Annotated in this window: 43 protein-coding genes, 2 tRNA genes, 3 rRNA genes and 1 other RNA gene; 22 read left to right on the forward strand and 27 right to left on the reverse strand. The window is 67.5% G+C overall.

All coding sequences use genetic code 11. From position 1 onward, the window contains the following. Both G7B67_RS05555 and thiC read left to right on the forward strand, forming a co-directional pair. On the forward strand, nucleotides 1-1688 hold a 1688-nt coding region (locus G7B67_RS05555; protein WP_166209184.1), incomplete at its 5' end, for an efflux RND transporter permease subunit. A 260-nt stretch (nucleotides 1689-1948) separates the two neighbouring features. Then, nucleotides 1949-3826 carry a phosphomethylpyrimidine synthase ThiC gene (gene thiC / locus G7B67_RS05560; protein WP_166209187.1) on the forward strand — a complete coding sequence of 626 codons (1878 nt, stop codon included), beginning with the start codon at nucleotides 1949-1951 and terminating at the stop codon, nucleotides 3824-3826. A 199-nt stretch (nucleotides 3827-4025) separates the two neighbouring features. On the opposite strand, the gene ppa is transcribed toward thiC, so the two are convergent. From ppa to G7B67_RS05595, 7 genes are all read right to left on the reverse strand, one after another. Then, nucleotides 4026-4580 carry an inorganic diphosphatase gene (gene ppa / locus G7B67_RS05565; RefSeq protein WP_166209190.1) on the reverse strand — a complete coding sequence of 185 codons (555 nt, stop codon included), beginning with the start codon at nucleotides 4578-4580 and terminating at the stop codon, nucleotides 4026-4028. 97 nt (nucleotides 4581-4677) lie between these two features. Beyond that, the gene (locus tag G7B67_RS05570) at nucleotides 4678-5166 is read right to left on the reverse strand and encodes a hypothetical protein (RefSeq protein WP_166209193.1); all 489 of its coding nucleotides are present in this window, start codon (nucleotides 5164-5166) and stop codon (nucleotides 4678-4680) included. A 74-nt stretch (nucleotides 5167-5240) separates the two neighbouring features. Then, complete coding sequence (locus tag G7B67_RS05575; protein ID WP_166209196.1) at nucleotides 5241-7067, reverse strand: hypothetical protein; 1827 nt, start codon at nucleotides 7065-7067, stop codon at nucleotides 5241-5243. After that, nucleotides 7064-8881 (reverse strand): tetratricopeptide repeat protein, encoded by a 1818-nt coding sequence (locus tag G7B67_RS05580; RefSeq protein WP_166209199.1) that lies wholly within the window; start codon nucleotides 8879-8881, stop codon nucleotides 7064-7066. The genes G7B67_RS05575 and G7B67_RS05580 overlap by 4 nt, the downstream gene beginning before the upstream one ends. Next, entirely contained in the window at nucleotides 8878-10602 is a 1725-nt protein-coding gene (locus G7B67_RS13275) for a hypothetical protein (protein WP_207780873.1), read from the reverse strand. Before G7B67_RS13275 ends, G7B67_RS05580 begins: the two co-directional genes overlap by 4 nt. Continuing rightward, complete coding sequence (locus G7B67_RS05590) at nucleotides 10595-10771, reverse strand: hypothetical protein (RefSeq protein WP_166209202.1); 177 nt, start codon at nucleotides 10769-10771, stop codon at nucleotides 10595-10597. The genes G7B67_RS13275 and G7B67_RS05590 overlap by 8 nt, the downstream gene beginning before the upstream one ends. A gap of 369 nt (nucleotides 10772-11140) precedes the next feature. Beyond that, nucleotides 11141-13213 carry a sodium-translocating pyrophosphatase gene (locus tag G7B67_RS05595; protein ID WP_166209205.1) on the reverse strand — a complete coding sequence of 691 codons (2073 nt, stop codon included), beginning with the start codon at nucleotides 13211-13213 and terminating at the stop codon, nucleotides 11141-11143. A 154-nt stretch (nucleotides 13214-13367) separates the two neighbouring features. Here G7B67_RS05595 and G7B67_RS05600 point away from each other — a divergent pair, with 154 nt between their 5' ends. Both G7B67_RS05600 and G7B67_RS05605 read left to right on the forward strand, forming a co-directional pair. After that, nucleotides 13368-13889: a hypothetical protein gene (locus tag G7B67_RS05600; protein ID WP_166209209.1), complete on the forward strand. Its 522-nt coding sequence runs from the start codon at nucleotides 13368-13370 to the stop codon at nucleotides 13887-13889. Between the two features lie 87 nt (nucleotides 13890-13976). Continuing rightward, nucleotides 13977-14423 (forward strand): PH domain-containing protein, encoded by a 447-nt coding sequence (locus tag G7B67_RS05605; RefSeq protein ID WP_166209212.1) that lies wholly within the window; start codon nucleotides 13977-13979, stop codon nucleotides 14421-14423. Nucleotides 14424-14459: 36 nt separating this feature from the next. On the opposite strand, the gene G7B67_RS05610 is transcribed toward G7B67_RS05605, so the two are convergent. Further along, nucleotides 14460-15749, reverse strand: coding sequence for a 6-phosphofructokinase (locus tag G7B67_RS05610; protein WP_166209215.1), 1290 nt, complete (start codon nucleotides 15747-15749; stop codon nucleotides 14460-14462). Nucleotides 15750-15906: 157 nt separating this feature from the next. Here G7B67_RS05610 and G7B67_RS05615 point away from each other — a divergent pair, with 157 nt between their 5' ends. Continuing rightward, a complete protein-coding gene (locus G7B67_RS05615; RefSeq protein ID WP_166209218.1) occupies nucleotides 15907-16485 on the forward strand; it encodes an adenylate kinase in 579 nt (192 codons plus the stop codon). Nucleotides 16486-16585: 100 nt separating this feature from the next. Here the strand turns inward: G7B67_RS05615 and G7B67_RS05620 are convergent, their stop codons facing one another. After that, nucleotides 16586-17881 (reverse strand): S1 family peptidase, encoded by a 1296-nt coding sequence (locus G7B67_RS05620; RefSeq protein ID WP_166209221.1) that lies wholly within the window; start codon nucleotides 17879-17881, stop codon nucleotides 16586-16588. Nucleotides 17882-18032: 151 nt separating this feature from the next. On the opposite strand from G7B67_RS05620, the gene mpl reads away from it, so the two are divergent. The 8 genes from mpl to G7B67_RS05660 all read left to right on the forward strand — a co-directional run bounded on the left by mpl (nucleotide 18033) and on the right by G7B67_RS05660 (nucleotide 27574). Then, the gene (gene mpl / locus G7B67_RS05625) at nucleotides 18033-19400 is read left to right on the forward strand and encodes a UDP-N-acetylmuramate:L-alanyl-gamma-D-glutamyl-meso-diaminopimelate ligase (protein WP_166209224.1); all 1368 of its coding nucleotides are present in this window, start codon (nucleotides 18033-18035) and stop codon (nucleotides 19398-19400) included. Between the two features lie 18 nt (nucleotides 19401-19418). After that, the gene (locus tag G7B67_RS05630; protein ID WP_166209227.1) at nucleotides 19419-19979 is read left to right on the forward strand and encodes an LON peptidase substrate-binding domain-containing protein; all 561 of its coding nucleotides are present in this window, start codon (nucleotides 19419-19421) and stop codon (nucleotides 19977-19979) included. A 184-nt stretch (nucleotides 19980-20163) separates the two neighbouring features. After that, the gene (locus G7B67_RS05635; protein ID WP_166209230.1) at nucleotides 20164-20826 is read left to right on the forward strand and encodes a protein kinase family protein; all 663 of its coding nucleotides are present in this window, start codon (nucleotides 20164-20166) and stop codon (nucleotides 20824-20826) included. A 104-nt stretch (nucleotides 20827-20930) separates the two neighbouring features. Next, nucleotides 20931-21749 carry an SDR family oxidoreductase gene (locus G7B67_RS05640; protein WP_166209233.1) on the forward strand — a complete coding sequence of 273 codons (819 nt, stop codon included), beginning with the start codon at nucleotides 20931-20933 and terminating at the stop codon, nucleotides 21747-21749. Between the two features lie 454 nt (nucleotides 21750-22203). Further along, nucleotides 22204-23871, forward strand: a complete 1668-nt coding sequence (locus tag G7B67_RS05645) for a ShlB/FhaC/HecB family hemolysin secretion/activation protein (protein WP_243412263.1) — start codon at nucleotides 22204-22206, stop codon at nucleotides 23869-23871. Nucleotides 23872-23918: 47 nt separating this feature from the next. Then, nucleotides 23919-26165 (forward strand): two-partner secretion domain-containing protein, encoded by a 2247-nt coding sequence (locus tag G7B67_RS05650; RefSeq protein ID WP_207780874.1) that lies wholly within the window; start codon nucleotides 23919-23921, stop codon nucleotides 26163-26165. A gap of 80 nt (nucleotides 26166-26245) precedes the next feature. Next, nucleotides 26246-27025: a hypothetical protein gene (locus tag G7B67_RS13280; protein WP_207780875.1), complete on the forward strand. Its 780-nt coding sequence runs from the start codon at nucleotides 26246-26248 to the stop codon at nucleotides 27023-27025. A 126-nt stretch (nucleotides 27026-27151) separates the two neighbouring features. Then, entirely contained in the window at nucleotides 27152-27574 is a 423-nt protein-coding gene (locus tag G7B67_RS05660; protein WP_166209236.1) for a VOC family protein, read from the forward strand. Nucleotides 27575-27690: 116 nt separating this feature from the next. Here the strand turns inward: G7B67_RS05660 and G7B67_RS05665 are convergent, their stop codons facing one another. Genes G7B67_RS05665 through thiE form a run of 3 tightly spaced genes read right to left on the reverse strand, consistent with a single transcriptional unit; the run spans nucleotide 27691 to nucleotide 30801 of the window. After that, the gene (locus G7B67_RS05665) at nucleotides 27691-28830 is read right to left on the reverse strand and encodes a trans-sulfuration enzyme family protein (protein WP_243412264.1); all 1140 of its coding nucleotides are present in this window, start codon (nucleotides 28828-28830) and stop codon (nucleotides 27691-27693) included. A gap of 4 nt (nucleotides 28831-28834) precedes the next feature. Next, on the reverse strand, nucleotides 28835-30124 hold the full coding sequence (hemL, locus tag G7B67_RS05670) for a glutamate-1-semialdehyde 2,1-aminomutase (RefSeq protein WP_166209242.1): 1290 nt from the start codon (nucleotides 30122-30124) through the stop codon (nucleotides 28835-28837). Continuing rightward, nucleotides 30124-30801 carry a thiamine phosphate synthase gene (gene thiE / locus G7B67_RS05675; protein WP_166209416.1) on the reverse strand — a complete coding sequence of 226 codons (678 nt, stop codon included), beginning with the start codon at nucleotides 30799-30801 and terminating at the stop codon, nucleotides 30124-30126. The genes hemL and thiE overlap by 1 nt, the downstream gene beginning before the upstream one ends. Before the next feature lie 92 nt (nucleotides 30802-30893). Here thiE and G7B67_RS05680 point away from each other — a divergent pair, with 92 nt between their 5' ends. Beyond that, nucleotides 30894-31088: a rubredoxin gene (locus G7B67_RS05680; RefSeq protein WP_166209245.1), complete on the forward strand. Its 195-nt coding sequence runs from the start codon at nucleotides 30894-30896 to the stop codon at nucleotides 31086-31088. A gap of 9 nt (nucleotides 31089-31097) precedes the next feature. Here the strand turns inward: G7B67_RS05680 and G7B67_RS05685 are convergent, their stop codons facing one another. Continuing rightward, nucleotides 31098-31943: a SirB1 family protein gene (locus G7B67_RS05685; RefSeq protein WP_166209248.1), complete on the reverse strand. Its 846-nt coding sequence runs from the start codon at nucleotides 31941-31943 to the stop codon at nucleotides 31098-31100. A 55-nt stretch (nucleotides 31944-31998) separates the two neighbouring features. Then, entirely contained in the window at nucleotides 31999-32445 is a 447-nt protein-coding gene (locus G7B67_RS05690; RefSeq protein ID WP_166209251.1) for a DUF192 domain-containing protein, read from the reverse strand. A 462-nt stretch (nucleotides 32446-32907) separates the two neighbouring features. Between G7B67_RS05690 and G7B67_RS05695 the strand changes: the two genes are divergently transcribed. The 5 genes from G7B67_RS05695 (at nucleotide 32908) to rrf (ending at nucleotide 38145) form a co-directional block, all read left to right on the forward strand. After that, nucleotides 32908-34452 (forward strand): 16S ribosomal RNA (locus G7B67_RS05695). Nucleotides 34453-34560: 108 nt separating this feature from the next. Further along, nucleotides 34561-34636 (forward strand) — tRNA-Ala (locus G7B67_RS05700). 27 nt (nucleotides 34637-34663) lie between these two features. After that, nucleotides 34664-34740 (forward strand) — tRNA-Ile (locus G7B67_RS05705). A gap of 241 nt (nucleotides 34741-34981) precedes the next feature. Further along, nucleotides 34982-37864 (forward strand): 23S ribosomal RNA (locus G7B67_RS05710). A gap of 167 nt (nucleotides 37865-38031) precedes the next feature. Continuing rightward, nucleotides 38032-38145, forward strand: a 5S ribosomal RNA gene (rrf, locus tag G7B67_RS05715). The 16S, 23S and 5S rRNA genes sit together here with 2 tRNA genes alongside, the layout of an rRNA operon. Before the next feature lie 390 nt (nucleotides 38146-38535). On the opposite strand, the gene rpiA is transcribed toward rrf, so the two are convergent. The 7 genes from rpiA to G7B67_RS05750 all read right to left on the reverse strand — a co-directional run bounded on the left by rpiA (nucleotide 38536) and on the right by G7B67_RS05750 (nucleotide 45913). After that, nucleotides 38536-39183, reverse strand: coding sequence for a ribose-5-phosphate isomerase RpiA (gene rpiA / locus G7B67_RS05720; protein WP_166209254.1), 648 nt, complete (start codon nucleotides 39181-39183; stop codon nucleotides 38536-38538). A gap of 10 nt (nucleotides 39184-39193) precedes the next feature. Then, nucleotides 39194-39661: an EVE domain-containing protein gene (locus tag G7B67_RS05725; RefSeq protein ID WP_166209257.1), complete on the reverse strand. Its 468-nt coding sequence runs from the start codon at nucleotides 39659-39661 to the stop codon at nucleotides 39194-39196. Further along, nucleotides 39658-40239, reverse strand: a complete 582-nt coding sequence (locus G7B67_RS05730) for a 5-formyltetrahydrofolate cyclo-ligase (RefSeq protein WP_166209260.1) — start codon at nucleotides 40237-40239, stop codon at nucleotides 39658-39660. The genes G7B67_RS05725 and G7B67_RS05730 overlap by 4 nt, the downstream gene beginning before the upstream one ends. A 99-nt stretch (nucleotides 40240-40338) precedes the next feature. Then, a non-coding RNA gene (ssrS, locus tag G7B67_RS05735) (6S RNA) lies at nucleotides 40339-40524 on the reverse strand. A gap of 137 nt (nucleotides 40525-40661) precedes the next feature. Further along, nucleotides 40662-40973 (reverse strand): cell division protein ZapA, encoded by a 312-nt coding sequence (locus G7B67_RS05740; protein ID WP_166209263.1) that lies wholly within the window; start codon nucleotides 40971-40973, stop codon nucleotides 40662-40664. Then, a complete protein-coding gene (locus tag G7B67_RS05745) occupies nucleotides 40970-41191 on the reverse strand; it encodes a TIGR02449 family protein (RefSeq protein WP_166209293.1) in 222 nt (73 codons plus the stop codon). The genes G7B67_RS05740 and G7B67_RS05745 overlap by 4 nt, the downstream gene beginning before the upstream one ends. Nucleotides 41192-41320: 129 nt before the next feature. Continuing rightward, a complete protein-coding gene (locus G7B67_RS05750; RefSeq protein WP_166209296.1) occupies nucleotides 41321-45913 on the reverse strand; it encodes an EAL domain-containing protein in 4593 nt (1530 codons plus the stop codon). Between the two features lie 121 nt (nucleotides 45914-46034). Between G7B67_RS05750 and G7B67_RS05755 the strand changes: the two genes are divergently transcribed. Together G7B67_RS05755 and G7B67_RS05760 are read left to right on the forward strand one after the other, a co-directional pair. Then, nucleotides 46035-46580: a UPF0149 family protein gene (locus tag G7B67_RS05755; protein WP_279303955.1), complete on the forward strand. Its 546-nt coding sequence runs from the start codon at nucleotides 46035-46037 to the stop codon at nucleotides 46578-46580. A gap of 69 nt (nucleotides 46581-46649) precedes the next feature. Then, complete coding sequence (locus G7B67_RS05760) at nucleotides 46650-47975, forward strand: aminopeptidase P N-terminal domain-containing protein (RefSeq protein WP_166209302.1); 1326 nt, start codon at nucleotides 46650-46652, stop codon at nucleotides 47973-47975. Between the two features lie 56 nt (nucleotides 47976-48031). Here the strand turns inward: G7B67_RS05760 and pepQ are convergent, their stop codons facing one another. After that, nucleotides 48032-49354 carry a Xaa-Pro dipeptidase gene (gene pepQ, locus G7B67_RS05765; protein ID WP_166209305.1) on the reverse strand — a complete coding sequence of 441 codons (1323 nt, stop codon included), beginning with the start codon at nucleotides 49352-49354 and terminating at the stop codon, nucleotides 48032-48034. Between the two features lie 13 nt (nucleotides 49355-49367). On the opposite strand from pepQ, the gene G7B67_RS05770 reads away from it, so the two are divergent. Further along, entirely contained in the window at nucleotides 49368-52052 is a 2685-nt protein-coding gene (locus tag G7B67_RS05770; protein WP_243412265.1) for a bifunctional diguanylate cyclase/phosphodiesterase, read from the forward strand. A gap of 64 nt (nucleotides 52053-52116) precedes the next feature. Here G7B67_RS05770 and G7B67_RS05775 read toward each other — a convergent pair whose 3' ends face one another. From G7B67_RS05775 to rph, 5 genes are all read right to left on the reverse strand, one after another. Beyond that, complete coding sequence (locus tag G7B67_RS05775) at nucleotides 52117-52467, reverse strand: PilZ domain-containing protein (protein WP_166209311.1); 351 nt, start codon at nucleotides 52465-52467, stop codon at nucleotides 52117-52119. Beyond that, on the reverse strand, nucleotides 52464-54767 hold the full coding sequence (locus G7B67_RS05780; RefSeq protein WP_166209314.1) for a DUF1631 domain-containing protein: 2304 nt from the start codon (nucleotides 54765-54767) through the stop codon (nucleotides 52464-52466). Before G7B67_RS05780 ends, G7B67_RS05775 begins: the two co-directional genes overlap by 4 nt. Before the next feature lie 248 nt (nucleotides 54768-55015). Further along, a complete protein-coding gene (gene hemW / locus G7B67_RS05785; RefSeq protein WP_166209316.1) occupies nucleotides 55016-56170 on the reverse strand; it encodes a radical SAM family heme chaperone HemW in 1155 nt (384 codons plus the stop codon). A gap of 107 nt (nucleotides 56171-56277) precedes the next feature. Beyond that, on the reverse strand, nucleotides 56278-56871 hold the full coding sequence (gene rdgB / locus G7B67_RS05790; protein ID WP_166209319.1) for an RdgB/HAM1 family non-canonical purine NTP pyrophosphatase: 594 nt from the start codon (nucleotides 56869-56871) through the stop codon (nucleotides 56278-56280). Then, complete coding sequence (gene rph, locus G7B67_RS05795) at nucleotides 56868-57641, reverse strand: ribonuclease PH (protein ID WP_166209322.1); 774 nt, start codon at nucleotides 57639-57641, stop codon at nucleotides 56868-56870. The genes rdgB and rph overlap by 4 nt, the downstream gene beginning before the upstream one ends. Nucleotides 57642-57671 lie beyond the last annotated feature (30 nt).

A 57671-nucleotide genomic window follows, 5' to 3' on the forward strand; every position in this document is an offset into this window, starting at 1 on the left:
TGGCGCATCCGCAGCCGCCGTCGCCGCGCTCGCCCGCCGGTCGCCTGCGCGCGTGGCGCGAGCGGCTCGCCGACCGCTGGCCGCAGTACGCGTTCGCGCTGGCGCCCGCCGCCGCGACGCACGACGGCCACGACCACGATCCCTACCAGCGTCCGTTCTATCGCCGCTTCCGTGCGTTGCTGGGCTGGTGCCTGTCGCACCGCTGGCTGGTGATCGGCGCCACGGTGGCCGCCTTCGTGCTGTCGATCGCGCTGTTCCGGTTCGTGCCGCAGCAGTTCTTCCCCGACTCCACCCGCACCGAACTGATGGTCGACATGGAGCTGGCCGAGGGCGCGTCGCTGCAGGCGACGGCCAGGCAGGCGCACAAGCTCGAGGGGATGCTCAAGGGCCACGCCGGGATCGACAACTACGTCGCCTATGTCGGCACCGGTTCGCCACGCTTCTACCTGCCGCTGGACCAACAGCTGCCGGCGGCGAATTTCGCCCAGTTCGTGGTCCATGCCGAGGACATCGAGGCCCGCGAGCAGGTGCGCCAGTGGCTGATCCACGACGTCATCCCGCGTTTCCCCGACCTGCAGCTGCGCGTGACGCGGCTGGAAAACGGGCCGCCGGTCGGGTATCCGATCCAGTTCCGCGTCTCCGGCGAGCACGTCGACCAGGTGCGCGCGCTGGCGCGGCAGGTGATGGCCAAGGTCGCGGCCAATCCGCACGTCACCAACGTCAACCTCGACTGGGACGAGCCGAGCAAGGTCGTGCGCATGCACATCGACCAGCAGCGCGCCCGCGCTCTTGGGGTGAGTTCGGCGGCGCTGTCGAAATTCCTGTCCGGTTCGCTGTCGGGCCTGCACGTGAGCACCTACCGCGAAGGCAATGAGCTGATCGAGATGCTGCTGCGTGGTTCGGGCGACGAGCGCACGCACCTGGAGATGCTGGCCAGCCTCGCGGTGCCGACCGCGAGCGGCAAGTCGGTGCCGCTGTCGCAGATCGCCACGTTGGAGGATGGCTTCGAGGACGGCATCATCTGGCACCGCAACCGGCTGCCGACGATCACCGTGCGCGCCGACATCCGCGACACGCTGCAGCCGGCGACGGTCGCCGCGCAGATCGCGCCGACACTCGACGGCATCCGCGCCGGGCTGCCGGAAGGCTACCTGCTGGAAACCGGCGGCACGGTCGAGGATTCCGCGCGCGGGCAGAACTCGATCAAGGCCGGGCTGCCGCTGTTCCTGCTGGTGGTGGTGACACTGCTGATGCTGCAGCTGCGCAGCCTGTCGCGCACGGTGCTGGTGCTGCTGACCGCGCCGCTGGGACTGATCGGGGTGACGCTGTTCCTGCTGGTGTTCCGGGTGCCGTTCGGGTTCGTGGCGATGCTGGGCACGATCGCGCTGGCGGGCATGATCATGCGCAACTCGGTCATCCTGGTGGACCAGATCGAGCAGGACATCGCCGCCGGCCACGACCGCTGGCACGCGATCATCGACGCCACCGTGCGCCGCTTCCGTCCGATCGTGCTGACCGCGCTGGCGGCGATCCTGGCGATGATCCCGCTGTCGCGCAGCGCGTTCTTCGGGCCGATGGCGGTGGCGATCATGGGCGGGCTGACGGTCGCGACCGCGCTGACGCTGCTGTTCCTGCCGGCGCTGTATGCGGCCTGGTTCAAGGTGCGCGCCGAGGAGGCGCGCGCCTGACGACTTCGCGGCCGGGCCGCTTCGCCCTCCCCCCTGACGTGCCGGGGCGGCCCGGTTTGCGATCTTTCTGGCCTCCGCCGCCCCCGCGTGGTGCAATAGCGGGCGAAGCGGGGGTATCGGGCGTGCCATGCGCGCCCGGTTGAGACAGACCCTTCGAACCTGGCCGCGCTGTCCGACAGCCTCCGGCGTAGGGAAGCTTCGCGACACCGCCCGCGGTGGCGCGCCGCCGCTTCGTCCCGCGCCTTCCTTGGACGAACGCCATGAATGCAGTCCCCTCGCAACTCATCCGCGACACCGAGCAGCTCTCCGACGCGGTGACGCGCCCGATTCCCGGCTCGCGCAAGATCCATGTCCCCGGATCGCGCGCCGACCTGCGCGTGCCGATGCGCGAGATCGTGCAGTCGCAGACGCCAACCCTGTTCGGCGGCGAGGACAATCCGCCGATCACGGTCTACGACACCTCCGGTCCGTATTCGGATCCCGAGGCCAGCATCGACCTGTCCGCCGGCCTGCCGCCGCTGCGCGCGCACTGGATCGCCGAACGCGCCGACAGCGAGCCGCTGGCGGCGTTGTCGTCGGCCTTCGGCCGCGGCCGGGAGACCGACGCGCGACTGGACGCGGTGCGCTTCGGCCACCGGCCGCTGCCGCGCCGCGCCGTGGCCGGCGCCAACGTCTCGCAGATGCATTACGCACGCCGCGGCCTCGTCACCCCGGAAATGGAATTCGTCGCCATCCGCGAGAACCAGCGGCTGGACGCGATGCGCGACGCCGGGCTGCTGGCGCAGCACGCCGGGCAGAGCTTCGGTGCCAACATCCAGCAGCTGATCACGCCGGAATTCGTGCGCGACGAAATCGCCCGCGGCCGCGCGATCCTGCCCAACAACCTCAACCACCCCGAATCCGAGCCGATGATCATCGGCCGCAACTTCCTGACCAAGATCAACGCCAACATCGGCAACAGCGCGGTGTCGTCGGGGATCGCGGAAGAGGTCGAGAAGCTGGTGTGGGCGATCCGCTGGGGCGCCGACACGGTGATGGACCTGTCCACCGGCAAGCACATCCACGAAACGCGCGAATGGATCTTGCGCAATTCGCCGGTGCCGATCGGCACCGTGCCGATCTACCAGGCGCTGGAAAAGGTCGACGGCCGCGCCGAGGAGCTCACGTGGGAAATCTTCCGCGACACGCTCGTCGAGCAGGCCGAGCAGGGCGTGGACTACTTCACCATCCACGCCGGCGTGCTGCTGCGCTACGTGCCGCTGACGGCCAGGCGCGTCACCGGCATCGTCTCGCGCGGCGGCTCGATCCTTGCCAAGTGGTGCCTGTCGCACCACAAGGAAAATTTCCTCTACACGCACTTCGAGGACATCTGCGACATCATGAAGGCCTACGACGTCGCCTTCTCGCTGGGCGATGGCCTGCGGCCGGGCTGCATCGCCGATGCCAACGACGCCGCGCAGTTCGGCGAACTCGAGACCCTCGGCGAGTTGACGAAGATCGCGTGGAAGCACGACGTCCAGACCATGATCGAAGGCCCCGGCCACGTGCCAATGCAGCTGATCAAGGAGAACATGGACAAGCAGCTGGCCGAATGCGGCGAGGCGCCGTTCTACACCCTCGGCCCGCTGACCACCGACATCGCGCCGGGCTACGACCACATCACCAGCGCAATCGGCGCGGCGATGATCGGCTGGTACGGCACCGCGATGCTCTGTTACGTCACGCCCAAGGAGCACCTCGGCCTGCCCAACCGCGAGGACGTGCGCGACGGCATCATGGCGTACAAGATCGCAGCGCACGCCGCGGATCTGGCCAAGGGCCATCCGGGCGCGCAGGTGCGCGACAACGCCTTGAGCAAGGCGCGTTTCGAATTCCGTTGGGAAGACCAGTTCAACCTTGGCCTGGATCCGGAGAAGGCGAAATCCTTCCACGACGAAACGCTGCCCAAGGACGCGCACAAGCTGGCGCATTTCTGCTCGATGTGCGGGCCGCACTTCTGCTCGATGAAGATCACCCAGGACGTGCGCGACTACGCCGCCGAGCACGGCGTCGACGAAACACAGGCGCTGGATGCCGGCATGGCCGACAAGGCCTCCGAGTTCCGCGAAGCCGGCGCCCAGGTCTACCGGCGCCAGTAATGGCCACCGGAAGCTGGTGATGCCGGGCGGCATCCGCCCGGCGATCGCCCGTTGCCGGCCGGATCGGGCGGCGCGTGCCCGGGCGCAGCGAATCGACGCCCGGCGTGGCGGCGGACGCTTCCGACAAACGTCCGGCCGCCGGTGGAATTTGATGCCTGGATTACGACCGCGCGCTCGCGTGGCGGCGTCGGCGCGGCGGTCAGAACCTGGGCTTGTCGGTCGCCGGCGTGCCGTCGTAGCGCGCCATTGATTCGCGCAGGATGCGCTTGGCGTCCGCGGCGTCGCCCCAGCCGTCGAGCTTGACCCACTTGCCCGGCTCCAGGTCCTTGTAGTGCTCGAAGAAGTGGCCGATGCGCTCGAGCCAGTGCTTGCTGACCTTGCCGATGTCGTCGATGTGGCTGTAGCCGGCGAACACCTTGTCGACCGGCACGGCGAGGATCTTCTCGTCGCTGCCCGCCTCGTCGGACATCTTCAGCACACCGACCGGGCGGCAGCGGATCACCGAGCCCGGGATCAGCGGCAGCGGCAGGATGACCAGCACGTCGGCCGGATCGCCGTCGCCGCACACCGTGTGCGGCACGTAGCCGTAGTTGCACGGATAGCGCATCGGGGTGGACAGGATGCGGTCGACGAAGATCGCGCCGGAGGCCTTGTCGACCTCGTACTTGACCGGGTCGGCGTCCTTCGGGATCTCGATGATGACGTTGATTTCGTCCGGCGGATTCTTGCCGGTGGGGACGAGGTCCAGGCCCATGGGCGCGCGGCTCCGGCGACGGGATGTCGCAGTGTTTCAGGGGCCGCGCAGGATACGGCAATCCATGCTGCTATGCAGCAAAGGGTTCCCGCGCGGGCTAGAGCGCGTGGCCCAGCGTCATCGCCAGCAGCGCCAACAGCATCAATCCGAGCGCGGCACGGCTGCCCAAGCGGATGCGCCGCTGCAACAGCGCCGCGGTGTCGGCAGCGGCGCCGTCGTTTTCGGACAGTGTCGCCAGGCGGGTGACGCTGCGGCCGATCACGGCCCCGCCGATGATCGCCGCGAGCAGCCCGGCCAGTCCGCCGAGCCCGTAGACCAGGCCTGCGGTGCTCGCGATCGCCTGCGGCTTGAAGCCGGCTGTCAGCGTCCAGTAGAGCCAGGCACCGCTGAGCACCGTGAGGCCCGCATTCGCGGCCATGAACCGATGGAACCCCCGGCCTTCCAGCGCCTGCAGCATGGCGCCGCCCCTGGGTTCCAGCCGCCCCAGCGCCGGCATCAGGTACAGCGTCAGGAATGCCGCGGCGCCAAACCATGTGGCGGCGACCAGGATGTGCAGCGCCCGCACTTCCACGAAGATCGAAGCCATGAAGATACCCCCTCGATGCTTGCTCACCCGATGTTGGCGCCGCAGGCCGGCGATTTCAAACAGCGCCCGTCCGATTACTGGCAGACGAAAGCATCGCTGCCTGCAGCGGGTGCCGGTTTGCACAGATCCGGCCAGCCGTTGCGCTTCCAGTAGTCGACCATGCCCAGGCGCTGCGCGAATTGCTGGAACGCGGGATCGCGCCGCGCCTTGCGCGACCAGGGCTCGGGTTGCCACAGCCAGTTGAGGAAGGCGTCGGATAGACCGCTGTGCCCGTGCGTGTAGAGGTCGAATGCGCGCGCGGGTTCGCCGAGCTGCAGCAACATCGTCGGCGCCCAGTCGTCATCCGCGTGTGTCGCGACCAGGTCCAGCGCGACCCGGCGCTGGGCCGCGTCGCCATACGTCCCAAGGTAAATGGCTTGCAGGTCGGCGGCTGGGATCTTCGTGCCCATCTTGCTCGTGGAGTTGGCGAAGTCGCGCGCGGACGCCGGCAGATCGCCGTGCGCGGTGTCGTAGAACTCCATCATCAGGGCGCCGAAGGGCGAATCCGAAACGCCGCCGCGATGGATGTACGCCAGTGCCCCGGCTGCATCGCCAGCGCGCCAGCGGAGCATGCTCTTGTAGAACAGCAGCAGGGTATTGGCGGGGTCGTTGGCCAGGGCGGCATCGATGCGCACTTCGGCCGCGCGCGTGCGGCCCATCGCCGCCAGTTCGTTCGCGGCCCAGTAATTCACCGCCGGATCCTTGGGATCCAACGCCAGGGCATGGCGCATCGGCTCGACCATGGCGCTGTAATGGCGCTGCGAGAACTGGTTGTAACTCAGGGCGGCGTAGGCTTCGGCATCGTTGGGATCGATTTCCAGGGCGCGGTGCGCGGCCGCATCCGACGCCTGCCAGCTCGCCTTCCAGTCGCCGGCCACGTATTGCGGAAGCACGGCTTCGGCGACGGCGAGCTTGGCCCATGCACGTGCGAAATGCGGATCCAGCGTGGTGGCGTTGCGCAGCAACTCGATCGCGCGCGGCAGGCTGTCGCCGACGCGCTGGTTCACCAGTTCCTGCGCGGTGACGAATTGCGAATACGCTGCGCCGCTGGTGGTGGCGACCGGCACCAGGCGTTTGCGGTCCGCTGTCGCAAGCATGATTTCCAGATGGCCGGCGATCGCGCGCGCGATGCGCTCCTGTACGTCGAAGATGTCGTGCATGTCGCCGTCATAGGTCTGCGACCACTCCTCGAATCCGTCTGCGGTCCGGATCAGCTGCACGCTGATGCGCACCGCGTCGCCCTGGCTTCGTACCGATCCTTCCAGCACGTTGGCGACATCCAGCGCCTCTCCGATGGTGCGCAGGTCGGCATCATGCTTGCCGTAATAGAACGACGATGCGCGCGCGGCCACCTTCAAGCCCTGCACGCGGGCCAGCGCATCGAGCAGTTCCTCGGCCATGCCCGCGGAGAAATAGCCGTGGTCGTGTCCCGGGCTGAGGTCCTCGAACGGCAGCACCGCGATCGACCTGGCGGGGATCGCGGAAACGCTTTCCAAGCCGGCGTCGCGATGCGAAACCAGCGTATTGGCCAGCAGCAGCACCACGGCCAGCCCGAGCACCGCGATGATCGCCCGGTCGAGCCTGCGGCCGGTGGCGTGCGCGATGGAATCGTCCGGCGCGATGTCGCTTTCGCGCTTCAGCCCTTGCGGGGTGAATTCGTAGAACCACGCAAACGCCAGCCAGAAAGGCAACCCGATCGCCGCCGCGGCCACGAACCAGCGCGTGGTCCAGTCTGGCGCGCCGAATGCCGGCCCCAGCTGCGCGATGCCCTGTGCCAGCGCCCACGCGGCGCCAAGGTAGAGCACGCCGGCGCGCAGCACGTTGCGGCGTTGGAGCTCGGCGACGAACGAGAGTCGCTTCATCGCGCTGTTCCCGCGACAGGCGATCCGGTGCGCCCTGCGGCGACTTGTGCCGGCGTGGGCAATCCCAGCTTCAGGCAGAACGGAGCAAAGCGTGCATCACTATCCAGCGCCGCAGGAATGAAGGGATCCTCGTACAAGGTGGTCACCCCCGGATCGCGAACCTTAAGGCTCTGCTCGAGCCACTTGAACGCCTGGTCGACATCGCCGCGATAGGCGTAATACTGCACAAGGTTGATCGGCGATACATCGGCGTAGCGGATCATCCCGCGCACCTGCGCATCGGCCTTGGCCTGCTCGCCACGCATCGCATACACCTCGGCCAGCGCGGTGCGGCGGTTGTAGCCGGGGACCTCGGCCAGGGCCGTGGCCAGCGCCTGCTCGGGCTGTCCGCGCTTGATGTACACCGCGACCAGGTAGGAACGATAGCCCGACGCCGCCGGCTGCAACTCGATTGCGCGCTTGAGCTGCGCTTCGGCCTCGTCGAGCTTGCCCCGTGCCAGCAGGAACTGCCCGGTGTAGAAGTGGAACGAGGCATTCAGCGGTTCCAGCGCAAGCACCTTGCGCATCATCGCCACCGCCTCATCGAGCCTGCCCTGCGACGCGGTGACGTCGGACAGCTGGTACAGCGTCTCGGCGTTGTTCGGATCCAGCGATACGGCCGTCGCCAAGGTCGCTGCGGCGGTGCGGACGTCGAGGTCCGACCAGGCCTGCACCACGCCAAGTGCGCCTTGTGCCACGGCGAGGTCCGGCCGCAACGCAACCGCCTTGCGTGCGTGCTCGCGCGCCAGCGCCTGGGTCGGCGCACGCTCGGCGAAATCCTCGAGCGCCCAGTCCAGGAACCACTGTTCCGCGATCGCCAGCCGCGCATAGGCCAGCGCGTAATCCGGATCAAGCGTGATCGCCTGCTGGTAGTAGGCCACGGCCTTGAAATAATCGGTGCGGTTGCGACGCTCGGCGTAATAGCGCCCTTGCAGCAGGGCGTCGTACGCGGCGATGTTGCCGCTGGGCGGCTTGTCGGTGATCTCGATGGTGCGGCCCAACAGCGCCGCCTCCAACGCATTGGCGACGGCGGTGGCGATCTCGGATTGCACCGCGAACACATCCTTGAGCTGGCGCTCGTAGGTCTGCGACCACAGCTGGCTGCCATCAGCGGCGTTGACCAGCGAGGCGACGATGCGCACGGTGTCGCCCTGCTTGCGTACCGTGCCTTCGAGCAGCGTCGCCACGCCGAGCTTCGCACCGATGCGGGCGGTATCGTCTTGTTCCCTCCCGCGGAACTGGAACGACGAGTTGCGTCCGATCACCTTCAGCTCGTGTACCTGGCCGAGCGCAGAGATGAGTTCCTCGGACAGCCCGTCGGAGAAATAGTCCTGCGACGCATCGCCGCTTTCGTTCAGCAGCGGGAGGACGGCGATGGATTTCACCGGCGTGGATGACGCCGCACCGCCCGCATCCTTGCGCGATACAAAGATGTTGGTGACCAGCAGCACCACCGCGATGGCGAGCACGGCGATGATCGCGCGATCGAGCGTGCGGCCGGTGCCGCGGGTGATGGACGCGTCCGCGGCGATCTCGCTCTCGCGCTTCAAGCCCTGCGGCGTGAACTCGTAGAACCAAGCGAACGCGATCCAGAACGGAAAGCCGACGGCCGCGGCAAGCACGAACCAGCGTGCGATCCAAGCGTAATCGCCGAACAGCGGCAGCAGTTGCGCCAGCCCCTGCGCCAGTGCCCATGCGGCGCCGATGTACAGCACGCCGGCGCGCAGGACGTTGCGGCGCCTGAGTTCGGAGAAGAGCGATCCCATCGCGTTCATGGCGTGGTCCTGGCCGCCGGCGCATACGGAAGCCCCACCTTTGACAGCACGGCCTGGAAACGCGGCTCCTGGCGGATCGGGTCGAAGATCGGGTACCACAGCAGTTGCGGCGTGGTGCTGCTGCCGTTGCGCGCGAAATCCTCCAGCGCCGCGAGCGCACCCTCGCGATCGCGCAATGCCGCCAGGATCAGGGCGCGGACGATGGCGTCGCGGCGCAGGGCGGCGAGGGCGGGACTCGTCTGCAGGCTGCGAGCGGCTGCCGGCGCCAGCGCCGGATCCGCCATGCCGCGGATCAGCGCTGCCGTGGCGTCGGGATCGTGGCCGATGAGCGTCGACGCGATCCGCATCTGGCGCTCGGCTTCGACGTAATCGCGTTGCCCCACGTAGACCCAGACCGCGATGCGGTGCTCCAGCAGGCCTTCCGGATGCGCCTGCAGCGTGCGCTGCATCTGCGACAGCGCGGCATGTTCATCGTGCAGCGCGAACAGCAGCTGCGCACGGATCGCGCCGCCGGGACCGGACAGCGGATCGCGTTGCAGGGAACGCTCGATTTCCGCCAGCGCCGGTCGCAGCTGGCCGACCGCATACAGGAACTGCGCGTACTGGTCGATCGCTTCGGCATCGCCCGGCGCGACCCGCAACGCATCCCGGAACGCGGCATCCGCGTCCGGCCACCGCATCTGGTTGGCGAACACGATGCCGCGCGCGACGTGGGCCAGGGGCAGGTCCGCATCCAGCGCCAGGGCCTTGTCCGCGGCGTCGAGCGCGGCCTGGTTGGTGGCCGAAATCGGCACCAGTGCGTAGCTCGGCAGGATCGCCCTGGTTTCGGCCAGCGACGCCCATGCCGCGGCATCCTGCGGGTCGATCCGCACCGCCTGTTCGAAGGCATCGATCGCCGCGGGCATCGAACGGGTGGCGAACAGCGTCAAGCCACGCAGGTACAGGTCGTGCGCACGCGAATCGACCGGCCTGCGCTGCGCGCCGTCATGCCCGCGGTTCCACTGCACCTGGAGCTTGCGGGCGATGGCGGCCGATATCTCGTCCTCCACCGCGAAGATGTTGGTGAGCTTGCGGTCGTACTTCTCCGACCACAGGTGGTATCCGCTGCGGGTGTCGATCAACTGCGCGGTGATGCGGACCTCATCGCCGGCGCGCTGCACGCTGCCTTCCAGCACCGTCGCCACGCCCAGCACCCGGCCGACTTCGCGCAGGTCCTCGTCCTTGCCCTTGAACGCAAACGCCGATGTCCGCGCCGCGACCTTGAGCCCGGGTACCTGCGCCAGCGCGTTCAATATTTCCTCGGTAACGCCGTCGCTGAAGTATTCGTTGCGCGGGTCGCCGCTCATGTTGACGAAGGGCAGGACCGCGACCGATCGCGACGCGATGACTTGTGTCGTGGCTTCCGGTGCGGTCGTCGCAGGCGCCACGCGTTCGAAACGCCACAGCAGGCCGCCGCCGATCGCCAGCAGCACCGCGAGTATGCCCAGCTCGATTCCGCTGATCTTCTGCGCGCCTCGCTCGCCGTGGTACCAGGCGAGCACGAGTGCCACGCAGAACCCCAGCGCCAGTGCGAGGATCAGCAACCGTTCGATCGACGCCGGCCAGGCGAAACGCTGCGCGACGATATCCACGCCCTGCAGCAGCGCGAAAGCGAACGCGACGTAGGCCAGCGCCCACTGCACCAGCTTGCGTTGCCGCAGGCGCGCGAAAAGCTCAGCCATGGGCGGCAGTGCGGGCAGGAGCCGCCATCGCGCGGCCCGCGGCCGATCCGGGCAGATCGGACATCGACAGGGCGACACCGTCGACCGGGCTCGCCAGCGCGAAGGCGGTGCAACTCCGCGACGCGGCGCCGGACGGGTTGCCGCATACGGAGGTTGCGATCAGCGACATGTGCCCGGCCTGGCCAGCGGAACCCGCTTATCGCCATACGTGGCACGAGCCTCGGGGCCGGCCATCGGCGAACCCACCTGCTGCTCTGGGGCCCCTGGATGCATGCTGCTCGCCTCCCGGGGCGGCGCTCCCGGGCGTGGGCCGCAGTGTGCCTGAATTGGCCCCGGAGGATCGCCGCGGCGGAGGGGCAACAAAAAAGCCCCGCCGGAGCGGGGCTTTCGAGACCGGAGACGTCCGGCTTACAGCAGCGGCACCAGCAGCAGCGCCACGATGTTGATGATCTTGATCGCGCCTTCGGCTCCCCTCACCCCGTACCCCTCGCCCGCAAGCGGGAGAGGGGCGAAGGTTGTGAGCAGTCATCGCTCCGGCTTACAACAGCGGCACCAGCAGCAGCGCGACGATGTTGATGATCTTGATCAGGGGGTTGATCGCCGGGCCGGCGGTGTCCTTGTAGGGATCGCCGACGGTGTCGCCGGTGACGGCGGCCTTGTGCGCTTCCGAACCCTTGCCGCCGAAGTTGCCGTCCTCGATGTACTTCTTGGCGTTGTCCCACGCGCCGCCGCCGGTGGTCATCGAGATCGCCACGAACAGCCCCGTGACGATCGTGCCGATCAGCAGGCCGCCGAGCGCCTTCGGGCCGAGCAGCAGGCCGACGATCACCGGCACCGCGACCGGCAGCAGGGACGGTACGATCATTTCCTTGATCGCCGACTTGGTCAGCATGTCGACCGCTCGCGAGTAATCCGGCTTGCCGGTGCCCTGCATGATCCCCGGGATGTCGCGGAACTGGCGGCGCACTTCCTCCACCACCGCACCGGCGGCGCGGCCCACGGCTTCCATCGCCATCGCGCCGAACAGATACGGAATCAGGCCACCGATCAGCAGGCCGATGATCACCATGTGGTCGGACAGGTCAAAGCGCATCGCTTCGTACGCGACGCCGCTGGCCAGTGCCTTGGCCTCACCGACCGTGTTGAGGTTGTGGGTGTAGTCGGCGAACAGCACCAGCGCCGCGAGCGCCGCCGAACCGATCGCATAACCCTTGGTCACCGCCTTGGTGGTGTTGCCGACGGCGTCCAGCGGATCGGTGATGTTGCGCACTTCCGGTGGCAGCTCCGCCATCTCGGCGATGCCGCCGGCGTTGTCGGTGATCGGGCCGTAGGCGTCGAGCGCGACGATCATGCCGGCCATCGACAGCATCGCGGTCGCGGCGATGGCGATGCCGAACAGGCCGCCGAGGTAGAACGCCCCCCAGATCGCGGCGCAGATCACGATCACCGGCAGCGCGGTCGACTTCATCGAGATGCCGAGGCCGGCGATGATGTTGGTGCCGTGGCCGGTGGTCGACGCCTGCGCGATGTGCTGCACCGGCTTGAACTGCGTGCCGGTGTAGTACTCGGTGATCCACACGATCAGGCCGGTCAGCACCAGGCCGATCAGCGAGCACTCGAACAGCGCCATGTTGGAAATCACCAGGCCGTCGCCGGTGGTCAGGCCGTCGGGCAGCAGGTTCGCGGTGACGAACCAGAACGCGACCGCCGACAGCACCGCCGATACGATCACGCCCTTGTACAGCGCGCCCATGATCGAGCCGCCTTCCTTCACCTTGACGAAGAACGTGGCGATGATCGAGGCCACGATCGAGACGCCGCCGAGCACCAGCGGATACAGCACGGCATTGAAGTTGTCGACGAAGGTCAGGCCCGCCAGCAGCATCGTCGCGATGACGGTGACGGCGTAGGTTTCGAACAGGTCCGCGGCCATGCCGGCGCAGTCGCCGACGTTGTCGCCGACGTTGTCCGCGATCACCGCCGGGTTGCGCGGGTCGTCCTCGGGGATGCCGGCTTCGACCTTGCCCACCAGGTCCGCGCCGACGTCGGCGCCCTTGGTGAAGATGCCGCCGCCCAGGCGCGCGAAGATCGAGATCAGCGAGGCGCCGAAGGCCAGGCCGACCAGCGCGTGCAGCGCCGGCTCGCCGGTCATGCCCATGTGCGCCAGCACCGCCCAGTAACCGGCGACGCCGAGCAGCCCCAGGCCGACGACGAGCATGCCGGTGATCGCGCCGCCGCGGAAGGCGACGTCCATCGCCGGGCCGATGCCGCGACGCGCGGCTTCGGCGGTGCGCACGTTGGCGCGCACCGAGACGTTCATGCCGATGTAGCCGGCGGCGCCCGAAAGCACCGCGCCGATGAGGAAACCGATCGCGGTCTGCCAGTTCAGGGCGAAACCGATGATGACGAACAGCACCACGCCTGCGATACCGATCGTCGTGTACTGGCGGTTGAGGTAGGCGCGGGCGCCTTCCTGGATCGCGCCGGCGATCTGTTGCATGCGTTCGTTGCCGGCGGGCTGGGCGGTGATCCAGCGCGCGGACACGATGCCGTACAGGATCGCAAGAACGGCGCAGCCAAGCGCCAGGTACAAACCGTAATCGACCAGCATGAAACCCCCTCCCGAGTGGAAACCAAGTGGCAACCGCTCGACTATCGCACAGCGCCGCGGCGCGCGGAACGCCGTCAAAGCCGGTTCAGGCCGCGCGTGCCAGCCTGCCGGCCCGATCCCAATCCGGATCCCCCGATCCGACCACGGAGCCTCCATGCGCCTCGCCCCCGTGCTGTTGCCCGTCGTGCTGTCGCTGCTTGCCGCCAGCCTGCCGCTGCAGGCGGCCGGGCTGGCGCCTGAAATCCACCGCGCGCCGGCCCCGCCGCAGGCGGTGGGCGTGCGCCATACGCTGCGCGGCATTCCCGAAGCCTGCACGCGACTGGAAGGCATGTTCACCGGCGATGCTGCCCGGCCGTACGACTTCAGTGCGGTGCGCACCAGCCCGACCTGCCAGGGCCGCGCGCGCTTCGTCGACGCCGGACAGGCCAAGCCGGCCAGCAGCGCCGGCTGGATCCTCAACGACGTGATCCGCGTGCCCAGCGCCGCCTGTCCCGGACAACAGGCGGTGGTCACCGTGTGGCGGCACCCGTCCGCCGCCGCGCCACCCAAGCTCGACGCCCAGGGCCGCGCGCGGATCTACCTGCAAGAGTCGATGGACAAGGCCAGGGCCGGGGCCCTCACGCCAATCCCGATGTACGCCGCGACGCTGGTGCTGGAGGGCAAGCCCTGCGAATGAGTCGCATCGTCCGGCATGCGCGGCGCGTCTGTGCCCGGCGCGGCGGCGCTGCGCTTATGATGCCGGCGTCATCCGGGGACGGCGCCAATGAGCGAACACGACAGCAGCATGGGCAGCGTCGAGCAGTCGGTCTGGAGTGGCACGCCTTCGCAGTGGCAGAACCTGTGGGCGTGGGTGTCCTGCATCCTCATCGTCACGATTCCGTGGGCGCTGTGGCGCGCATTGGTAACGAAGAACACGCGCTACGACCTCACCGACCAGCGACTGAAGACGACCGTCGGCGTGTTCAACCGCGTCACCGATGACCTGGAGCTGTATCGGGTCAAGGACACGCACTTCCAGCAGACGTTCTGGCAGCGCATGGCCGGCATCGGCGACATCGTGCTCAGCACCTCCGACACCAGTACCCCGATCGTGGTGATGGCCGATATCCGCGGTGCTGAGGCGGTGCGTGAAGCGGTGCGTGGTCTGGTCGAAAAACGCCGCGACGCCAAGCGCGTGCGCGAGCTGGACGTGGGGCACGAGGCGCTCTGATTCCGGCGCATCGGCCAGCGCAGCCACCACCGCAACTCACCCCTCCCAGGGCGACAGCCTTGGCCTGACCAGCGCATTCTTCAGCGCAACGTAACGCGGCAGCCCATCGCGGCCGTAGTCCGGATACGCCTCGCCGCGGATCAGCGGTTCCAGGTAGCGGCGTGCCGCCGCGGTGATGCCGAAGCCGTCCTTGCGGATGAAATTCGCCGGCATCTTCTTCTCCTGGTTGGCGATCCTGGCCAGCGGCGCGGCCCCGACCTTCCAGCGATACGGCGCATTGGACGTGCGCACGATCACCGGCATCGTCGCGTTCATGCCCTCCAGCGCGTAATTCACCGCGGCCTTGCCGACCGCCTGCGCCTGGTCGAGGTCGGTCTTGGAGGCGATGTGCCGCGCGGAGCGTTGCAGGTAGTCCGGCAGGGTCCAGTGGACCTTCAGTCCGAGACGTTCCTTGACCCGTGCGGCCAGGTGCGCGGCGACGCCACCAAGTTGCACGTGACCGAAGGAGTCCGTCCCGGCGCCGGCATCGGCGATGAAGCGGCCATCGGCGTTGCGGATGCCCTCGCTGGCGACCACGACGCACCAGCCAACGCGTTCGACGGTCTCCTTGACCCGGTCGACGAAGGCGTTTTCGTCAAACGGCCGCTCCGGGAATAGGATGATCTGCGGCGCGTCGTCCGGCCCTTGCCCGGCCAGTCCACCGGCGGCGGCCAGCCAGCCGGCGTGGCGGCCCATGGCTTCGTAGACGAAGACCTTGGTGGAGGTGTCGGCCATCGCGGCGACATCCAGCGCCGCCTCGCGCACCGAGATGGCGGTGTATTTCGCCGCCGAACCGAACCCCGGGCAGCAGTCGGTGACCGCCAGGTCGTTGTCGACGGTCTTGGGCACGCCGATGCAGGTCAGCGGAGCGCCTCCATCGACAGCCGCGAATTCCGCCGCCAGCCGCGACATCTTCAGCGCGGTATCGGCCGAGTCGTTGCCGCCGTTGTAGAGGAACCAGCGCACGTGGTGCGCCCGGAGCACGGCCAGCAGGCGCTCGTAGCGCGCGCGGTCCTCGTCCAGCGACCTGAGCTTCACCCGGCACGAGCCGAAGGCGCCGCCGGGGGTCTGCGCCAGGCCGCGCAGCGCCGCCGCCGATTCCCTGGAGGTGTCGACCAGCTCCTCGCGCAGCACCCCAAGGATGCCGTTGCGGCCGGCCAGGACCCGCACGCCATGGGCGCGCGCGGTTTCGATCACCGCGGCGGCGGTGGCGTTGATGACGGCGGTGACGCCGCCGGACTGGGCGTACAGCAGCGTCGGCGCGGCGGGCGTCGCTCGTTTTGCCATGGGGCACCTCGTCGGATCGATCGCCGGGATGCGGTAAGCTGGCCCGCCGCTTGGCGGGGCGCGACGGGCCCGGCGAGTGTAGTCCGGGCCGCTCGGCGCCCACGTGAGCGACCGTCCGACGCGCTGGCCTGGCCCGCGTCCCGATCTGGAGTGTTCGATGCGATTGGTTTTGTTGGGCGCGCCGGGCTCCGGCAAGGGCACGCAGGCCGCGCGGCTGAAGGAGCACCTGCAGGTGCCGCACGTCTCGACCGGCGACCTGCTGCGGGCGGAAGTCGCCGCCGGCAGCAAGCTCGGCCTGGAAGCGAAGGAAATCATGGCGCGCGGCGACCTGGTGTCCGACGCGATCCTGCTGGGGATGCTGGAAGACCGGTTGTCGCGGCCGGATACGGCGGGCGGATTCATCCTCGACGGCTATCCGCGCAACCTGGCCCAGGCCAGCGCGCTGGGCCAGTTGCTGGCGCGCATCGGCCAGCCGATGGACTGCGCGGTGCAGCTGGACGTGGACAGCGAACTGCTGGTCCAGCGCATCGCCGGCCGCGCCCAGGCCGAGGGCCGCGCCGACGACAACCCCGAGTCGGTGCGCAAGCGGCTGTCGATCTACAACGAGCAGACCGCGCCGGTGGTCGACTTCTACCGCCAGCAGGGCAAGCTCAGCGTGGTCGACGGCGTCGGCACGCTGGACGAGGTGTTCACCCGGATCCTGGAAGCGATCGCGCCGGTGCGCGCGGTCGGCTGAAACACGGGGGCCGCCGCACGACGGCCACCGACGAGCCTTCGAGGCAATAAAAAACGCCCCGGAATCCGGGGCGTTTTCGTGTCGCGATGCGGCGTGGGGCTCAGTTCCCGGTCAGGAGCGTCAGGCCGTAGGCCTGCAGGATCGGATTGACGGGCGTGAAGAACGTCGTGGCCCGGGACCTGGTGCCACCGCCACCGCCGCCGCCGGGCTTGCCGCGGGTCGAGACACTGTTGGCGCCGAAGAACGGGATCGGATTCTTGTCACCCTTGCAGCTGCCGCTGCCGCCGGACAACACGCCCTGCGCCTGGCCGGTGCCGTTGATGTACGAGCCACCCGAATCGCCACCCTCGGAGCAGGCGGTGGTCTGGGTCAGGTTCTGGACCGTTTCACCGGTGCTGTAATTGACGGTGACGCCCTTGGCCTGGATCGTGCCGCAGTGCCAGCCGGTGGTGCGCCCGGAGCGGCAGATCGCCGCGCCGATGGCGGCTTCGGTGTGGCCGGTGACGGTCACGTCACCCTTGCCCCACCCGTAGACCGTCGGCAGGCTGGTGTTGCCGGACGAGACCTGGATCCAGGAGTAGTCCGGCCCGGTGCCGCCTGGCTTGGGGAAGGTCGAGGCGGCGAACGAGCCGATCTGCGGCCCGATCGTCCATTGCGGCGAACCCTCCAGGTACACCGGCTCGCCGGCATCGCCGCAGTGGCCGGCGCTGACATAGCCCGGTGCGCCGTTCTTGGTGACGTTGAAGCCGATCGAGCAGGCATAGAGGTAGCCGTCGCCGGGATCGCGCAGGTAGCCCAGGCCGCCCTTGAGGGTGGAGCGCAGGCTGGGCTGCTCATCGCTGGTGACCAGGCGCACGGTGCGGGCGTCGGCACCGCTGGCGGCGACGAAGTTGGCCCCGGCGCGCTGATGGCCCTGGCCGACGGTGACGACCACACTGTTGCTCGGCAGGTCGACGTACCAGCTGTACACGCCCTTGGGCGCCCTGCCGCCCTGCGCCAGCACGGCATCGAGCCGGGCCTTCGAGGCGTTGAGCTGGGCGACGTCATGGCGCACCTGGCGGATCACGACGCCGGCGGGCGCCTTCTGCGGACGGATCGACGTGGTGGCCACGACCAGCTGGTAACGGCCGTTGGCCGCCTGCTCGATCCAGCTGCCGGCGAAATGACGGCCCTGGGCCTTGGCCAATGCGTGTTGCTTCTGCGTCGCCAGGCGCTCGATCTTCAGGTACTGCGACAGCTGCGTCGACGACATCCCCAGGTCGCGCTGCATCACCGCGCGCAGGGTGGGGGAGACAGCGGACGTGGCCGGGGCGGCGGTCGCCACCATGGCCACGGCCAAGGTCATCGGCGAGAGCACGAGCAGGCCGCGCTTGGCCCGGGAAGCAAACTTGCGCATCAGCATTTCTCCTGTTGCATGGATGTCGAGGAGTGCAGGACCCGGGGCGGGAGCGCGATGAATCGCAGCTGACGGAGGGTCCGCACGCCCGATCCTCTGGCAGCGTCCCGTGTGCTGCAAGTGAAACCACCCGATCGGCGACAATGGAGACATGAACAAAATCCACATCCTCGGCATCGCGGGCACCTTCATGGGCGGCGTGGCCGCGCTGGCGCGGGAACTCGGCCTTGGCGTGGAGGGCAGCGACCAGGCCGTCTACCCGCCGATGTCCACCCAGCTCGAGCGGCTGGGTATTGCACTGCAGCAAGGATATGCGCCGGACAACATCGCCCCGGACTGTGACCAGGTCGTGGTCGGGAATGCGCTGTCGCGTGGCAATCCGGCGGTGGAACAGGTGCTCGACGCGGGCCGCGCCTACACGTCGGGGGCGCAGTGGCTGGCCGAAAACGTCCTGCCCGGCCGCGACACCCTGGCCGTGGCCGGCACCCACGGCAAGACCACGACCACCACCATCCTGACCTTCCTGCTGCAGGCCGCGGGGCGCGAACCCGGCTTCCTGGTCGGGGGCGTGGCCGAGGATTTCGGCGTGTCGGCGCGCCTGGGCCGCGGGCGCGAATTCGTGGTCGAGGCCGACGAGTACGACACCGCGTTCTTCGACAAGCGCAGCAAGTTCGTGCACTACCGGCCGCTGGTGGCGATCCTCAACAACCTCGAATACGACCACGCCGACATCTTTCCCGACGTCGCCGCGATCCAGCGCCAGTTCCACCACCTGGTGCGGACAGTGCCGCGGCGCGGGCGGCTGATCGTCAACGGCGAGGACGAGCGGCTGGCCGAAGTCCTGGCGATGGGCTGCTGGACCCCGGTCGAGCGTTTCGGCCTGGATGGGCGCGATGATTACGAATGGACCGCGCGCCTGCGCAATGACGACGGCAGCGCATTCGTCGTCGTGCACCAGGGCCGTGAACTGGGCGAGGTGCGCTGGCCGCTGCTGGGGCGGCACAACGTGATGAACGCGCTGGCGGCGCTGGCGGCCGCGCACGCGGTCGGTGTCGACGTCGCGGGCGTGTTGCCGGCACTGGCGTCCTTTCGCAGCGTCAAGCGGCGGATGGAAGTGGTCGGCGAACACGATGGCATCACCGTCTACGACGATTTCGCCCACCATCCGACCGCCATTGCGACCACGCTCGCCGGCCTGCGCGCGAAAGTCGGTGCCGCGCGGATCGTGGTGGCGATGGAGCCGCGCAGCAATTCGATGCGCCTGGGCGCGCACGCCGACGCGCTGGCGCCGTCGCTGGCCCACGCCGACGTGGTGGTCTTCCTGCAGCGGCCGGAGCTGGCGTGGGACGCGGGCCAGGTCATCGCGGCGCTGGATGGCGAAGGCGTCGGCGTGGCCGATGCCGATACGTTGATCGCGCAGCTGTGCCAGCGCGTACGCGCCGGCGACCATGTCGTGTTCATGTCCAACGGTGGCTTCGACGGCGCGCCCCGGCGGTTTCTCACCGCATTGCAGGCCTGAGGCGCAGGCTGGCCGGCGATGAGCGCATCGCCCTCACTGCCGCTGCTGCCGTTGCCATCGGTGCTGTTGCCCGGCGCCGTAATGAGCGTGCGGATGCTCGAGCCGCGTTACCTGGACCTGCTGCGAGAGAGCGGCCGCAATGACGCCGGGTTCGGTGCCTGCCTGCGGCTGCAGGCGCCCGAGGCCGGCACCGCGGCGATCGGCACCCACGCGCGGATCGAGGACTTCGCCAATGGCGCCGATGGCCTGCTGACGTTGCGATTGCGCGGCGGGCGCCGCTTCCAGGTGCGGCGCACGCGCGTGCGCGACAACGGCCTGATCCTCACCGAGGTCGACTGGCGTGATGTCGACGGCGATGACGAGCTGCGGCCCGAACACGCCACGCTCGCGCTGGTGCTCGGCCACATGCTCGACCAGCTCGGCGGCGAGCATGCGCAGGCGGCGCGGCTGGACGATGCCGCCTGGGTCGGCTGGCGCCTGGCGGAGCTGTTGCCGCTGGCCGAGCGCCATCGGCAGGCGCTGCTGCAGGAAGACGACCCGCACGCGCGGCTGGATCGGCTGCTGACGCTGGTCGCCTGACGGCGTCACCGGCCCCGCAGTCCGGGTAAGCGCAACGCACCCGGGGCCTTCGCGACACGCCCCGGGTGCGGCTCCGCCTTACCCGGGCTACGGATCATGGGTGTGTTACGAACCCGGCTCCGTCCGGGCGCATGCGGGGAGCCAGGCATCCGGTCGCCGTCGCGCGCTCCTCTAGACTGTCGCGATGTCCACCTCCGATGCGATCGAGATCCAGGCGCTCAAGGCCGACAGCTTCGGCCGCATCGCGTTGATGCGTGGCCGCGAGGGCGTGTTCGTCCGTCGCGACCTGCGCCACGTGCCGCGCTGGCTGTGGCTGCCGGCGTGGTGGCTGGCGCGCCGCGAGGCGCGCGCGCTGCAGGCGATCGCCGGGATGCCCGCCACGCCGCAGTTGCTGCGCTGGGACGGGCGCGTGCTCGATCGCAGCTATCTCGAGGGCGCGGCGATGTACCAGCGGCCGCCGCACGGCGAGCTGGCGTATTTCCGCCGCGCGCGCCGGCTGCTGCAGGCGCTGCACCGGCGCGGCGTCGCGCACAACGACCTGGCCAAGGAAGCCAACTGGCTGGTGCTCAGCGACGGCACCCCGGCGCTGATCGATTTCCAGCTCGCCGTGCGCGGGCGCGCACGTTCGCGCTGGATGCGCCTGCTCGCCCGCGAGGACCTGCGCCACCTGCTCAAGCACAAGCGCACCTATTGCCCGCAGGCGCTGACGCCGGTCGAACGCCGCCTGCTGCGGCGGCGCTCGTGGCTGCGCCAAGCCTGGTTCGCCACCGGCAAACCGGTCTATCGCTTCATCACCCGCCGCCTGCTGCACTGGGAAGACAACGAGGGGCAGGGCCCCAAGCCCTGAGCGGCGACGTCCGGCCGGGAAGACGGCGGGCGGCCGGGAAGACGGCGGGCGGGCGATGTGGCACCGTACGCCGGCGTTTGTCCCCTTACTTCGGCCTACCACGCATGTCCAACCTGTCCGGCAAGACCCTCTTCATCACCGGTGCCTCGCGCGGCATCGGCCGCGCGATCGCGCTGCGCGCCGCGCGCGACGGCGCCAACATCGTCATCGCCTCAAAATCCGCGCAACCCAACCCCAAGCTGCCCGGCACGATCCACAGCGTCGCGGCGGAAGTCGAAGCCGCCGGCGGGCGCGCGCTGCCGCTGCAATGCGACATCCGCGACGAAGACGCGGTCCGCGCCTGCGTGGCGGCCACGCTGGACACCTTCGGCGGCATCGACATCCTGGTCAACAATGCCAGCGCGATCTGGTTGCGCGGCACGCTCGACACCCCGATGAAGCGCTTCGACCTGATGCAGCAGGTGAATTCGCGCGGCAGCTTCCTGTGCGCGCAGGCCTGCCTGCCGGCGCTGCTGAAGGCGCCCAACCCGCACATCCTGACCCTGGCGCCGCCGCCGTCGCTGGATCCCAAGTGGTGGGGCGCGCACACCGGCTACACGCTGGCGAAGATGGGCATGAGTTTCGTGACGCTTGGCCTTGCAGCCGAATTCGGCCCGCAGGGCGTCGCGGTCGATGCCTTGTGGCCGCGCACGGTGATCGCGACCGACGCGATCAACATGATTCCGGGCGTGGATCCGGCGTGGTGCCGCAAACCGGAGATCGTCGCCGACGCGGCGCACGCGATCTTGGTCCAGTCCTCGCGCGAGGGCGGTGGCCGCTTCCTGATCGACGAGGACGTGCTGCGCGCCGCCGGCGTCAACGATTTCTCGCAGTACGCGGTCGATCCGTCGCAGCGCCTGCTGCCGGACCTGTTCCTGGACTGACCGTCCGCCCAAGCTCGTCTAGGACTCACACGCGCGGATTGCCGACGCCAAAGCGCGCGGCATCGCTGGATCCATCCGCCGATGACGCTCGCGATTCGCGGCGATAGTGAGCCTGCCGTTCCAGTTGTCGATGCGAAGGCGCTGGTTTCACTTGCTGTTCATTGCGTGCGGCGCCCACTGGCTGCGTCATAGGAGTCCCCGTTGCGACTGGCGAATGCGCCAGTCGCCGATTCGCGGGACATGAGGTCGCCACAGTCGGATCCGGGCCTGCGGGGAGCAGGCGAATCCACACCACGCGGCCACTGCAGCACGACCTTCGATATTTCTTCCAGCGAACCCTCCGCGCCAGGCGGGGCTCGCTCTCCACGCTTGTCACGGAACGCTTGCCACAGACGTGATCGACGACCCTTCGTCGATCCGTGGGTTGCCGGTGCGACACAACCAGGAACCCATCGTGAAAATCAAATTGTTACCGCTGGTGCTGCTGACGCTCGGCCAGGGCGCCATTGCCCAGCAGATCCCCCAGGCGGGGTCGCTGCTGCAGCAGTTGCCGCCTGCGCCCCAGGCGCAGGCCGCCGAGCCGAGCATCCGCATCGAAGAAGGCACGGCGCCGGTGGCGCCCGGCGCCGATGCGGTCCGGGTGCGGGTCGACGCGTTGAGCGTGACCGGAGCGACCCGGTTCGGTGCCGCGGAACTCGTCGCCGCGACGCAGTTCAAGCCGGGCTCCAACCTGACGCTGGCCGAGCTGGAAGCGATGGCCGCGCGGATCACCGAGTTCTACCGGCACCACGGCTATTTCGTGGCACGCGCGTATCTTCCGCCGCAGGACGTCACCCGCCATGTGGTGACGATCGCCGTGGTCGAAGGGACGTACGGCAAGGTCACGTTGCGCAATTCCAGCCGTCTGTCCGACGACGTGGCGATGGCCAGGCTCGCCGGCGTCGATGCCGCCGGACCGATCGAGCTGGCGCCGCTGGAAAGCCGTCTGCTGCTGTTGTCCGACCTTCCGGGCGTCAGGACCACATCGACGCTGGTCCCGGGACAGGCGCCGGGCACGTCCGACCTCGTCGTCGATGTCGCGCCAGGCCCCCTGCTGTCGGGCAGCGTCGACGCCGACAACGCCGGTAACCCTTACACCGGCGAAGCGCGCGTCGGCGCCACGCTCAACCTCAACGACCCGCTGGGCCGTGGCGACGTCGCCAGCCTGCGCCTGCTGACCTCGGGCCCCGGCCTGCGGTACGGCCGCGTGTCCTATCAGATGCCGTTCGGCGCACGCTTCGCGGCGGGCGTGGCGTACAGCAAGCTCGATTACGAGCTGGGGAAGAAGTTCGAAGTACTCGATGCCAATGGCTCGGCCGAGGTCGCCAGCGTGTTCGGCACGGTCACCCTGGCCCGGTCGCGCGCGACCAACCTGTACGCGGGCCTGGCCTATGAAGACCGGACGTTCCAGGACCGGATCGACCTGTTCGACGCGGTGACCGACAAGAAGGCGCATGCGGGCATCGCAACGCTCTATGGCAACCACCAGGACGGCTTCGGCGGCGGCGGCATGACGGCGTTCACCCTCGCGCTGACGGCGGGTTCGCTGGACATCCGCACGCCGCAGGCGCTGGTCGCCGATGCCGCGAGCGCGCGCACCAATGGCGCCTACCAGAAACTCTGGTTCAACGCGTCGCGGGTCCAGCGGGTGACGGACGTCTTCTCGCTGCGTGCCTCGGTCACCGGCCAGCTGGCCTCGGGCAACCTCGACCAGTCGGAAAAAATGGTCCTCGGCGGCATGGACGGCGTGCGCGCCTATCCGCAGGGCGAGGCCTTCGGTGACCAGGGGTACGTGGGAAGCCTCGAAGCGAGCCTGCTGCTCGCCGGCCTGTCGGGCCATGTCCCGGGCCAGGTGCACCTGCTCGCGTTCGTCGACGGTGGCCACGTGACCATCAACAAGGACCCCTGGGGTGCGGGCGACAACAGCCGGACGCTGGGCAGCGGGGGACTGGGCCTGACGTGGGATGAGCCCGGCAACTTCGCGGTGCGTACGTACTACGCCCGCAAGCTCGGCGGCGGAGAGGCGATGTCGGCGCCCGACACGTCCGGCCGCTTCTGGATCCAGGCGATCAAGTTTTTCTGACGTGCCCTGCCCCCACCGGGGCGCCTACGCGCAAACAAGGATCCACCATGAACACCAGTCTTCGCTCCAACCGCGTCCTGGGTACCGACCGTGACGCAGCAACGGGCCGGCATCGCGCCAATGGGCGGCCATCGGCCCATCCGGCCGGCGGCGGCGCGCGCTTTGCGATCTCGACCCTCTCGGCATCCATGCTGTTCGCGTTCGCGACGGCCAGCTATGCCAGCGGCCCCACCGGCGGCGTGGTGGTGGCCGGCGTCGGCAACATCTCCAACACCGGCGCCGTCACCAGGATCACCCAGTCCACCGGCAACCTGATCATCAACTGGGACAGCTTCGGCATCGGTGCCGGTGAGTCGGTCGTCTTCGTCCAGCCGGGCAGCAGTTCGGTGGCGTTGAACCGGGTGATCGGTTCGGATCCGTCGGTGATCCTGGGCAGCCTCAGCGGCAACGGCAACATCTTCCTGGTCAATCCCAACGGCATCCTCTTCGGCAATGGCGCTTCGGTGAACGTCGGCGGGCTGGTCGCCACCACCATGGGCATCCGCAACTCCGATTTCATGGCCGGACGCTATGCCTTCACCGGCGCAGGTTCCGGCGCCGTGGTGAACAAGGGCAGCATCACCGCCGCCAACGGCGGTTATGTCTCGCTGATGGGCAGGAATGTCAGCAACCAGGGCGTGATCTCCGCGCGCCTGGGCACGGTCGTGCTGGCCGCGGGCACGGATGTGACCCTCGACGTTGCCGGCGACGGCCTGCTGCAGGTGGCCGTCACCAAGGGCGCGGTCCATGCCGCGGTGACCAACGGCGGCGTCATCCGCGCCGATGGCGGGCACGTCGTGCTGACCGCGCAGGCGGCCGGCGACATGCTCGATACCGTCGTCAACAACACCGGCCTGATCCAGGCGCGGACGCTGCAGAACCATGAGGGCACGATCCTGCTGCTCGCGGACAAGCAGTCGGGGACCGTCAACGTGTCCGGCAAGCTGGATGCCAGCGCGCCCAGTGGCGGCGATGGCGGTTTCGTCGAAACCTCCGCCGCGCACGTCAGGATTGGCAAGACCGCCGCCGTGACCACGGCCTCGGCCAGGGGCGCGACCGGGCAATGGCTGATCGACCCGCAGGACTTCACCATCGGCAGTGCGGCTGGCGACAACATCGCCGGCTCCACGCTGTCCGCGCAGCTGGTCACCAACAACATCACCATCACCACCACGGGCACCGGCACCGACCACGGCGACATCAACGTCAACGATGCCGTCAGCTGGTCGGCCAGCGGCGATCCCACCACGCTGACGCTCAACGCCGATCGCGACGTCAACATCAACGCCGCCATCACCGCGACCAACGGCAACGTGGCGACGTGCTGCAGCCGCGATGTCAACGTCAATGCGGCCATCACCACCACCAACGGCAGCGTGCTGCTCAGCGCCGGCCGCGACGTCAACGACCGCGCGGCCATCACCGTCACCGACGGCAACCTGCTGATCTGCGCCGCCAACAACATCAACATCTTCGGCGCGATCACGCTGACGCGCGGAACCGCCGATCCGACGCGCAGCCTGGGCCTTCCGCTGGGCTTGACGCTGAGCGCCGACACCGACGGCACCGGTCCCGGCATCGCCGGCGGCACCGTGATCTTCGACTCGCTGGCACCGCCGGCGACGGTGACGGCGGCTCCGGTGAACATCTACTACAACCCGGTGTCCTACACCGCGCCGACCGACTATTCGAAGTACTTCACCCTCACCGAGGGCGCGGCGCTGAGCCAGTACATGCTGGTCTTCGCCGCCGGCGGCGACAAGACACAGGACGGGACGACGACCACGACGCTGTCGGGCCTGAAGGGCGATCCGCTCGGCGTCATGCTCGTCGCCGGGCCGAACGCCAGCGCCAACTTCGACTCGCCCGAGACCGGCACCAACAAGCGGATCACCTTCACCGGCTACACGCTCGCCGGCCCCGACGCGGGCGCCTATGCGCTGCCCTTCAATTGCTGCGGCCCGGTCGTGGCCCATACGACGGGCGGCATCTACACCGGGCCGCCGCCGGTCACGCCGCCGCCCGTGACGCCGCCGCCGCCGGGCACCCCGCCAGGGACGCCGCTGCCGCCGCCGGTCACCACGATCTACACCCCGCCGCCGCCGGGCGTCGTCGTGTCGCCGCCGCCGCCGGATACGCTGGTCGTGGTCACGCCGCCGCCGCCGCCCCCGCCGGTGACCCTGAGCGTGGTCAGCCCGCCGAAGAAGGTGCCGCACGTGGTCCCCGTGCTGAAGCCCAAGCCGTACCGCAACTGATCCGGGCCGGGACGACGATGCTCCTCAACCGGGTGGGTGCAGGCGGATGCGGGCTGCGGGCGATTCCGCGGCCCGCACTGGTGGTCCTCCTGCTGTGCATCTCGGGTGTGCTGCTGGCGGACGCGGACGCCGCGGTCCGGCAGGAGCCTGGCCGCGTTGCGCCGGTGGCGACGACGGCACCGCAGGCGCCTGCCGGCCCGCCGGCGGGCGCGTCATCGCCGCTGGAGGCGGCATCCCCCGAGGTGCGTTACGTGGCTGGCTGGGTCGCGCGCACCGGTGACAACGAGGGCATGCCCTACGTCATCGTCGACAAGCTCAACGCCACGGTGTTCGTGCTCGACGCACTGGGTCACCTGGACGGGTCCGCGCCAGCGTTGCTGGGCCTGGCGAAGGGCGACGGCGCCGTCGCCGGACTCGGCGACCGCACGATGGCGCAGATCGGACCGGGCGAACGCAGCACGCCCGCGGGGCGTTTCATCGCATCGCCGGGCCGCGACCTGCACGGCCAGGACATCCTCTGGATCGACTACGACAATGCGATCGCGTTGCACCGCGTGGTCGAGGGCACGCCGGCCGAGCATCGTGCGCAACGCCTTCAAAGCCCGACCGCGGATGACAACCGGATCTCCTACGGTTGCATCAACGTGCCCGTGGGGTTCTACGACACCGTCGTGCATCCGGCATTCGCGGCGACCAGCGGCGTGGTGTACATCCTGCCGGAGACGAGTCGCGCGCAGGACATGTTCAAGCGACCGGATGCACGGTCGCCAGCCGCGCTGCCACCGCCGCGGTCATCGGACACCGCCAGGCCGGCGGCGGGCATCGGCATGCCTCCACCCGATGCGCTCGGTCGACCGTAGGCCACGGTAGCCGCCAATTCCGCATGGGCCGCGATCCAGGCGCCGTGACGGGCTGGCGTCACCGGTCGTTCGCGACACGCGCGGGATGCTTTCACAATGCGCGTTGTTGGGAATCGGGAGGCTGCGATGCGATATCTCCACACGATGGTGCGCGTGCGCGACCTCGAGGCGTCCCTGCGGTTCTATTGCGACGGCCTGGGACTGCGCGAGGTGCGCCGGCACGATCACGCCGCGGGCCGGTTCACGCTCGTGTTCCTGGCGGCGCCGGAAAGCCCGGATGCGGAAATCGAACTCACCCACAACTGGGATGCCGACGAGGATTACGGGAGCGCGCGCAATTTCGGCCATCTCGCCTTCCGCGTCGAGGACATCTACGCGCTATGTGCGCACCTGCAGGCGATGGGGGTGGCGATCCAGCGCCCGCCGCGCGATGGCCACATGGCGTTCGTGCGTTCGCCGGACTTGATCTCGATCGAGCTGCTGCAGGAGGGCGATCCGCTGCCGCCGCGCGAACCGTGGATTTCGATGCCCAATATCGGCGCCTGGTAGCCCGCCTGTCCTGGCGGGCCGGCCCGATGCGTGCGGTTGGAGCGACGGGCGCGGCGACGCGTTCGCGCGGGAACGCGCGCGCGGCCGAAACGCTCCCGCCAGGCGCGCGGCGCCGGTCAGCCCAGCGCCTGCGCCCAGTCGGCGATCAGGTCGTCGGCATGCTCCAGGCCGACCGACACCCGCAGCAGGTTCTGCGGCGAGACGGGGTGGGCGCCTTCCACCGAAGCGCGGTGCTCGACGAGCGATTCGCATCCGCCCAGCGAGGTGGCGTTGGTGAACAACTGCAGCCTGCCCGCCGCGGCGAGGGCCGCCTCGCGGCCACCACGCACCAGCACGCTCAGCATCGCACCGTAGTCGGACATCTGGCGCGCGGCGATGGCATGGCCGGGATGCGACGCGAGTCCTGGATAGTTGACGCATTCCACCGCCGGATGCGCGACCAGAAAGGCCGCGAGCGCGCGCGCATTGGCGCAATGCATCGCCATCCGCGCGGGCAGCGAACGGCAGCCGCGCAGCGTCAGCCAGGCACTGAACGGCGACAGAACGGCACCGGTGATGTGGCGCCGATGCGCGACCTGGTCATGGCACCCGTCGCGGCGGGCGAACACCAGCGCGCCGCCCAGCACGTCGCTGTGGCCGCCGAAGTATTTGGTCGTCGAGTGCATCACCACGTCCGCGCCCAGCGCCAGCGGCTGCTGCAGCACCGGCGTGGCGAAGGTGTTGTCGCAGGCCAGCAGTGCACCATGCCGGTGCGCGATGTCCGCCAGCGCGGCGATGTCGCTGATCTTCATGCGCGGATTGGACGGAGTCTCCACCCAGACCACCATGACCACCGATGCCGCGCAGGCGGCTTCGACCGCTGCGGGATCGGCCATGTCGACAGCGACAGCGGCGATCCCGCGCTGGGGCAGGAACTCACGCGCCAGGTAGCGCAGACCGCTGTAGCAGTCGTCGGGGATCAGCACGCGGGCGCCGGGCGCGAGGGTTTCCAGCAGGCCGTTGATCGCCGCCATGCCGGAGCCGAAGGCGAGCGCGGCCTGGCCGCCTTCGAGCGCCGCCAGTGCGGTTTCCAGCCGGTCCTGGGTCGGGTTGCCTTCGCGCTGGTATTCGTAGCCGGCGATGCGTTCACCGGCGGGGCCGTGGCGGAAAGTCGTCGCCAGGTGGATCGGTGGCGCGACGGCGCCGGTTTCGGCGTCGGGCTCGGCGCCGGCGCGGACGGCCAGCGTGGCCGGATGCCAGGGATGCGATGTGGTCACCGGATCAGCCCCTTGCGACGGCGAACGACGCGCGCGCGGCCTCGATCGTGCGCGCGATCTCTTCATCGCCATGCGCAGCGGACATGAATCCCGCCTCGTAAGCCGACGGCGGGAGATAGACGCCACGCTCGAGCATCGCGTGGAAGAAGCGGTTGAAGGCGGCCGCGTCGCAGGCGATCGCCTGCGCGTAGGTGTCGACGCGCTCGCTGCTGAAGAACAGCCCGAACATGCCGCCGACACGATTGGTGGTGAACGCCACGCCGGCATCGCGCGCCGCCGCTTCGAGGCCGTCGCACAGTGCGTTGGTTCGCGCTTCGAGCGTTTCATGGAAGCCCGGCGCCTGGATCAGCTCCAGCATCGCCAGCCCCGCTGCCATCGCGACCGGATTGCCGCTGAGCGTGCCGGCCTGGTAGATCGGCCCGCTGGGTGCGATCTGCTGCATCAATTCGCGTCGCCCGCCGTACGCGCCCACCGGCATGCCGCCGCCGATGATCTTGCCGAAGGTCGTCAGGTCCGGCGCCACGCCGTAGCGCGCCTGCGCGCCACCGAGCGCGACCCGGAAGCCGGTCATCACTTCGTCGAAGACCAGCAGCGCGCCATGGCGCGTGCACAGCGTGCGCAGGTGTTGCAGGAAGCCCTCGCGTGGCGGCAGGCAGTTGGCATTGCCCACCACCGGTTCGATGATCAGGCCCGCGATCTCGCTGCCACGCGCGTCGAACAACGCCGTTGCGGCATCGAAGTCGTTGTAGGGCAGGGTGAGCGTCAGGTCGGCCAGCGCCGTGGGCACGCCCGGCGACGTCGGCACGCCGAACGTCAGCGCGCCGCTGCCGGCCTTGACAAGGAACGAGTCGCCATGGCCGTGGTAGCAGCCTTCGAACTTGACGATGCGCGCGCGCCCAGTGGCGCCGCGGGCGAGCCGGATCGCCGACAGCGTCGCCTCGGTGCCGGAGTTCACCATCCGCACCATCTCGCAGCTGGGTGCCAGCCGCGTGATCGCCTCGGCCATGGTGACTTCCAGCGGATTGGGCGTGCCGAAGCTCAAGCCGTCGCGCGCGGTGCGGATGACGGCGTCGAGCACCGCCGGGTGGTTGTGGCCGACGATCATCGGGCCCCACGAGCCCACGTAGTCGATGTAGCGGTTGCCATCGACGTCGATGAGGTGCGCGCCTTCCGCGCGCTGCACGAAGAATGGCTCGCCGCCCACCGATTTGAATGCACGCACGGGCGAGTTGACGCCCCCCGGAATCAGCCCGGTGGCGCGGGAAAACAGGTCATGCGAGCGTTGGGTATCCATCAGGCATCCGGGGCAGGGGAAATGAAGCAGTTGGCATAGGACCGCGCGGCGGCGATCGGATCGGCGGCATCGAAGACGCCGCTGACCACCGCGAGCAGGTCCGCGCCGGCGTCGATCAAGGCGCGCGCATTGTCCGGCGTTATGCCACCGATCGCCACGCAGGGCAGCCCCAGGCCCTGCGCCTCGCGCAGCAGCCCGATCCCGGCACGACGCGCATTCGGCTTGGTCGGTGACGGGAAGAACGCGCCGAAGGCGATGTAGTCGGCGCCCTGCGCGGCCGCGTCGCGCGCGAGCGCCGCATCGTCGTAGCAGGACACGCCGATGATCGCCTCGCAGCCGAGCAGCGCGCGCGCGGTGGCGATGGCGCCGTCGTGTTCGCCCAGGTGCACGCCATCCGCACCGACGGCCATCGCCAGTGCGGGATCGTCGTTCACGATCAGCGGCACGCCGGCATCGCTGCAAAGCCCGCGCAGGCCACCGGCTTGCTGCCTTCGGAGCGCGGCGTCCGCGCGCTTGTTGCGGTATTGGAGGCAGGCGGCCTGCGGCAGCAGGGGTCGCACGCGGGCGAACAGGCGCGCGCTGTCGGTGTCGTCCGGGGTGATCAGGTACAGGCCGCGCGCAAGCAGCGGTCGCTTCCCGCCATCGCCTGGCGCCTGCGCGTGCTTGCCGTCGACCATGCTGTCGTCCGCTGTCATCGAGCGCGCATTATCGTCTTCCGGTCCACCGCGCGCGGTGGGACAATGGCGGCCCGCTGCCACGCCATCCGTGAATGAACGACGCCGTCGCCACTGCCACCGCTTACCGCACATGGATGTGCGTGGTCTGCGGCTTCATCTACGACGAAGCCGCGGGCTTGCCGGAGGACGGCATCGCGCCCGGCACGCGCTGGGAAGACGTTCCGGAGACGTGGACCTGTCCGGACTGCGGGGTCACCAAGGATGACTTCGAGATGATGCCGGCCTGAGCGGCGGGTTCAGTTCGGACGGCTACCGCCACTGCTCAGCTCGACCAGGCGTTCGCGCAGCGAGCCGGCATCGGCTGCTTCCGGATGCAGTTGCAGGTAGCGGCCCAGGTCCTGTCGCGCCCCGTGGCGATGGCCCAGATGGAAATAGCCCAGTCCGCGGTCGCGCAGGGCTTCGGGATTGTCCGGCGCCAGCTTGAGGATGCGATCGGAGCAGCGCACCGCGCGCTCCCAGTCATCGTCGTCGCTGTAGACCCCGTGCAGGTTGCGCAGCATGCGCATCAGCATCGAGCGATGCGAGGCCGGGCTCAGGATGCGGTACAGCGCCTCGTCGTCGGGCATCTCGCCGCCCAGGTGGGGCCGCGCCCGCGCCCGCAGCTCTTCTTCATCCAGCGGCCGCCCGCGGTTGAATGGATCCATCACCAGCACGCCGTCGTCGACCGGCAGGCGCACCAGGAAGTGTCCCGGAAACGACACCCCATCCAGCGGCACGCCGAGCCTGCGCGCGACTTCCATCTGGACCATCGCCAGCGAGATCGGATTGCCCAGGCGGCGCTCGAACACCTGGTTGAGATAGCTGTTGCGCGGGTCGTAATACTGGTCGTGGTTGCCGGCGTAGCCGAGTTCCTCGAACAGGTGGCGGTTGATCGCCTGCATCTTCAGCGGCCATGGCTCGATGGCTTCGATCTCGCCGCGCAACTGCTCGGCATGGTCCTGCAGCAGCGTGTCGCAGGCTTCGGGGTCGAGCTGCGGGTATTCGTCGCGCGCGATCAGCAGCGCAGTGGCAAGCAGCGGCAACGATTCGTCGGCAAGCCCGGCGAGCGAATACCAGTCGGGAAGCGTGAGCCCTGCGCGCATGGAGGCGAGCGTGCGCCGCGGTGTCGTGTCGTGCAAGGGTTTCGACCTCGGCGGTTCAGGGGGCGACGACGACCGCTGGATCGATGCGCAGCGTCGCGCCATCGAGCAGCGACAATTTCGATGCCTGTCCGGCGTTGAGCTCGAGCACGTAGCGCGCGGGCGCCGCACTCGGATATGCGGGGCAGGCATCGCCGAGCGTGCAGGGTGGAACGTCACGTTGCTGTGACACGAGCCTGCGCTGGTTGTCGAAGAACAGGATGTCCAGCGGGATGAGCGTGTTCTTCATCCAGTACGCGAGTGGCGTCTGCCGCTCGTGCACGAAGAGCATCCCGTGGTCGGCATCCATGTGCTTGCGGAACATCAGCCCGTGCTCGCGGGCGGCATCGGTATTCGCCACCTCCACCGCATAGCGCTTGCCGGCCAGCTCCACCCACGGCGCGCCAGCACTGGCACAGCCGGCGATCAGGAGGCACAGGGCCGGCAGGAGGGCAGGCAGGCGCATGTCGGGTCTCCATCGAGGGGAAGCCGGACCATGGGAGAGGCCGTGTTTTGCGTCAAGTCGGCCACCCCCTTCCCAAGCGCGATGTTGCCGTGCACAATGCGCGGCCTTGCAGGGGCGGCAGCCAAGCGCAGCCCCGGCGGGAACGAAAAAATCTCCTCACGAGGTGTTGACGTTCCCAAAAATGCATGTATGATGTGCGGCTCGGTCAGACACTTCGGTGCAGGCCAAACGGGACAGGCGCTGAGGCCTCTCCCCACGATCTTTGACAGTGTGCGCAGGTGACTTGTGCGGGCGTCTGGCAGGTGGATGACTGTCCATCTTGCAGACGTTCGTAACAGAGCAACAAGTCAATTCAAATGGCGAACCGCAAGGTTCAGCCAGCGAGTGATTTCGAGCCCTGGAGCGAAGTCTGCACTCAAAGCATTGGCCGGAAAGTCCTTATGGACCGAACGCCGAAAAACTTAAGTGAAGAGTTTGATCCTGGCTCAGAGTGAACGCTGGCGGCAGGCCTAACACATGCAAGTCGAACGGCAGCACAGGGGAGCTTGCTCCCTGGGTGGCGAGTGGCGGACGGGTGAGGAATACATGGGAATCTACCCTGTCGTGGGGGATAACGTAGGGAAACTTACGCTAATACCGCATACGACCGAGAGGTGAAAGCGGCGGACCGCAAGGCGTCGCGCGACTGGATGAGCCCATGTCGGATTAGCTAGTTGGCGGGGTAAAGGCCCACCAAGGCGACGATCCGTAGCTGGTCTGAGAGGATGATCAGCCACACTGGAACTGAGACACGGTCCAGACTCCTACGGGAGGCAGCAGTGGGGAATATTGGACAATGGGCGCAAGCCTGATCCAGCCATGCCGCGTGGGTGAAGAAGGCCTTCGGGTTGTAAAGCCCTTTTGTCCGGAAAGAAAAGCTTCGGGTTAATACCCCGGGGTTATGACGGTACCGGAAGAATAAGCACCGGCTAACTTCGTGCCAGCAGCCGCGGTAATACGAAGGGTGCAAGCGTTACTCGGAATTACTGGGCGTAAAGCGTGCGTAGGTGGTTTGTTAAGTCTGATGTGAAAGCCCTGGGCTCAACCTGGGAATTGCATTGGATACTGGCAGGCTAGAGTGCGGTAGAGGGTAGTGGAATTCCCGGTGTAGCAGTGAAATGCGTAGAGATCGGGAGGAACACCAGTGGCGAAGGCGACTACCTGGACCAGCACTGACACTGAGGCACGAAAGCGTGGGGAGCAAACAGGATTAGATACCCTGGTAGTCCACGCCCTAAACGATGCGAACTGGATGTTGGGAGCAACTAGGCTCTCAGTATCGAAGCTAACGCGTTAAGTTCGCCGCCTGGGGAGTACGGTCGCAAGACTGAAACTCAAAGGAATTGACGGGGGCCCGCACAAGCGGTGGAGTATGTGGTTTAATTCGATGCAACGCGCAGAACCTTACCTGGCCTTGACATCCACGGAACCCTTGAGAGATCGAGGGGTGCCTTCGGGAACCGTGAGACAGGTGCTGCATGGCTGTCGTCAGCTCGTGTCGTGAGATGTTGGGTTAAGTCCCGCAACGAGCGCAACCCTTGTCCTTAGTTGCCAGCACGTAATGGTGGGAACTCTAAGGAGACCGCCGGTGACAAACCGGAGGAAGGTGGGGATGACGTCAAGTCATCATGGCCCTTACGGCCAGGGCTACACACGTACTACAATGGTGGGGACAGAGGGCTGCGATCCCGCGAGGGTGAGCCAATCCCAGAAACCCCATCTCAGTCCGGATCGGAGTCTGCAACTCGACTCCGTGAAGTCGGAATCGCTAGTAATCGCAGATCAGCATTGCTGCGGTGAATACGTTCCCGGGCCTTGTACACACCGCCCGTCACACCATGGGAGTGGGTTGCTCCAGAAGTAGCTAGTCTAACCGCAAGGGGGACGGTTACCACGGAGTGATTCATGACTGGGGTGAAGTCGTAACAAGGTAGCCGTATCGGAAGGTGCGGCTGGATCACCTCCTTTAGAGACAAAAAGACAGGTAATTGCCTGTCAGGCGTCCGCACAAGTGACCTGCATCCAGAGAACAGAAACCCGCTCGCGGGAATCTGTGTCCAATGCCTTTCCGGGCATGGGGCCATAGCTCAGCTGGGAGAGCACCTGCTTTGCAAGCAGGGGGTCGTCGGTTCGATCCCGACTGGCTCCACCACCTGGGCAACGAACACGACGACACATTGGGTCTGTAGCTCAGGTGGTTAGAGCGCACCCCTGATAAGGGTGAGGCCGGTGGTTCGAGTCCTCCCAGACCCACCACTCGCCACTTGGCGAAATGCTCGTCTGCCTCTGGATGAATCTGCGCACACATAAAGATTTGAAGCGACCTGGCGCTGAAGCCGGTGTCGCGTTCTTTGACAACGAAGACGTAGCGAGCGTTTGGATGAGGATCCAGGCGTTTCGTAAGGCTAAGGCGGAATGCCGGAAGGCATTCCAACATTTGAAGTGATAGTCGTTTGTATTCGCAACGACATGGTCCCGAGGCGACTTGGGGTTATATGGTCAAGCGAATAAGCGCACACGGTGGATGCCTTGGCGGTCAGAGGCGATGAAGGACGTGGCAGCCTGCGAAAAGTGTCGGGGAGCTGGCAACAAGCTTTGATCCGGCAATGTCCGAATGGGGAAACCCACTCCGCAAGGAGTACTGCATGGTGAATACATAGCCATGCAGGGCGAACCCGGGGAACTGAAATATCTAAGTACCCGGAGGAAAAGAAATCAACCGAGATTCCCTAAGTAGCGACGAGCGAACGGGGAGAAGCCCAAAAGTCGATTTGGTTCTAGCAAAACAGTCTGGAAAGACTGGCCATAGATGGTGACAGCCCAGTATGCGAAAGGGCCTTATCGATGAAATTGAGTAGGGCGGGGCACGTGAAACCCTGTCTGAACATGGGGGGACCATCCTCCAAGGCTAAATACTCCTGACCGACCGATAGTGAACCAGTACCGTGAGGGAAAGGCGAAAAGAACCCTGGTGAAGGGAGTGAAATAGAACCTGAAACCGTGTGCGTACAAGCAGTCGGAGCCAACTTGTTTGGTGACGGCGTACCTTTTGTATAATGGGTCAGCGACTTACTGTTTGTGGCGAGCTTAACCGTATAGGGGAGGCGAAGGGAAACCGAGTCTGATAAGGGCGCATAGTCGCAGGCAGTAGACCCGAAACCGGGTGATCTAGTCATGCCCAGGGTGAAGGTTGAGTAACATCAACTGGAGGCCCGAACCCACTCCCGTTGCAAAGGTAGGGGATGAGGTGTGATTAGGAGTGAAAAGCTAATCGAACCCGGAGATAGCTGGTTCTCCTCGAAAGCTATTTAGGTAGCGCCTCGAGCGAATACTGTTGGGGGTAGAGCACTGTTATGGCTAGGGGGTCATTGCGACTTACCAAACCATGGCAAACTCCGAATACCAACACGTACTACTCGGGAGACACACGGCGGGTGCTAACGTTCGTCGTGAAAAGGGAAACAACCCAGACCCACAGCTAAGGTCCCAAATTTACTGCTAAGTGGAAAACCATGTGGAAAGGCACAGACAGCCAGGAGGTTGGCTTAGAAGCAGCCACCCTTTAAAGAAAGCGTAATAGCTCACTGGTCGAGTCGGTCTGCGGGGAAGATTTAACGGGGCTAAGCAGTAAACCGAAGCTTGGGGTGCATAACTTTGTTATGCGCGGTAGAGGAGCGTTCCGTAAGCCGTTGAAGGTGGATTGAGAAGTCCGCTGGAGGTATCGGAAGTGCGAATGCTGACATGAGTAACGATAATGCGGGTGAAAAGCCCGCACGCCGAAAGCCCAAGGTTTCCTTGCGCAACGTTAATCGACGCAGGGTGAGTCGGCCCCTAAGGCGAGGCAGAAATGCGTAGTCGATGGGAAGCTGGTTAATATTCCAGCACCTCGCATGAGTGCGATGGAGGGACGGAGAAGGTTAGGTATACCGGGCGTTGGTTGTCCCGGGGAAAGCAGGTAGGCGGATCCCTTAGGCAAATCCGGGGGGTCATTAACGCCGAGCAGCGAGACGAGCCCTTTAGGGCGAAGTTACCGATACCACGCTTCCAGGAAAATCTCCTAAGCTTCAGCTCATGCAGACCGTACCGTAAACCGACACAGGTGGGCAGGATGAGAATTCTAAGGCGCTTGAGAGAACTCGGGTGAAGGAACTAGGCAACATGGCACCGTAACTTCGGGAGAAGGTGCACCCCTTTTGGTGGCTCGTGCGAGCTATAGCTGAGAGGGGTCGCAGTGACCAGGCCGCTGCGACTGTTTATCAAAAACACAGCACTCTGCAAACACGAAAGTGGACGTATAGGGTGTGACGCCTGCCCGGTGCTGGAAGGTTAATTGATGGGGTCAGCCGCAAGGCGAAGCTCTTGATCGAAGCCCCAGTAAACGGCGGCCGTAACTATAACGGTCCTAAGGTAGCGAAATTCCTTGTCGGGTAAGTTCCGACCTGCACGAATGGCGTAACGACAGCGGCGCTGTCTCCACCCGAGACTCAGTGAAATTGAAATCGCTGTGAAGATGCAGCGTTCCCGCGGCAAGACGGAAAGACCCCGTGAACCTTTACTATAGCTTTACACTGAACGTTGAGTTCGTCTGTGTAGGATAGGTGGGAGCCTATGAAACCCTGGCGCTAGCTGGGGTGGAGGCAACCTTGAAATACCACCCTGTCGTGCTTGACGTTCTAACCTGGGCCCGTAATCCGGGTCGGGGACCGTGTATGGTGGGTAGTTTGACTGGGGCGGTCTCCTCCCAAAGAGTAACGGAGGAGCACGAAGGTACGCTCAGCGCGGTCGGACATCGCGCACTGTGTGCAAAGGCATAAGCGTGCTTGACTGCAAGATCGACGGATCAAGCAGGTACGAAAGTAGGTCTTAGTGATCCGGTGGTTCTGTATGGAAGGGCCATCGCTCAACGGATAAAAGGTACTCCGGGGATAACAGGCTGATACCGCCCAAGAGTTCATATCGACGGCGGTGTTTGGCACCTCGATGTCGGCTCATCACATCCTGGGGCTGTAGTCGGTCCCAAGGGTATGGCTGTTCGCCATTTAAAGTGGTACGCGAGCTGGGTTCAGAACGTCGTGAGACAGTTCGGTCCCTATCTGTCGTGGGCGTTGGAGATTTGAGAGGGGCTGCTCCTAGTACGAGAGGACCGGAGTGGACGAACCTCTGGTGTTCCGGTTGTCACGCCAGTGGCATTGCCGGGTAGCTATGTTCGGAAGCGATAACCGCTGAAAGCATCTAAGCGGGAAGCGCGCCTCAAGATGAGATCTCCCGGGACTTTAGTCCCCTGAAGGAACCATCAAGACTAGGTGGTTGATAGGCTGGGTGTGTAAGCACAGCAATGTGTTGAGCTAACCAGTACTAATGATCCGTGTGGCTTGACCATATAACCTCAAGTGGCCTTGGCATCGACGACGCGTCGATACCGACCTTAGTTTCGCTACGTCTTCAACTTATTCGCCGACGGCGGACCGGTATCCGGTTTGTCCGAGGCACCCAACGAGAGCGTGCGCGCAACTCAATGCATCGAGACTTGCGACCCTCCACCCTCTCCCTGGTGACAATAGCTGTGTGGAACCACCCGATCCCATCCCGAACTCGGAAGTGAAACGCACATGCGCCGATGGTAGTGTGCATCTAGCATGCGAGAGTAGGTCATCGCCAGGGTCTTACCCCAAAACCCCGCAGCCAAAAGCTGCGGGGTTTTTCTTTGGCCTCGGATTTTTTCGGATGCAATGGCCCTGGTTGGCATCCGCGATGGTCTGGCGACCAAGCTTGGGAATCCAGGCCACCACAGCACCAGGGTCGAAGCAGCACCGCCCAGCTGGTGCGGGTTTCGCCAGCGGCGATGGCAGGGGCTTTTTCGATGATCATGCTTTCCCGGAACCGCCGGCACCGGCTTCGCCGCTGAAGGCCCACCCACCTGCCGATGTGTCCGACAGCGACGACGCGCAGGGCTCCGGTGCCAGCGCACCGGCGGGAACCGACAGGCGGGCCAGCCAGGGCAGGCTGTAGCGGACCCGGCCCGGGCGCGCCGGGGATCCGCATCTTCCGCGTTCAGAAGATGGTGATGGACTCGCCACCGACGATCACAACATCGGCAGGCCGGCGCGCGAACAGACCCACGCTCACCACGCCGGGGATCTGGTTGAGTGCGGTTTCCATGGCGACCGGATCGGTGATCGCCAGGCCATGGATGTCCAGCACCCAATTGCCGTTGTCGGTGATGACGCCTTCGCGCCAGACCGGCTGGCCGCCGGTCTGGGCCACGATTTCGCGCGCGACGAGGCTGCGCGCCATCGGGATGACTTCCACTGGCAGCGGAAATCGGCCCAGTACGTCGACCTGCTTGCTCGGGTCGACGATGCAGACGAACTTCGCGCTCGCCTGGGCAATGATCTTCTCCCGGGTCAGGGCCGCACCGCCGCCCTTGACCAATCGCTTCTGGCGATCGCACTCGTCGGCGCCATCGACATACAGCGGCAATGGCCCGGAATTGTTGAGCTCAATCACTTCGATGCCGTGGCTGCGCAGGCGCTGCGTGCTCTGCTCCGAACTCGACACCGCGCCGGCGATGCGGTGCTTCAGCGCCGCCAGCGCGTCGATGAAGAAGGCCACCGTCGATCCGGTGCCGACACCGACGATCATGCCGTCCTCGACGAATTCGATGGCCTTCTCTCCGGCCAGGCGCTTGGCTTGCGACATGTGTGTTCCGTCATTCCAGGGAAAGCAGCAGTTTCCATTGTGCCGGGGTGGCCGGCAGCACCGAGAGCCGGGTGCCCTTGCGGATCAAGGCGAAGTCCTCGCCCAGCGCATCGGCGTGCGCGCGGATTTCATCCAACGTCACCGCGCGCTTGAGCTTGCGCACGAAACCGACATCGACGAGCCACCAGCGCGGGTCTTCGCGCGACGCCCTTTCGTCGAAATACTTCGACTTGCGTTCGAACTGGGTCGGATCCGGATAGGCGGTCGCGACGACTTCGGCAATGCCGTAGATGCCCGGGATCTCGGTGCTCGAATGGTAGAAGAGCACCCCATCGCCGAGCTGCATCTCGCGCATGAAATTGCGCGCCTGGTAATTGCGAACCCCGGTCCAGGGCTCGCTGCCGACGCGCGCGAGGTCGTCGATGGAAAAGTCCTGTGGTTCGGACTTCATCAGCCAATAACGCTTGCGGGGGCTCATGCGGGTGCTTCGGTCCTGATCAGGCTGTCGCGCTCGGTGCAGACGGCGTCGAGGGCAACATCCCAGGGTTCGATCGGCAGGCGTTCGACCTGTTGCGATGCAAAGGCGGCGCCCACCAGCCATGGCGGCGTGGTGTGCGCGGCGAAGGTGCGATCGTACCAGCCGCCTCCCATTCCCAGGCGCTGGCAGCCGGCATCGAAGCCAACCAGAGGCACCACGACCAGGGACAGCTGGGCGCCTTCCAGCAATGCCGATGGCGCGACCTTCGGCTCCGGGATGCCGTGGCGGTTGCCGGCCAAGGGCTCGCCCGGGCGCCAGGGCGCGAAACGCAACAGCGCGTCCTCGCACAGCACCGGCAGGCAATACGTCAACCCGGGCGGCAGCGCCAGCTGCCAGGCATGGAGCGCGATCTCACCATCCATCGCCCAGTAACCGGCCACGGCGCCGGCGGTCGGCGCGAACGGCAACGCCAGCAGGCGCGCGGCGAGCGATTGCGCGGCGGCGATGCGCACGCTAGCCGGGATGGACCGGCGGCGCCGTCGCAGTTCGCGCCGCCACTGCGCGCGTTCATTGCCCATGGAGGTCCTGCTTGGGATACGGTGGTCCGGAAACGAAAAAGCCCGTTGCATGAACGGGCTTTGCGGATCGCATCGCGAGGCGATGCGCTCTGGATTCAAGCATCCTCCGCCATGACGATGCGTGCCAAACGACCTTGAACCCGGGGTTCAAGTGGGAATGCGTGGCTGCCATCGGGCTTCCCGCTGCGAGGCGGACTTGCACTCCCGGCACCCGCTGCATCCCCGTGGTCGTCATTAAGGGACAAGGCGTATGTTTGTGCGCGCCGTCGGACACGGCAGAGGACGTGCAGGAGTATAGCGCCGGCGCATCGCGCATCGCATCCGTTCGTCGGCCAGTGACAATGCAACGTTCATGCGCGGTCGGAATTGCGGTTGCACCCACGCCGGCGCCGCGGAAACCACTCCACGCCGATGCATTGCACTCAGCCGGCCGACGCTGCCCCGGCCTGCTGCAGTGCACCGTCGAGCTTGCGTTGGATGTCATCCAGCGTGCGGCGCAGCTCGCGCTCGTGGCCATTGCCGGCATTGCGCAGCTGTTGCAGTTCGTGTGCGAGGTTCAATGCGGCCAGGACGGCGATGCGGTCGATCGCGGCCATGCGATTGGCTCCGCGTACTTCACGCATCTTGCCGTCCAGCAGTTTCGCCGCCGCCACCAGGCTGTCGCGCTCATCGGGCTCGACCCCGATCGTGTATTCGCGGTCGAGCACGCGGATGTTGACCGGTTCGCTGCTCACGTGTGCTGCTCCAGCGACTTCAGCCGGGCGATCATTGCTTCCACTCGCGAGCGGGCCTGTTCGTTCTTGGCCAGCAATTGCGCGCGTTCGCTCGCCAGGTGCTCGTGCTGCTGCCGCAGCGCGCGGTTCTCGCTGGCAAGCTGCTGCACCCGTTCGCCCAGCGTTTCGACGCGGTCGACGATCGCGCGCAACTGGCCAAGGACGTCATCGGGCTCCATGCCGGGCACCATAGGCAGCGCCCGCCGGTGGGTCAAGCATGCGACGGATCAAGGCAGGCTGCCGCGGCGTGGCCATGGGAATCCAGGTCGTTCGGGCGCCTGGATGACGGGCGGCGGTCCATCGATGCATCAGGGAACGGTCGCCGGCGCCGCCGAAGGCGCCCAGTTGCGGATGAAGGCCAGGCAGCGGTGCGCGTCGAGCCCGGGCGAGAGCCAGAATCCCTGGATCTCGTCGCACTGGTGCCCACGAAGGAAGTCCAGCTGGGCACGGGTCTCGACGCCTTCGGCCACCACATTCAGGCCCAGCGAGCGTGCCATCGCGATGATCGTGGTGGTGATCGCCGCATCGTCGGATCCCAGCGTCAGGTCATCGACGAATTCCTTGTCGATCTTCAAGGTGTTGATCGGCAGCCGCTTGAGGTAGGACAGCGACGAATAGCCGGTACCGAAGTCGTCGATCGCCAGTGAGACGCCCATGTTGCGGAATGCCTGCAGCTTGTCAGCGGTCTGCTTGGCGTTGGCCATGACCACGCTTTCGGTCAGTTCCAGTTCCAGCACCTTGGGCGACAGGCCGGTGTCGGCGAGCACGCGCTCGACCACCCCCGGGAAATCCCCCCGCAGCAGTTGCAGTACCGAGACGTTGACCGACATGCCAAGGCCATGGAGGCCATGGTCCTGCCAGCGCCGGAGCGTCAGGCAGGCTTCGCGCAGCACCCATTCGCCGATTTCCAGGATCAGGCCGCTTTCCTCGGCCAGCGGGATGAATTGCGTCGGCGGGATGTCGCCGTGCTCCTCGCTGCGCCATCGCAGCAGCGCCTCCACGCCGATGATCCGGTCCTGCCGCAGACCAAGCCGCGGCTGGTAGACCAGGTGCAGTTCGCCGCGGTCGAGCACCTTGCGCAGGGCGTTGGACAAGGTCGCGCGCCGGCGGATGGTCACGTCCATCGACTCGTCGTAGCGCAGGTAGGTACGCCTGCCGGCGGCCTTGGCCTGGTACATGGCGGTATCGGCCTGCTTGAGCAGTTCGGTCGGCACCTGCGCGTGGTCCGGATACAGGCTGATGCCGATCGAGGTCGATATCGACACCTCCTGGCGATCGTCCAGCAGCAGTGGCGCCTCGAAGGCCGTGATGATCTCGCGCGCGATCTTGTCGGCCTGTTCGGGCGCATCCAGGTGCTCGAGCACGACCGTGAACTCGTCGCCGCCAAGCCGGGCGACGGTATGCTGCGCGCCAACCGTGTCCTGCAGCCGCACTGCGGCGGCGCGCAGGATGCGGTCGCCCGCGGCATGCCCGAGCGAGTCGTTGATGTCCTTGAACCGGTCCAGGTCCAGGAACAGCACCGCGATGCGCGCATGCTGGCGGCGCGCGCGCACGATCGCGCGCGACAGGCGCTCGGACAGCAGCGTGCGGTTGGGCAGGTTGGTCAGGGTGTCGAAGTTGGCCAGGTAGCGCAGCTCCTGCTCGGCCCGCTTCTGGTCGGTGATGTCGCTAAGGACGATCACGTACAACGCATGCTGGCCATTGCCGTCGAGGACCGCGCTGCATTCGTATGCGCACAGGAATTCCTCGCCGTCCTTGCGCTGTTGCCACATCTCGCCCGACCAGCGCCCGCGCGAATGCAACTGGGCGCGGATGTCGCGATAGAACGCTGGGTCGTGCTGCGAACTGTCGAGCACGCTGGCATTGCGACCGATGACTTCGACGTCGCCATAACCAGTCATCCGCGTGAACGCGGGGTTGACCGAAACGAAGTCGAAATTGCGATCCAGGATCGACACGGCCTCGTTCATGCTGCGCAACACCTCGGCGGCGATGCGGCGCTCGCGCTCCGCATGGCGGCTGTGGGTGATGTTGCGCGCGGTGCCGGCCATGCGCAGCGCGCGGCCGTGCGTGTCGCGATCGACCACGCGGCCACGGGCGCGGACCCAGATCCACTGGCCGTCCTCGTCCTGCACCCGGTGTTCGGACAGGAACAGCGGGCTGTCGCCGCGCAGGTGCTGACGCATCTGTTCGCGCACCTTGGGCAGATCGTCGCGATGGATCTGGTGGTCGGCTTCCACCCGGGTCTCGACCTGGATGTCGGCGGCACTGCGGGCATCGTCGTTGACGCGCATGCGCTGGAGCTCGTCGCGGCCGAAGTCGTAGTCCCAGAACTGGTCTCCCGAAGCCCACAACGCAAGTTTCAACCGCTCCTCGCGGTCGCGGATCCGCTCGAAATAATCGCGTTCGCGCCGCCGCCGGCGCCGCCACGCGAAGGCCCCCAGGAGCAGGGCCAGGAGCACCATGGCGCCATAACCGGCCAATGCCATCGGGCTGCGCCATCGTGGTGGCGTAACGTCGATCGGGATGCGCAGCTCGCCCGGCCCCCAGATCCCGTCGTAATTGGTGCTGTTGGCGCGCAACACGTAGTGCCCGGCCGGCAGCAGGGTATAGGTGATGTCGCTGCGGTGGCCGTTGTCGATCCAGTCGCTGTCGATGCCGTCGATGCGGTAGCGATAGCGGATACGGTCGTTGCCCAGGTAAGCCAGCGCTCCGATCCGCAGGCGCAGCAGCCCCGCCGATTGCGGCAACGCCAGCCGGCTCGGTGCCGGTCCCGTGTCGCCGGCGCCGGCGCCGATCCGGACCGAGAGCAGGCGCAGGGGTGGCTGCAGCCGGCTGTCCAGGATGCGCGCGGGATCGAACACGTTGACGCCGCTGACGCCACCGAAGGCCAGCCGGCCGTCATCCAGCGTGGCAACCGTGCCGCCGTTGAATTCGAGGTCCTGCAGGCCATCGGCCAGGCCGAAGGCATGCAGCGACCCACGGTCCGGCACGAAGCGCAGCAGCCCGCGATCGGTGCCCATCCACAGGCGGCCGTCGCGGTCGCCGACCAGGCTGTAGACGACCGGCAGGGGCTGGCCGCTCAGCGGGCCCAGCAGGGGCTGGCTGAAATGCAGCTGGCCGTCGGCGCCGGCCTCGACACGGTTGAGGCCGCCGTGGCTACCGACCCAGATCGCGCCGTCGGGCCCCTGCCACAACGCGCGGACGAGATCTCCGGCGAGGCCTTCGGCATCGGCCTGCTGCCGGAAGTGCCGCAGGCGACCGTTGCTTGGATCCAGGAGGTCCAGGCCATGGCCGGTGCCGATCCAGACCAGGCCACTGCGATCGACCATGACAGCATGTACGGTCGGGTGGGAAAGGCCTGCGGGCATGCCGTCCAGGTAAGGGTATCGTCGCAGGCTCGCCTCTATGGGCGCGCCCGAAGGCGTGGCGTTGGACGCAGGCGTGTAGTGCAGGAGGCCCGCGCCATTGGTCCCCAGCCACAGGCTTCCATCCCGATCCAGCGCGAGGCTGCGCAACGACGGGTGGCCGACCTGCGGGAGCGTCACTGCCTGCAACGCGGGCGTGGCGGGGTCGAGCAGGAACAGGCCGGCGGTGGTCGCCAGCCACAGCCGCCCGCCGCCGGCGGGCGCGAAGGCCATGCCCCGCAGGGTCCCGGAAAACCGGATTCCGGCGGCCGCTGCCTGCAACATCGGACTGAGGTCGGTGAAGTCGTCGCCGCGGTCGTAGCGCAGCAACCGTCCGTCATCGGTGGCCATCCACAGTCGCCGATCCTGTGCCTGGGCGATGGCGCGCACGCTGTTGCCCACGGCAACCAGCGGCCCATGGCTGGAATCCACCGCCACCAGGTAGGGGAACCTCGCCTCATGACTGTCGGCGACGGCGGCACCATGCAGTTGACCGCCGACCCACAACAGGCCGGCGCGGTCGACCATCAGGGCATTGACCGAATCGTCCGGCAGGGTCGCCGGCAGCGCCGGCTGCTCACGCACCGACTGGGTCCGTCCATTGCCTGGGTCGAATCGGCGCAGGCCGGCGCCGGCAACCGAAAACCACAGGTAGCCATCGGGCGCCTCGGTGATCGCGCGCACGTCGTGGGCGGGGTTTCCTTCGCTGCCGTCGCCGGGCCGGGGCCAGGCCCGCACCAGCGACCGGCGGTCGGTCACCAGGTACAGGCCGTCTTCACCGCCGGCCCAGAGCCTGCCCGTGCGGTCGAACCACAGGCTGCGCAACGACGATTGGTCGCCGATGCGCCGTGGTGGGCGGCCGTTGCCATCGATCCTGTAAAGCCCGGCCGCCGTCGCATACCAGAGGCTGCCTTGTGGGCCGCGCAGCAAGGCCTGCGGCTGGCCGGCGAGGCGGCCCGCGTCCAGGGCCAGGATCCGGGTGCGCGTGCCGCTGGCGGGATCCAGGCGATCCAGTCCACGCGCCGTCCCCACCCACACCGCCGCGGGCTCCGCCAGCAACGCGAACACCTGGCGGCTGCCATCATCGCCGTCGCCAGCCTGCGGCGCGAAGCGATGGATGCGTCCACTGGCCAGGTCCAGCCGTGCGACGTAACGCGAATAGGTGCCGATCCACAGGCCATCGGCCTGGTCCAGCGCAAGTGCGGTGATGAAACTGTCGGGAAGGCTGCCCGGATCGCGCGGATCCTGCCGGTACAGGGTGTACTGCTGGCCGTCGAACCGATGCAGCCCGCCTTGGGTGCCGACCCAGACGAAGCCCTGGCGATCCTGCGCCAGCGCGGTGACGGTATTCTGCGCCAACCCATGGTCGCCACCGACGCGCTCGAAGTAATAGTCGCGCGTGGCCGCACCGGCCAGGCCGCAGCACAGCAGCAACGCGACCAGGCCCAGGAACGGCCCTGGGCGACGGCAGCCTGCGGAAGGCGGGGCGGGCATGGCGCGGCGCAAGGGCATATCCGTGACAACGGTTCCCCAGTGTAGGCCAAGGCCGTGCGTCGACGACGGCCCACGCGCAACCCCGGGCTACACTTGCGGCCTTCTCCATCGGGTCCTTCGCGTGACCGAAACCCTTCCCCCACTGGCGGACGTCGACGCCGCGGCGCGCGAGCGCGGCCTGGGCATGACCGGCGCTGAATTGCATGGCGCACTGTGTGGCTGGCTTGCGGCTGGAGGCGAGGCTGGGCCTGGCTGGTTGCGGCAGGTTGCCGCCGACGACGGCCTGCCGCTGGTGGAATCCGGTTCGACTCTGGACCGGCTGGCGCAGGCGTCAGCCAGCGAACTGGATGACCGCAGCTTCGGCTTCGAGTTGCTGCTTCCGGGAAGCGAGGCGACCTTGCGCGAACGCAGCGGAGCCGTGTTCGAGTGGTGCCGTGGATTCCTCGGCGGATTCGGCCTCGGGTCTGGCAGCGCGCCGCCGCTGTCGGAGGAAAGCACCGAAGCGCTGGCCGACCTCGCGCGCCTGGCGGCCGCCTCGCCACAGGACGATGGCGATGACGAGGACGAGCAGGCGCTGGTGGAGATCGAGGAATTCGTACGCGTCGCCGCCCTGCTGCTGCATGGCGACTGCGTCCTCGCCGCCAGGCATCGCCAGCAGTTCAACTGACGCAAGGTCGCTTCGATCGCGCTTTCGATGGACAATCGATCGTCCCCGGGCACACGGATCGCGCAAGCGATGTTGAAGCCACTCGCCATTCCCAGCGCCACCTACGCCCGCCGGCGCAAGCAACTCATGCGGATGGCCGGCGACGACGCGATCCTCGTGTTGCCGTCGGCACCGGAGCGGATCCGCAGCCGCGATACCTACTACCCGTATCGCCAGGACTCGGACCTGCTCTACCTGGCTGGTTTCCAGGAGCCCGAGGCGGTGCTGGTGCTGGTGCCCGGCCGCCAGCACGGCGAGTCGATCCTGTTCTGCCGCGAGCGCGATCCCGAGCGTGAAGGCTGGGATGGCCCGCGCTGCGGGCCCGAAGGCGCGGTCGACCGCCATGGCATGGACGATGCCTATCCCATTGCCGATCTCGACGAGATCCTGCCCGGCCTGCTCGAAGGCCGCAGCCGCGTCTACTACCACTTCGGCCGTGATGCGGAGTTCGACCTCAAGCTCATCGGTTGGGTCAATCGCGTGCGCGCCATGATGCGCATGGGCGCGCAGCCGCCACACGAGTTCCTCGAGCTTGGCCACCTGCTCGACGAGCAGCGCCTGTTCAAGTCGTCGGACGAGCTGAAACTGATGCAGCGGGCCGCGAACATCAGCGTGCTCGCGCACCAGGTCGCCATGCGCGCCAGCCACGGCGGCATGCATGAGTTCGAACTGCAGGCCGAGATCGAACGCGTGTTCCGCGCACACGATGCGGTGCCGGCCTATTCGAGCATCGTCGGCGCCGGCGGCAATGCCTGCGTGTTGCACTACATCGCCAACGACGGGCCGATGATCGACGGCGAGCTGGTGCTGGTCGACGCGGGGGCCGAGTACCGCGGCTATGCGTCGGACATCACGCGCACCTTCCCGGTCAATGGCCGCTTCACCAGGGAGCAGCGCGCGCTGCACGACCTGGTCGGGCAGGCGCATGCGGCCGCGCTGGCGCAGGCCCGCCCCGGCGTCGCCTACGAAGCCGGGCACCAGGCGGCGGTGCAGGTGCTCACCGAGGGCCTGCTGTCGCTCGGGCTGCTGAAGGGCACGCTGCGGGACAACGTCGCCCAGGGCCATTACAAGCGTTATTACCGCCACAAGACCGGTCACTGGCTCGGGTTGGACGTGCATGACGTCGGCGACTACCGCATCGACGGCCAATCGCGCCTGCTCGAACCGGGCATGGTGTTCACCATCGAGCCTGGCCTGTACATCCCGCCGGACGACACCAGCGTCCACCGGAAGTGGCGAGGCATCGGCATCCGCACCGAAGACGACGTCGTGATCACCCGCGACGGCCATCGGGTGCTGACCGACGCATTGGCGCGAAGCGCGGACCAGATCCAGCACTGGATGGCGACCTGCTGAGCAGGCGGCCATCGATCGGCTGATACGCGGGTGGTTGGCGACGCCCGCCCGTGGCGTCAGGCGTTGGCGAATCCTTCGCGGGTGAGGTTCATTGGTGCCGCCTCGGTGCAGACGACATCGTCCTCGATGCGGATCCCGCCGAAGGGATGGAACGCATCCACGCGCTTCCAGTCGATGCTGCCGGCTTGCGGCCCCGCACGCAGCGGTTCCAGCAGCATGTCGATGAAATAGAGCCCGGGTTCGATGGTCACCACCATGCCCGACGCAAGCGTGCGGGTCAGCCGCAGGTACGGATGGCCATCGGGTCGGGCGATCGCGCCGCCATCCTCCGATGCCGCGAAGCCGGCCACCTCGTGCACCTGCAAGCCGATGCCATGGCCGACGCCATGCGGGAAGAATGCCGACGACACGCCGGTTGCGACCGCGGCTTCCGGCGATACGCGGACCAGGCCGAAATCGCGCAGGATCGTCGCCAGTGACAGGTGCGCGTCCAGGTGCAGCTGCCGGTAATCGAAACCCGCCCGGACCTGGTCGCACATGGCCTGCTGCGCCCGGTCGACGGCGTCGACGAGGGCCTGGAACTCATCGCCGCGATCGGCCGAATAAGTCCGCGTGATGTCGCACGCATAGCCGGCATGGCTGGCGCCTGCATCGATGAGGAAGCTGCGCGCCTGCGGCGGCGGCGTCCGCCCAAGATCCATGTAATGCAGCACCGCGCCATGCCGGTTGATGGCGATGATGTTGTTGTAGGGCAACTCGCATGCATCCTGGCGCGCCGCGGCGCAGTACGCGATGTGGATGTCGAACTCGCTCGCCCCCGCGCGGAAGGCGGCCTCCGCGGCGCGATGGGCGCGGGTCCCCACGCGCGTGGCGCGCCGCATCATTTCGATCTCGTACGGCGTCTTGAACGCACGGTGGTATTCCAGGTAGGCAACCACCGCCGGCGGATTGTTGGGCGCGTATCCGGCGGGCGCACCCTGGGGCTCGCCGAGGATGGCGCACCGCGCCACGTCGCGTGGCAGGTGCTGCAATGCTTCTTCCGGCGTGTGCACGATGACGATGTCGAAATGCGGGACCCACTCGCCGGACGGTGCTTCGGGCACCACGTGCCAGTAGTCGCGCGGCTGCATGTAGACCAGCTTGGGCTTTGCGCCTGGCGTGTACGCCAGCCAGCTGCCCGGATGGCGAAGCAACGGCAGCCAGGCCTTGAACTGCGGATTCACCGCGTAGGGATAGTCGCGGTCGTCGAACCACTGGTAGTGCACCGTGCCACTTGGAATCACCAGGTGGTCGAAACCACCACGGGCGAGTGCGGCGCCGGCGCGTCGTTGCAACTCCGCCAGATGGCTGGCATATAGGATGGCGGGGTCGGCATTCATCTGGACGGTCAACGTGGGAAGGATTCCGCATTCTGCCGCAAGCCCCGGCAAGGCGCCGGATGACCGACATGCGCCGCTGCCCACGCCGCGATCCATCCCGGCGTGGGCCTGGGCCCTGCTCGGGCTGGTGTTGGGCCTGCTGGCATCCGCCACCGGGGTGCTGCTCGAGCGCAACCACCTGCGGGCGCTCGACGACGAGCGACTGTCGCAACTCGGCCACGACAGCGTTGCGCTGCTGCAACGCCAGTTCGAGGACAGCGCGCTGCTCCTGCGTGCGGTGCAATCGGCGTACTCGGTGTCCGACAGCATCAGCGAACCGCATTTCGAGAGCATGTTGCGCGACCTGCGGCCGCCGACGATGCTGCCGAGCCTGGTGGCATTGGCGTTCGCCAGGCGACAGCCCGGCGCGCCGGGCCACTACCGCTATGAACGGGTGGCGCCGGTCGCGGGCAATGCCAGCCTGTTGGGCTTCGATGCGGCCGCGCAGCCGGCCAACATGCGCGCGCTCGAGCGCGCGCGCGATCGCGACGAACCGGTGATGTCGGCCCCGTTCACCCTGCGCCAGCCGGCGGCCCGGGCCGATGATGCCCGCGGCATCACCCTGCGCCTACCGGTGTACACGGCCGGGCCCGCGCCGGAGACCCTGGGTGAACGTCGCCGGCGCGAAACCGGTGCGCTGGCATTGAGCATGCGGGTGCGGCCGCTGCTGCTGGCCGCATTGCCCGCTGAAGCCCTGCAACGCTTCCGCATACACGCCTTGGATGTTACCGGTCCGGTGCCGCTGACCTTGTACGAATCCGGCGGCGATCCCGGCGATCAAGCCCGCGACTTCGGCGGCGAGGTCGCTTTCGGTGGTCGCCGCTGGCACCTGCGGCTGAGCCCGCTGCAGGACCCGTCGAATGCCGCGGTGTTGTGGGCAGTCGCCACCGGCGGCCTGCTTGCGAGCCTGCTGTTGGCGGCGCTGGCCTGGTCGATCGCCGATACCCGTCGCCGTGCGCTGCGCGTGGGCCACCAGATGAGCGCGCGCTACCGCGAGAGCGAGGAGCAGTTCCGGACCCTCAACGACGTCCTGCCGGCATTGGTGTTGATGGCGCGCGCCGAGGACGGTCGGGTGATGTACGCCAACCAGGTGGCACAGGCGCGGCTGGGCGAGCGCATCGGCGATGGCGCGGCGATGGCGGACCTGTTCGACGACGAGTCGCTGCGCCAGCGACTGCGGGAATTCGACGGCCAGGTGTCGTGGAGCAACGTCGACGCATTGCTGACGACGCTCAATGGCGACAAGTTCTGGGCATCGACCTCGCTCGCGCGCGTGCGGGTACGTGGCGTGGACACGCTGTTGATGGTGGCCAACGACGTTTCCGAGCAGCGGCAGCTCACCGAACTGCTCAACTACCAGGCCACCCATGACACCCTCACCGAGTTGTACAACCGGCGCGAATTCGAGCGCTACGTGCAGCGCGCGCTGTTCGGCATCGGTCGTGGCGCGACGCCGTGCGCGCTGCTGTACATCGACCTTGACCAGTTCAAGCTGATCAACGACACCTCCGGGCACCTGGCCGGCGACCAGTTGCTCGCCCAGTTGGCACTCGTCATGGCCGAACAGCTGCGCGCCGGGGACATACTCGCGCGCCTGGGCGGCGACGAATTCGGCGTGCTCGCACACGACGCCCAGCAGGAAGGCGCGCAGGCGCTGGCCGAACGATTGCGCAAGCGTGTTGACGAGTACATCTATGTCTGGGAACAGCGCTCCTACACGATCAGCGCCAGCATCGGCGTCGTCCTGCTAGACCAGGCGGGGCTGACCCTGTCGGACGTGCTCGCGCACGCCGATGCGGCCTGCTACATCGCCAAGGACCGTGGCCGCAACCGGGTGCATTTCTTCGCCGCCCAGGACGACGAGACGTTGCGGCGGCGCGGTGAAATGGAATGGGCCAATCGCCTGCGCTGGGTGATCGAGGAAAACCGGTTGCTGCTGGATTACCAGGAAGTGCAGCCGCTGCAGGACAAGCACCATGGGCAGGGGCCCGACGGCCCGCACGTGGAACTGCTGATCCGGCTGCGCGACGAGGACGGCCGGGTGATCCTGCCGGGCGCCTTCCTGCCGGCGGCCGAGCGCTACGGGCTGATGCCGCTGCTCGATCGTTGGGTGGTCGGCCAGGCGATCTCGCATTTCGACCAGCTGCACGCGAGCGGGCGTGCACCGGGTCGATGTTCGCTCAATCTCGCGGCCTCGACGCTGGACGACGACGGGTTGGCCGAATACGTCCTGGACCTGATCGAAAGCCACGGCGTCGCGCCATCGCGACTGTGCTTCGAGATCACCGAGACCGAAGCGGTGCGCAACCTCGCGCGCGCGGTGCGCTTCATCGAGCGCCTGCGCTCGGTGGGCTGCCAGGTCGCACTGGACGATTTCGGCGCGGGGATGTCTTCTTTCGGCTACCTGAAGAACCTGCCGGTGGACGTGATCAAGATCGACGGCAGTTTCGTGCGCGACCTGGACACGGATCCCATGAGCCGCTCGATCATCAACGCGATCACTGAAATCGGCCACCTGCGCGGGCTGGACGTGGTGGCCGAATGGGTGGCCAGCGAAGCCTGCGCGCAGACCCTGCGCGAGATCGGGGTCGATTACGGGCAGGGGTTCGCGCTGCACAAGCCCGAACGGGTGCTGTTCCAGCGCGAACGCGAGACCTAGCGGGGCCTGACCAAGGCCTGGCCAAGCCGCTCAAGTCGCCGGTTGGGGAACGGCCTGGCCAGGCTTATTCGTACTGGCCGCCGGGTGCGTCGATCCAGCGGCGCAACTGCTCGGCCTGGTCGTTGGGAATGGCGATGAAGCGGAATCCCGTCCAGGCCTGGCCCGGGGCGCTGGCGCGGTCCAGCCACAGCAGGTGCGCGCCCACCTCCATGGCGATGTCGTGCAGGCGTGGGTCATGCAGCCGGAAGCGGAACTGATACAGCGCATCCTCGACCAGCGGCGCGCTGGCCATCACCAGCATCCCGGTCTCCGAAAGGTTGCCGATGCGACCGATCACGCTGTCGGTCATCGCGTCGGTGACCAGGATCGTATCGGCGACCTTGCGGCGCTTGGCCCGACGGAATTCCTCGATCACGGCTTGGCCTCCGTCGCGTCGCCATCATGGGCGTGCCCGCCATGGTCTTGCGCGTCGCCATCGTCGTGGCCGCGGTCGGCCTGCGGATCGCCGTCCCCGGCGTCGCGCTTGTTGCGCCCGGCAAAGCTGCGCAGCGCATTCAGGGTCGCCTGCCATGCGCGATCGATCAGGCGCCCGCGTTCGGCGACCACGATCCGCGCCTGGCCACGGGCCAACATCCGCCCAACGCTGTCCAGCGACTGCTCGCCCACGCGTTGCCCGCGCTGGTTCACGAACAGCGCCTTGTCGGTGACCGGGCTGTACCAGGAGAGGCGGCGGCGCACGACATCTCCCTGCTGGTTGGTGATGAACTCGATCCATGTGCCATAGGGCATCACCCGCAGCTGGTCGTAATGGACCTGCTCCTCGGGGGTGCGTGGCGGCAGCTCTTCCTTCTGCCCCTCGGCACCATCCTCGCCCAGGCGCACCCGCGCCTTGAGCCGCATCGTCAGCTCGGTTCGGGAAGCAGGATCGTCGTCGTCGTCCACGGCGCTGGTGAGGCGCCGGGCGATCGCCGCGGCTTCTTCGACGTGGTAGCCGACCTGCGCCAGCGCCGCCTCGATATGGGTGGCCAGTTGCGGGTCGCTGGTGCCGCCATGGCCGCAGGTGGCGACGATGCGCCGGGTGGATTCGAGCTGTTGCTGCCAGTCCGCCGAATCGTGGCCCTGCCGGAGCAGGGTCAGGGTCAATACGTCGGCCCAGGCCTGGTTGAGCAGCGCGCGCACGAATTTCGGCAGGCGCTGCTCACCGACGATGCTGGTGATCGCCTCGGCGGCCTGGCGCTTGGCGATTTCGAGCTTTTCCTTGCCGCGCGCGGCTTCGACATGGCGCCGTTCGGCCATCTCGGCCTTGCGCGCCAGGTGTTGCAGTTGTGCCTGCAGGTCGCGGTTGCTGGCATCGAACACCGCGGTGTCGCCGTCGAAGTTCTCCACCACCTGGTTGACTGCCGCCTGCAGTGGCTCGAGCAACTGTGGGTCGATGTCGTCCTCGTCGAGCCAGCGCGCACCGGACTCGGCCACCGCATTGAGCAACTGTCGCGCGGGATGGTGGGCGCGCACGAAGAACCCGCGGTCCTTCAGGGCCACCTGCAGCAAGGGCAATTGCAGTTTTCGCAGCAGTGGCGAGGCAGGGGCATCGGAACGCACTTCGCGCTGGATCTGGCGATAAAGCATGTCCAGCAATTCGAAGGTGTCGCTGTCCTGCAGCGACAGGCTCGTGCCATGGCCGCGCTGTTGGCGCATCTGGGCCAGCAGGGCCTGCTTGATGTCGAGCAGGTTGCGGGTGTTTCCCGCGGCCGCGACATCGCGCATCCCGGCCAGGGCGCTGAGGACTTCCGACGTGTCCAGCTGCTCGCGGTCATCCGGCCGGCGGTCAGGCCGCAGCTTGCCGATCAGCTCGCGACGGCCCGACAGCAATTGCTGCAGCAGGTCGAATGCAGCGTTGTCGTCGCCACCGGGGGTTTCGCCGTCGGCCTGGCCGAGCCACCCGGTATGGGTGCGTTGCCCGGGACTGGCGCCGCTGCGGTGGCGGCGCGAGGACTTGCCGGTGATGGCATTGGCCGCGTTGGCGGCCGCCTCGGATTCGCTCAACGACGTCGCACGCACGCGGATCGGGACGAAGGTCAGGCTCGGCAGGATGCCATCGGCCGCCACGGCGACATTCAGCATCTCCAGCATCTGCGGATACGCCGCCATCACCTTGCGATCGAACAACCGGTACAGCAGCAGCCTGGACTCCAGCGGCAACTGCAGCGACTGGCTGGCATCGCGCATGATCCTGCATAGCGACCGCGGGCCCAGCGGGATGCGTTCGGCGTCGAATGCCGGCGTCCCGGCCAGGACCCCGAAGCGCTGTCCGAGCAGGTGCAGGGTGAGGCTGGCACGGGCTTCCTGGCGCACGGCGATGTCGCGCATCACCGCTTCCTCGTCCATTTCGCTTTCGTCCACCAGGCTCAGCCGCCGGAAGCTGACCGGCTGCGGCTCGACCCCCGGCGGGTGCGATGCGTTACGGCCGAGCGTCGCCAGGCTTGCCTCCAGCCCCGCCATGAAACGCGGCACCAGGTCGGCGCGATTGAGGCGCAGCGCGCGCAGGGTCTGCAGGTAGCCGGCCTGCACGGCCGGATTGCGTGCGTGCTCGGACAACCGGAACAGCTGTTGCTCGAAGTCGTCCAGGGTCTGGGTCAGGTGCCGTTCCAGCTCGTCGGAAGCCGCATGCAGCAGGTTCTCCAGCACGCGCCGCACGCGCCGCGGCAAGGTGGCCATGGCCAGCGTTTGCGGCGACGGATCGGAAACAGGTGGCAATGCCGACATGCAGACGCTCGGGTCGGGTCCAGGGCGATAATTAGCATGTCGCGGGGCTGGCGGCCAGCGCGCGGTGGCTGCCGGGCAGTGCGGCGAGGGCGACCGCGTGCGGCCGGGGCGGCGTTTGCGCCTGCATTGCGCGGTCAACCCCGATGCAGCGCAACGTCCGCCGCATGTGAAGATTCGACGGGGCGGCACGGCCGCCCGGATCAGTCGCGCAGGAACAGCGAGACCACGTCGTTGGTGAAACGCCTGCCAAGCTCGGTCGGGACGGCTTCGTCGCCCTCGACGAGCAGCCATCCGCGCTCGATCGCGCTGGCCAATTCGCCCGCGATCGATGTGCGATCCAGGCCGGTGCGCGCCTCGAATTGCGCCAGGCTGAAACCGTCGACCAGCCGCAGCGCATTGAGCATGTAATCGAATGGACGGCGTTGCGGATCGAGCGTCTCGTCGCCGCCGATCGCTGCGGCAGTGCCGGCCTTGGCGAGGTAATCGGCCGGATGCCTGGTCTTCCAGCGACGCAGGATGGAACCCTCGCTGCCCAGCGTGAGCTTGCCGTGCGCGCCGGCGCCGATGCCCAGGTAGTCGCCGAAACGCCAGTAGTTGAGGTTGTGGAGGCATTGCCGGCCAGGGCTGGCGTAGGCGCTGACCTCGTACTGGGCGTATCCGGCGTCGGCGATCAGGGCCTGGCAAGCCTCCTGCATGTCCCAGCCCTGGTCCTCGTCCGGCAGGCCTGCCGGCGGCCGCGCGGCGAAGACCGTGTTGGGTTCGAGCGTGAGCTGGTAATGCGACAGGTGCGCCGGTTGCAGCGCGATCGCGCGCCGCACGTCGGCTTCGGCCATGGCCAGGGTCTGCTCCGGCAAGGCGTACATCAGGTCGAGGTTGAGGTTGTCCAGGCCGGCGTCCTGGGCCAGCTTCACCGCCGTCTCGGCCTGCGCGCTGTCGTGGATCCGCCCGAGCCGCTGCAGGCAGCTGTCATCGAAGGACTGGATGCCGAAGCTGATGCGGTTGACGCCGGCGCGACGGTAGTCGGCGAAGCGGCCGTGCTCGGTGGTCCCGGGATTGGTTTCCAGGGTGATTTCCAGCCCCGGCGCGAACCGCAGGCGCGCGCTGGCGGCCTGCAGGAAGGCGTCGATCGCGTCGGCGGGAAACAGCGACGGCGTGCCGCCGCCGAAGAACACCGTGTGCACCGTGCGCCCCCATGCCAGCGGCAGGTCGTGGTCGAGGTCGGCGAGCAGCGCATCGACGTAGGCCGCGAACGGCAATTCGCCGCGCGCCTGGTGGGAATTGAAATCGCAATACGGGCACTTGCGCACGCACCAGGGCAGGTGGACGTAGAGCGACAGTGGCGGGGTGGTGAGCATCGGTTTGGGCACAGGGTGGGCGGTCGTGCGGGGACCGGTGGGAGCGGCTTCGGCCGCGCGCTTTCCAGGACGGGGCTGCGTGCAGGAGCTCGCGGCTGACGCTGCGCCTACGAAAAAACTGCCAGGTGCTGCTTCAATGTGGCCAGCGCCCGGCCGCGATGGCTGATGCGGTTCTTGATCGCCGGGTCGAGTTCGGCCGCGCTGCAGGCATTGACCGGATCGAAGAACACCGGGTCGTAGCCGAAGCCGCGATCGCCGCGTGGCTGCTCCAGGATGCGGCCTTCCCAGGCGCCTTCGGCAATCAGCGGCTGCGGATCGTAGGCACTGCGCAGTACCACCAGCACGCAGTAAAAGCGCGCGCCGCGCCGTGCTTCGGGCACGCCCTGCAGCTCGGACAGCAGCCGCGCGATGTTGCGCGATGCGTCGCCGTGGACGCCGCCATAGCGCGCCGAATACAGGCCTGGCGCGCCATCGAGCGCATCCACGCACAGGCCCGAGTCGTCGCCGAGCGCCGGCAACCCGGTGGCATGCGCGGCGTGGCGGGCCTTGATCAATGCATTCTCGACGAAGGTCGATGCGGTCTCCTGGGCATCGGCAACGCCGAAGTCCGATTGCGCGTGCAACTGCAATCCACCGTCGCCCAGCAGGTCGCGCAGTTCCGTGAGCTTGCCGGCATTGCCGCTGGCCAGGACCAGTTTCACGCCAGCGGCAGCGCCAGTGCGTCGCGCTGTGCTTCCAGCAGCCGGGTGATGCCATCGCCGGCCAGCACCAGCAGCGCGTCGAGCTCGTCGCGGCGGAACGCGTGGCCTTCGGCCGTGCCCTGCAGTTCGATGAAGCCACCGCCATCGTTCATCACGACGTTCATGTCGGTGTCGCAGTCGCTGTCCTCGGCGTAGTCCAGGTCCAGCACCGGCACGCCGCGGTAGACGCCGACCGAGACCGCCGCGACCGCGCCGAAGATCGGATCGCGGGTGATCTCGCGGCGCGCGCGCAGCCAGCGCACGGCGTCGACCAGCGCGACGTAGGCGCCGGTGATCGCCGCGGTGCGGGTGCCGCCGTCGGCCTGCAGCACGTCGCAGTCGAGGGTGATGGTGCGTTCGCCCAACGCGCCGCGATCCACGCAGGCGCGCAGCGCGCGCCCGATCAGGCGCTGGATTTCCAGCGTGCGCCCGCCCTGCTTGCCGCGCGCGGCTTCGCGGTCGTTGCGGGTGTTGGTCGCGCGCGGGAGCATGCCGTATTCGGCGGTGATCCAGCCTTCGCCCTTGCCGCGCAGGAATCCGGGCACGCGGTTCTCCACGCTGGCCGTGCACAGCACGCGGGTGTCGCCGAAGCTCACCAGCACCGAGCCCTCGGCGTGGCGGGTGAAGCCGCGGGTGATGGTGACCGTGCGCAGTGCGTCCGGTGTGCGGCCGCTCGGGCGCAGCGTCGAGGCCGCGGCGGAGGACGGGGCGGAAGTGCCGGTGGAAGCCATGACATGCACCGCGACAGGGCGCGCGAGTTT

The organism is Cognatiluteimonas telluris, from assembly GCF_011320095.1.
In the GTDB taxonomy this organism is placed as follows: domain Bacteria; phylum Pseudomonadota; class Gammaproteobacteria; order Xanthomonadales; family Xanthomonadaceae; genus Cognatiluteimonas; species Cognatiluteimonas telluris.

Excerpts from the sequence above, each read along its gene's own strand:
- G7B67_RS05650 (WP_207780874.1), top strand. The coding sequence starts at position 23,919 with ATGAACACCAGTCTTCGCTCCAACCGCGTCCTGGGTACCGACCGTGAC.
- G7B67_RS05605 (WP_166209212.1), top strand. The coding sequence starts at position 13,977 with ATGAGCGAACACGACAGCAGCATGGGCAGCGTCGAGCAGTCGGTCTGG.
- ppa (WP_166209190.1), bottom strand. The coding sequence starts at position 4,580 with ATGGGCCTGGACCTCGTCCCCACCGGCAAGAATCCGCCGGACGAAATC.
- G7B67_RS05600 (WP_166209209.1), top strand. The coding sequence starts at position 13,368 with ATGCGCCTCGCCCCCGTGCTGTTGCCCGTCGTGCTGTCGCTGCTTGCC.
- G7B67_RS05575 (WP_166209196.1), bottom strand. The coding sequence starts at position 7,067 with ATGAAGCGACTCTCGTTCGTCGCCGAGCTCCAACGCCGCAACGTGCTG.
- G7B67_RS05630 (WP_166209227.1), top strand. The coding sequence starts at position 19,419 with ATGAGCGCATCGCCCTCACTGCCGCTGCTGCCGTTGCCATCGGTGCTG.
- G7B67_RS05570 (WP_166209193.1), bottom strand. The coding sequence starts at position 5,166 with ATGGCTTCGATCTTCGTGGAAGTGCGGGCGCTGCACATCCTGGTCGCC.
- mpl (WP_166209224.1), top strand. The coding sequence starts at position 18,033 with ATGAACAAAATCCACATCCTCGGCATCGCGGGCACCTTCATGGGCGGC.
- G7B67_RS05745 (WP_166209293.1), bottom strand. The coding sequence starts at position 41,191 with ATGGAGCCCGATGACGTCCTTGGCCAGTTGCGCGCGATCGTCGACCGC.
- G7B67_RS05595 (WP_166209205.1), bottom strand. The coding sequence starts at position 13,213 with ATGCTGGTCGATTACGGTTTGTACCTGGCGCTTGGCTGCGCCGTTCTT.
- G7B67_RS05615 (WP_166209218.1), top strand. The coding sequence starts at position 15,907 with ATGCGATTGGTTTTGTTGGGCGCGCCGGGCTCCGGCAAGGGCACGCAG.
- G7B67_RS05730 (WP_166209260.1), bottom strand. The coding sequence starts at position 40,239 with ATGGGCAATGAACGCGCGCAGTGGCGGCGCGAACTGCGACGGCGCCGC.
- G7B67_RS13275 (WP_207780873.1), bottom strand. The coding sequence starts at position 10,602 with ATGGCTGAGCTTTTCGCGCGCCTGCGGCAACGCAAGCTGGTGCAGTGG.
- G7B67_RS05660 (WP_166209236.1), top strand. The coding sequence starts at position 27,152 with ATGCGATATCTCCACACGATGGTGCGCGTGCGCGACCTCGAGGCGTCC.
- rph (WP_166209322.1), bottom strand. The coding sequence starts at position 57,641 with ATGGCTTCCACCGGCACTTCCGCCCCGTCCTCCGCCGCGGCCTCGACG.
- G7B67_RS05580 (WP_166209199.1), bottom strand. The coding sequence starts at position 8,881 with ATGAACGCGATGGGATCGCTCTTCTCCGAACTCAGGCGCCGCAACGTC.
- G7B67_RS05590 (WP_166209202.1), bottom strand. The coding sequence starts at position 10,771 with ATGTCGCTGATCGCAACCTCCGTATGCGGCAACCCGTCCGGCGCCGCG.
- G7B67_RS05750 (WP_166209296.1), bottom strand. The coding sequence starts at position 45,913 with ATGCCCGCCCCGCCTTCCGCAGGCTGCCGTCGCCCAGGGCCGTTCCTG.
- G7B67_RS05780 (WP_166209314.1), bottom strand. The coding sequence starts at position 54,767 with ATGGCCACCTTGCCGCGGCGCGTGCGGCGCGTGCTGGAGAACCTGCTG.
- G7B67_RS05610 (WP_166209215.1), bottom strand. The coding sequence starts at position 15,749 with ATGGCAAAACGAGCGACGCCCGCCGCGCCGACGCTGCTGTACGCCCAG.
- rpiA (WP_166209254.1), bottom strand. The coding sequence starts at position 39,183 with ATGTCGCAAGCCAAGCGCCTGGCCGGAGAGAAGGCCATCGAATTCGTC.
- thiC (WP_166209187.1), top strand. The coding sequence starts at position 1,949 with ATGAATGCAGTCCCCTCGCAACTCATCCGCGACACCGAGCAGCTCTCC.
- G7B67_RS05635 (WP_166209230.1), top strand. The coding sequence starts at position 20,164 with ATGTCCACCTCCGATGCGATCGAGATCCAGGCGCTCAAGGCCGACAGC.
- G7B67_RS05725 (WP_166209257.1), bottom strand. The coding sequence starts at position 39,661 with ATGAGCCCCCGCAAGCGTTATTGGCTGATGAAGTCCGAACCACAGGAC.
- hemW (WP_166209316.1), bottom strand. The coding sequence starts at position 56,170 with ATGCTCACCACCCCGCCACTGTCGCTCTACGTCCACCTGCCCTGGTGC.
- G7B67_RS05640 (WP_166209233.1), top strand. The coding sequence starts at position 20,931 with ATGTCCAACCTGTCCGGCAAGACCCTCTTCATCACCGGTGCCTCGCGC.
- G7B67_RS05685 (WP_166209248.1), bottom strand. The coding sequence starts at position 31,943 with ATGCGCGCAGGGCTCACGCTTCCCGACTGGTATTCGCTCGCCGGGCTT.
- G7B67_RS05680 (WP_166209245.1), top strand. The coding sequence starts at position 30,894 with ATGAACGACGCCGTCGCCACTGCCACCGCTTACCGCACATGGATGTGC.
- G7B67_RS05760 (WP_166209302.1), top strand. The coding sequence starts at position 46,650 with ATGTTGAAGCCACTCGCCATTCCCAGCGCCACCTACGCCCGCCGGCGC.
- G7B67_RS05690 (WP_166209251.1), bottom strand. The coding sequence starts at position 32,445 with ATGCGCCTGCCTGCCCTCCTGCCGGCCCTGTGCCTCCTGATCGCCGGC.
- G7B67_RS05620 (WP_166209221.1), bottom strand. The coding sequence starts at position 17,881 with ATGCGCAAGTTTGCTTCCCGGGCCAAGCGCGGCCTGCTCGTGCTCTCG.
- thiE (WP_166209416.1), bottom strand. The coding sequence starts at position 30,801 with ATGGTCGACGGCAAGCACGCGCAGGCGCCAGGCGATGGCGGGAAGCGA.
- hemL (WP_166209242.1), bottom strand. The coding sequence starts at position 30,124 with ATGGATACCCAACGCTCGCATGACCTGTTTTCCCGCGCCACCGGGCTG.
- pepQ (WP_166209305.1), bottom strand. The coding sequence starts at position 49,354 with ATGAATGCCGACCCCGCCATCCTATATGCCAGCCATCTGGCGGAGTTG.